Below are 54405 nucleotides of genomic sequence, written 5' to 3' on the forward strand. Positions count from 1 at the left end.
TCGAACCACTTGGTCTGGGTGCCGCCGGAGAGCCCGATGAGATGGCGCACGAAGTGCGCATCTCAGGGGCGCGGGGAACTGCGCGAGAAGCCCCACCGGACCCGCAGACGAAGTACCGCCCAGGGGCGCGGGGAACTGCGCGATCGGCCCCCGCTGGGCGGAGGCCGATCGGAGTACGGGCGGAGGGTCGATCGGACCCGCGACCGCCCGGGGCGCACCGCTAGTGATCAGCGACGACCGTACGAGCTCACATACCCCGGCGCCGGCGACCCGACCCCGGTGACATCGTCATACCCCCGCACCGCCTTGAGCGACGCATCGTCACCCAGACTCCGCACAGACGTGAGCAGCCCCTCAGACGCGTCCACACTGTTGGCGAAGTCCACCCGCGCCACCGCGAGGTCACCCTTCACCGGGTGGTCCGTCACATCGTGGTAGACCCGCGACCCATGCGCGTCGTACCGGTCATAGATGGCCGGGTTGGCGAACCCGATCGCCCGACCGCCCCGCTCCTGCTGCGCAAGGGCCTGCACCCCCGCGATCACCGGCGCCGCCAGCGACGTACCACCGATGCGGTACTCGTCGTACCCCTGCGACCCGTCGGGCAGCGTCTGGGTCTGGCCCACCAGGAACCCGGTGTTGGGGTCGGCGATGGCGGAGATGTCCGGGACGACCCGGTTCAGGCCGCCGTTGGCCCGCGCCAGCCGGCTGGGCACGACACCCTTCTGGTAGAAGGGCTGCGCGACGGTCTTGCTGGTGCCGCCACCCGCACCGGAGGTGTACGCCCCCGGGTAGTCGGTCCAGCGCTTGCCGTCGGCCGACAGGTTCGCCTTCAGGGTGCCCCAGCCGGTCTCCCACTGGTACGTGTCGCCCTTGCCGACGGCCAGCGACGTACCGCCGACCGCCGTCACCCACGCCGAGTTCGCGGGCGTGTCGACCTGCTTCGTACCGGTGTTGGCGACCTCGTCGCCGTTGTCGCCGGAGGAGAAGTAGAAGCCGATGCCCTCGATCGCGCCGCGCTGGAAGACCTGGTCGTACGCGGCGGCGAGCTGCGGCGTCTGGTTGGCCTCGATGTCGCCCCAGGAGTTGGAGACGATGTCGGCGAGGTGCTTGTCGACGACGGTGCTCAGCGAGTCGAGCAGGTCGTCGTCGTAGCAGGACGCGGCACCGACATAGGTGATGTCCGCCTTCGGCGCCACCGCGTGCACGGCCTCGACGTCGAGGGTCTCCTCGCCGTACCAGCCGGCCGCGCCGCACTCCTCGGTCTTGGTGTACTTCTTCGGCAGGATCTGGTTCAGCTGCCCGTCGCCGTAGGCCGCGTCACCGTGCTTGCGCGCGTACTTCTCGGCGTCCTGCGCGATGGTCGGCGAGGCGTACGCGTCGGTGATCGCCACCCGCACGCCCTTGCCGGTGGCCTTGCCCGCGCCGTAGGCGGAGCGCAGCTGCTTGCCGGTGTACCCCTTGACGGCGTACGGCACCTTCTTGCCGCCGGCCGCGGGCAGGTTCGTTGCGATGTTCGAGCCGAAGTACGAGGAGAACGGTCCCGAGTTGCGGAACACCGCGTCCGGCGGCGGCAGTTCGTCCTGGTGGTCCGCCTTGTGCGGGGCGCTGTCCAGACCGGTCACGGTCAGCACGGCGCCGTGCAGCGAGGCCGGCACGGACGCGGCGCCGGACGGGGCGCGGTAGGTGTGCGTGCCCTTGGTGTAGTTGTGCAGCTGCGTGCCGAACGCCTTCTCGGCCGCGGCCACGTCACCCGACACCGTCAGGTAGTGCTCACTGCTGCCGGTCACGGTCAGGCCCGAGGACTTCAGCCACGCCGTGACCTCGGCTATCTGCGCCTTCGACGCGCCGAACCGTTCCTGCGCCTGCTTCGCGTCCAGGTACTTCCCGTACGAGGGCGAGGACGGGTCGGAGACGGCCTTCGCGTACGCGGCCAGTCCGGCGGCGTCCCGGCCCGCGAGGTAGACGCGGGCCGTGACCTTGTTGCCGTCGGCGGTGGCGCCCCGGTCGGCCGTGCCGGTGGCCCACAGCGGCTTGGTGCCGGAGAGCGTGGCGCGGCCGGAGTCGGCCTGGGCGGCCGGAGCGGCGAGGGCGATCGCGCCGGCGAGCAGCGGCAGGGTCGCCGCCAGGCTCAGGCCGGCACGGGTGCGGCGGGTGCCGCGGATGGATCTCATAGAACCCCCTGGTCTCATGGAACCCCTGGGTGAGGTGCACGGGTGGGTGCACCCACAGAGGGCTTCACTCTGGCCAGGAACCGTTCACGCCGGGGGAATGGATCGATCAAGAAGGCGTCAAGTCGCCGCAAGTCTGGTCGGGATCAACCCATTTGACCGTACGCGGCCTCATGGCTTCGCGCCGCGGTCCTTCAGCATCCCCGTCATGAGGTCGATCTCCGACTCCTGCGAGGCCACCATCCCGCGCGCGAGCCGCTTCTCCGCGCCGACCACGCACCGCCGCACACACCCCTCGGCCATGTGCACCCCGCCCTTGTGGTGGGCGGTCATCAGCCGCAGGTACATGATCTCGGCCCGCCGGCCACTGGCCTTGCCGAGCGCGGCGAGCTGCGTGTTCGTCGCCATGCCGGGCATCAGCGCGCCGTCCTCGCCGACGGGCGCGTCCCCCATCCCCATCCACGCCATCGGGGCCTTCTGCGACACCTTCGGCAGCTCCCACAGGTCGAGCCAGCCGAGCAGCATGCCGCGCTGGTTGGCCTGGGTCTGCGCGATGTCGTAGGCGAGCCGGCGCACCTCCTCGTCCTTCGTGCGGTCGCGCACGATGAACGACATCTCGACGGCCTGCTGGTGGTGCACGGCCATGTCCCGCGCGAACCCGGCGTCCGCGGACTCGGCCGCCGGCACCTTCAGGTCGGCGGGGCCGCCGTCCCCGTCGGCGACGGCGTACGTGACCGCCCCCGAGGCCACGGCCACCGCCGCGGCCACGGAGACCAGCCATCCGGTGGTGCGCCTCACCGGGACAGGCCCCCCGTGCAGGAGGCGCCCGGCTCCGGGGTCTGCTTGCCCTGCACGAACGTGGCGAAGAACGAGGCGACCGCCGGGTCGGTGGCGCTCTTCACGGTCCGCTGGTGGCCCCAGGCGCTGAGCATGATCGGGTCCTTCTGGTCCCGCACCGGGCTCATCAGCGAGTACGGCGTCTGCTTGACCTTGGCGGCCAGGGCCTGCACGTCGGCGCCGGCGGCCTTGTCGTTGTACGTCACCCAGACGGACCCGTGCTCCAGGGCGTGCACGGCGTTCTCGTCCGGGATCGCCTTGGTGTACACGTCGCCGTTGCAGTTCATCCAGACCGGGTTGTGGTCGCCGCCGACCGGCGGGTTCATCGGGTACGCCACCTTCTTGGTGACGTGGGTGCGGCCGAGCTTCCCGCTCCAGGTGCCGACGCCGTCCTTGGCGTACGTGAAGTGACCGGAGGCGCCCTTGGCGTCGGTCTTGCCACCGTCGTCGTCCCCGCTCCTGGTCACCGCCCAGGCACCCACTCCTATCAGGGCGGCCACGACGACCGTGCTCACCGAGACGACGAGGATCCGGCCGCGGCGGGCGCGGGAGCGCTCGGCACGGCGCATCTCCTCTATACGGTCCCTGCGGTCCCGGGCGGGGGCGGGAGAGGTCTTCTTGGCGGAACCCATGATGTGTCCTTCGGGGAAAAGGATGTGACGGGCGAGCCTGCTGATCGTAGTGGGAGGAACCGGCTCCGCGGGAGGTGCTGTCGTCCGTCCCGCGCCCGGCAGGCACTATGGCCCTGAGGGGTGCAGCAGGCACTATGAGCACGACGCCGCCCGATCAGAGACGATCAAGGTCGGCAACGTGTACGAAACGGGCGTGTGGTGGGATGTGTCCGGGCCCCTCGGCGTCCCCGGAGCAGGTGGCCCGACCAGCAAGGATGGGTGGAAGCGGAAGATGGACAAGCAGCAGGAATTCGTGCTCCGGACGCTTGAGGAGCGCGACATCCGGTTCGTACGTCTGTGGTTCACGGATGTGCTGGGCTTCCTCAAGTCGGTGGCCGTGGCCCCCGCCGAGCTGGAACAGGCGTTTGACGAGGGAATCGGCTTCGACGGCTCCGCCATCGAGGGCTTCGCCCGGGTCTACGAGTCCGACATGATCGCCAAGCCGGATCCGGGCACCTTCCAGGTCCTGCCGTGGCGCGCGGAGGCCCCCGGCACCGCCCGGATGTTCTGCGACATCCTGATGCCCGACGGCTCCCCGTCCTTCGCCGACCCGCGCTACGTCCTCAAGCGCGCCCTCGCCAAGACCTCCGACCTCGGCTTCACCTTCTACACCCACCCCGAGATCGAGTTCTTCCTGCTCAAGAACAAGCCGCTGGACGGCTCGCGCCCCACCCCGGCCGACAACTCCGGCTACTTCGACCACACCCCGCAGAACGTGGGCATGGACTTCCGCCGCCAGGCGATCACCATGCTCGAATCGATGGGCATCTCGGTCGAGTTCAGCCACCACGAGGGCGCCCCCGGCCAGCAGGAGATCGACCTGCGCTACGCCGACGCGCTCTCCACGGCCGACAACATCATGACGTTCCGCCTGGTCATGAAGCAGGTCGCGCTGGAGCAGGGGGTCAATGCGACGTTCATGCCGAAGCCGTTCTCGGAGTACCCGGGCTCGGGCATGCACACCCACCTCTCGCTCTTCGAGGGCGACCGGAACGCGTTCTACGAGTCGGGCGCCGAGTACCAGCTCTCCAAGGTGGGGCGCTCCTTCATCGCGGGCCTGCTGAAGCACGCGGCGGAGATCTCCGCGGTCACCAACCAGTGGGTCAACTCCTACAAGCGCATCTGGGGCGGCTCCGAGCGCACCGCGGGCGCCGGCGGCGAGGCCCCCTCCTACATCTGCTGGGGCCACAACAACCGCTCCGCCCTCATCCGGGTCCCCATGTACAAGCCCGGCAAGACCGGCTCGGCCCGCGTCGAGGTCCGCTCGATCGACTCCGGCGCCAACCCCTACCTCACCTACGCCGTCCTCCTCGCCGCCGGCCTCAAGGGCATCGAAGAGGGCTACGAACTCCCGCCGGGCGCCGACGACGACGTCTGGGCCCTCTCCGACGCGGAACGCCGCGCGATGGGCATCGAACCCCTCCCTCAGAACCTCGGCGAGGCCATCACCCTGATGGAACGCTCCGAACTGGTCGCGGAGACGCTGGGGGAGCACGTGTACGACTTCTTTCTGCGCAACAAGAAGCAGGAGTGGGAGGAGTACCGCTCCGAGGTGACGGCGTTCGAGCTGCGGAAGAATCTGCCGGTGTTGTAAGTGCCGGTCGGAGCGGTTTCCCACCGCGCCGAGTCTTCGGGGCCGTCGGTCTGTGACCGGCGGCCCCATTGCGTGCGGTGCAGGTTCGCCGTCTGTGGTCTGGGGGTCGCTGGTCCGCGTACCGCCGAGCCCCAGCGACAGGCCCACACGTACGTGGTGCGACGCACACACGCACCTGTCGCGACCCCGCGTCGCCACTACGAATCGACCTAACGTCAGCTGGACGACGTCGAACGACTTACCGCATCTGCTTACCGGTAGGGACAGGATCGTGTAACTCAGGGCCGGCTACGAGCCTTGCAGGAAGTTCGTGATCAGCGCGATGTCCATTCGGTCCTTGTCCCTGGTCGAGCGCTTCTTCCAGGCGAGTACCTCTTGGAGTGGGCAGAACGGGATTCCGTCGATGAACTCTGCTCCGTCGATCAACTCATCCGGACCGTTGGTGCCCGGAAGCCACTGGTCGAATACCTCTACGGCGCCATCGAAGAGCAGGATCCTGCGACCACATCCGGATGCCGTCGGCACTGGGTCGGATAGGCCGAGAGCAATCTTCCATGCCGTTCCCCGGGCGACTAGATCGAGATCGCCCACATCTTCTCTGAGACCGTGGGCAAGTAGAGGGCCGCTGCCTGCCACAACAAAGTCAGATACGGGGAGCTGGAGGGACCGCAGTTTCACCATCAACGGATGTGTGTGCAGCTCCACTGCGCCCCCTACAGGACAGATAGTCCGATTGCCGCGCGAGCAGCCATGCTCAGAGCCAACGATGCGATGACACTCGCCAGGGTACCGAGCAGGAAGTACTCGGACGCGTACCTGCCATGGTCGGAGGAGGGCCCGCGCGCCAGAGACTTGGCGGTCAGCGCGAGGGCCGCTGCATCCGGTTGGCCAGCAGCAAGGAAGGCGAACATGAGGGCTCGCTCCAGGAGCCCGATACCGCGGCTGCCAGTCATGAATTCCTCGGCGAGTTGCCGCTGGGGATCTGTCTGCGGCAGCGCAGCCACCTGCCGGCGCACAGCCGAGGTTGCAGCCATCGCCAGCGGTCCGCCCGCGAAGACGGCAATGAGGCCAGCGGACATGACGATAGTCGCTTTGTCGCTGATTAGTAGCTCCTTGGCCAGCGATTTTGTCTTCGCGCCGGCGACCCAGAGGGACACGACTGCTGCTGCACCGAACAGGCCGACACCGATGCGCCTTGAGGCCGGCACCGAGCCGATGATGTTGGGGATGGTGACGGAGAAGCCCGCTGTGGGGAGGCCGGAGGAGTTGTACAGGAAGACCACCGAGGCTGCGAGCAGAATCACTGCGATGAGGGCCAGCCATGGTCTGTCCTGGGCCCAGAACGGACCGACCGTGAGTCCCCCGAATGCCGCAGTGAAAAGGATCATTGCCCAAGGGTGTGAGCGCTGCCAGCCGACCCCCCAGGGCACTAGAACGGCGGCGGCCAACCCGAACAGGATCCGAGCAGTTTCCATGTCCCCCCGACTCAACTCCACGGTGCTGTAGCGCAGTTCACCAAAAGCCTTCATGAGGATCTTAGTGAATTTTGGACCGTCCTTGCGGGCCGTCAGAGGTCGGCCCGCAACGACCATCGATGACCAGTAACGGTCGCAACTGCGGAGAATCCGCCGGTGCTGCCTGTCGCCGCTCCTCTGCCTCGTTCAGGCCCAGAAGGTTTCTGTGACGACGATCTGTGGGTCGGCGTGCCGGCGCATGAAGGTGTAGATGAGCCAGCCGCGCCCACCGGCCAGGTCCGCGATGTGCGGGCCGCCGGGGCTGGTGGAGGCCAGTGGGCGGACGGTCATCCAATGCGGGAGCGAGGCGTCGGCGTCGATGCCGCGGAAGTACGGGTCCTCGGCCGTGACCAGTTCCGCCCGGGCGCTCATGATCAGGTCGCTGCCTTCGGCGGGCATGTTCTGGAAGTCGTGCTCGGCCTGTTTCGTCCAGTCCATCTGCCAGGGCGGCCGGGGTGGTTCGTCGATCACTCTCCGGGCTTCCTCTCGGCAGCTTCGTGCCGCAGGCGGCTGTACTCCTCCAGGAGCCGGCTGGATTCCTCGGGGTCTTCGGACTTGGCCGCGCGGGCTTCGAGGTCGCGGAGGTGGGAGTCGAGGGCCGGATCACGTGCGATGGCGTACTGCGTCCACCACAGGCGCATGAAGGCCGGCACCGGAGTGATGTTGAAGGCGTCACCGATGACGCGCTTCCAGTGGGCCTCGAAATCCGGGAGGAGGTGCGGGGTGTGCTCCTGGATGGCCAACCGGAGGGCCTGAGGCGTGTGCTCGGGCATGGGCGGCAACCGCCGGGGTTCCCCCTCGTATCCCTCGGAGTGGAGCGCATGGGCGGGCATGGGGCGGGCTCCTAGATGTGAGAGGTCAGGCCGCGTCGTGCGAGTGCGACCGTTGCTGAGGGGCCATCTGCTCGAACCACTCGGCCGGTACCAGGTAGGCGACCGTCTTCCCCTTACGCGTGATGGCAGCGGCCTCGCCGGCGATCCGGGTCCTGTCCAGGATCTCGCCCATCCCCTTGCGAAGGTCGATGGTCGTGTACGTCTTCGTCTCCATGGGCGCGAGAGTATAACAACTATCATAGTTGCCCTTGGTGCCGGGCGATTCCAGAGGGAACCAGCAGCGCCACCGGCCGAACCTACTGAAGCGCGTCCCGCAGCGGTACCGTCGCCCGCTTGCGGTACTCCTGGATCGCCCACCCGTTCCCGTCCGGGTCCGTGAAGTAGGCGAACGTGCCGCCGTCGTCCTCGCCGAACCGGACCGGGTCGGAGACGTCGAGGCCGCGGGCCACGAGTTCGGCGCGGGCGGTCTCCATGTCGCTCACGACGAGTTGGAGGCCGTGGTAGGTGCCGGGGGCGGGGGTGCCGGTCGGGAGGGGGATGCCCGCCGCCAGGACGATCGAGCAGCCTGAACCCGGCGGGGTCAGCTGGACGATGCGGGTGCCGGGCATCAGCTCGCGGTCGACGTCGCAGCGGAAGCCGACCTTGTCGACGTAGAAGGACTTCGCCCGGTCCAGGTCCGACACGGGCAGCGGGATGACTTCCAGGGTCATGTCCATCGGTCAAAGGTAGGCGGGGGAGACCGCGGCTGTCAGGAGGCGGCGCGCGGCTCCCGTGCCGTCCGCCGGAACGGTGTACAGGTCGGCCCCGTAGTCCCCGGGCAGCGCGTACGTCACGTGCCGGGCGTCGCTCCACACCGCCTGGTCGTCGACGCTGCGGGTCTCCGCCAGCGGGGTCTCGCGCAGGGTCGCCAGGTCCAGTACGTACAGCCGCCAGGGCGCGTCGGGGGAGAGGCCGGTGACGCGCTTCTTGTACGCGATCCGCGTGCCGTCGGGGGAGAGCGAGGGGCACTCGACGTTCGTGCGGAGCGTGGTGACGGTACGGGTGCGCAGGTCGCCGCGGACCAGGTACGTCTTGCCGCCCGTGGCGAGTGTGGCGTAGAAGTGCCGGTCGTCCGCGGCGAAGGTGACGCCCCAGAAGTTCACGTCGGCCGCCCGGTAGGCGTGACCGTCCTTGACGATCGTGTACGCCTCCAGGGTCGGGGTCAGCTTTCCGGTCGCCGTGTCCACGACCGCCGTCCGCGTGGAGAAGTTCGTGCCCGCGTAGCTGTCACCGCCGACGAACGCCGTCCACGCCGCGTACCGCCCGCTCGGCGACACCCGCGCCCGCGACGGGATGCCCGGCACCGGATAGTGCGCCTTCGCGTGCAGGCCGGCGTCGAGCACCGTGGCCCGGTAGGTGTCGGCCAGGGTGCCGTGCACCGCCTGGAGGCAGATGCCCGTACCCGGACTCGCGTAGAAACGCAGGCACTTGACCCCGCTCCGGGTGGCCGTACGGGTGGCTGCCGGGGTCGCCGCCGGGGTCGTGGCGAGTTCGTCGCGGTGCGGGCCCCAGGCCATGTTGCGGAAGACCAGGCGGTGGGCGCCGGGGGTGAGCCGGACCTGGCCCGCGGTGACGGCCGGGCCGCCGGGCCGTGCCTGGTCGCGCCGGTCCGCGCGGGCCGAGGCGTGCAGGATCGCCGCCGTGGCCACCGCGGCCAGCGCGAGGACCGCGGCCAGGAGGATCGTGAGTCTGCTGCGGGTGGTCATGCGGCCGCCTTCCTGGGGGCGCGGGGGCGGTAGGCGTACGACACCGCTCCGCACGCGGTGAGCAGGACGGCGGCCGCGCCGAGCGCCGGGCGGTCGCCGAAGGCCGTCCAGGCGGCGCCGAAGCCGAGGGAGCAGACGAACCGGGCGAGCGCCTGGCCCGTCTGGACCACGGCCAGGCCCGAGGAGCGCAGGCCGTCCGGGATGCCGGTGGAGGCCGCCGCCATCAGGACGCCGTCGGTCGCCGCGTAGAACGTGCCGTGCAGGAGCAGGACGGCGTAGGGGAGCGCGGCGCCGGTCCCGTGCGTGAGGAGGAGGGCGTACGCGGCGAGCAGCGCGGCGTGGCCGCCCAGGAAGACGCGCCAGGCGCCGATCCGGTCGGCGACGCGGCCCAGCGGAGCGGCGAGCAGCAGGAAGGCCGCCGCGGTGCCGAGGGGGAGCAGCGCGAACCAGCGCTCCGGGACGCCGAGCCGGCGTTGCAGGAGGAGGTAGACGAAGGAGTCGCTGACCGTGGCGAGGCCGAGGAGGAGCGCGCAGAGCGCGATGCGGCGGATCTCCCGGTGGCGCAGGAGCGCGAGGGCCGCGCGGAGGGTGGGGCGGGGCTCGGTGTTCGGGGACGGTGCCGTCTCGGGGGCGGGGCTCGCGTCCGGGGTCCGCGTACTCGCACCCCGGGTACCTGTACTCGCGTCTCGCACCCGCGTACCCGCGTCCCGGGTACCTGTACTCGCACTCCGGGCCCGCGTACTCGCCCCCCACACCGGCCCCCCGCCCCGCACAGGCCCCCCACCCCCACCAGAGCGTGACGCCGACGGGACGAACAGGACCAGCACCACGACCCCGAGCACCGCCGCGCAGAAGCTCACCGTGAACACGGCGTCGTACCCGTCCACGGCGTGGCGCAGGATCAGGAACGCCGCCAGCGGCCCGAGCAGCGCCCCCGTCGTGTCCATCGCCCGGTGCACGCCGAACGCCCGCCCCCGCGCGGCCGGTTCGCTCGACAGGGAGATCAGCGCGTCGCGCGGGGCGGTGCGCAGGCCCTTGCCGGTGCGGTCCGCCGCGAGGACGGCGCCGATCAGCGGGAGTGAGCCGGCCACCAGAAGCAGCGGCTTGCACAGGGCCGAGAGCCCGTACCCGAGGACCGCCACCGTCTTGTGGCGGCCGCCGCCCCGGTCCGCGAGGTGGCCGCCGACCAGCCGCACCAGCGCCGAGAAACCGTTGTAGACGCCGTCCAGGAGGCCGAAGCCGAGCGGACTGAGGCCGAGCCCCGCCACCAGGTACAGCGGAAGCACCGCGGTGACCATCTCGGAGGAGACGTCGGTGATCAGGCTGACCGTGCCGAGGGCGAGCACGGTGGGGCCCACGGCGCGCCGCCGCCCGGCACGGGGCCGGGCGGCGGGCTCCGCGGACGGGGGCGCCGCCGGTGTGGCGGCGCGGCTGTCCGCTACGTACATGTCACGAGGTCCAGACGCCGGTGATGTCCTTGCCGCTGGCGGCGTTGCCCGCGTGCGGCAGGCCGTGCATGGACTCGATGGTGCGCAGCAGGTCGTAGTGGTTGTACGTGGTGGCGGAGGTGGCGCCCGCCGTCACCCGCTGGCCGTAGAGCACCGTGGGGATCTTGTTGCCGCTGAGCCGGTTGTCCTCGTCGAAGGTGACGACCAGCAGGCTGTTGTGGGTCTTGGCCCAGGTCGCGTAGGCGCCCAGCTTGTTCTTCAGCCAGGTGTCACCGGTCGCCACCGAGCAGTCGTGCATGTCGCTGCACAGGTCGGGGACGACGAAGGAGACCTGGGGGAGCGTCGCGTAGTCCGCCGGGAACTGGGCGAAGGTCTTCGCCGACGACGTGGGTACGTTCTTGAACCCGAACCACGGGTTGTGCTTGCGGGCGTAGTCGCCGGAGGAACAGGTCGTCGAAGCCTGGCTCGGCAGGCCCTCGTTGTAACTGCCCCAGCTCTTGCCCGCGGCGATCAGCTCCGAGGCGAGGTTCGGGGCGGAGGAGAAGCCGGGCGTGTAGCAGCTGTCGTCCGTGATGCCCTGGGTGGAGCCGGAGAAGAGGGCGAAGTAGTTGGGCTGGCTGGGGTGGGTCTCGGCGTACGAGGCCGTGAGGTTGGCGCCGCCGGACTTCAGGCTGTTGATGTACGGGGCGCTGGACGCGCCGATGACCTGGCTGTACGCGTGGTTCTCGAAGACCACGACGACCGTGTGGTCCGGGGTGGGGACGGCCGCCGCGGCGTGCGCGGGCGAGGTGCCGGTGAGGGCGAGCCAGCTGCCGGTGGCGGCCGCCGCCAGGGCGAGGGCCGAGGCGAGGACCTTGCCGCGGGCGCGCCTGAGGAGTGATCTGCCGGGCACGTGAGACCTCCGGTTGCGGGGGAGGGGACGGGGATCTTGGCGGTGCCGCCAGAGCATGCACACGCCAAGACGCCGCCGCGTCACGTGATCCGGCCCGCAGGATGAAGCCCGGGTGAATTCCTCGGCACCGGCGTCACGCGGGGCGCCCGCATCTCATCCCCCCCCCGGCGCCTCACCCCGGCGCCTCACCCCGGCGCCTCCCCCCCCAGCCCCGGGCCGCTCACCGCTGGGCGAGCGGCGCCGGCGCCTCCTGCACCGTCCAGCCGTTCCCGTCCGGGTCCTGGAAGAACATGAACGCGTTCCACTCCCCCTCGCCAGGGCCCTCCGTCCACCCCGCCGGGCCGGGATGCTGCACCGCGCTCACCTCCACGCCGCGCGCCACCAGCTCCGCGCGGGCCGCCGCGATGTCGGTCACGCACAGCTGGAGGCCGCGCAGCGAGCCGGGCGCCATCCCCGACTGGCCGGGCGAGCCGGGCAGGCCCTCGGCGAGGGTGATCGAGCAGCGCGAGCCGGGCGGGGTGAGCTGCACGATGCGGATACCGGGGGCGACCTGGCTGTCCACGTCGACCTTGAAGCCGACCTGGTCGGCGTAGAAGGCCTTGGCCCGGTCCACATCGGACACGGGCACGACGACGACCTCAAGGGTCCATTCCATGGAACTGTCCTTCCAGGAGCGATGGGCGGCACGGTGCGACGGTCACGACGGCGGGGCCGCGCGGCCCCGGGGAGCCGGGTCCGGGCACCCTCTGCGTATCGTCGCCGCCGAAGGAGGACCGTGCCCGCGGGCAGAACTCATCGGGGAAGTCGTAGGCTCATGACCGGCGGTGATCGACACGGGCCGGCCGCCGCCCGAGCGTGGAACGGGAGACCGGACGATGTCGGTGCCGCAAGGGCGCAGGAGCAGTACCTTCACGCGACTGCTGCGGCACGGGTTCACCGACCCGTCCGGTGCGGAGCGGCTGCTCGACACCCCCGCCCTCTCCGCCGTCCGCGGTGACCCGCTGCTCCTGGACGCGCTCGGCGCCACCGCCGACCCCGACCTGGCGCTGCTCGGCCTGGTCCGGCTGGTCGAGGCGCAGGAGCGGCTGGACGGCGACGCGGGCCGGCGCGAACTCCTCGACACCCTCATCACCGCCAAACCGCTGCGCGACCGCCTCCTCGGCGTCCTCGGCGCCTCCGAGGCCCTCGCCGACCACCTCGCCCGCCACCCGGCCGACTGGCAGGCCCTCGTCACCTACGAGCACCGTGATCTGCACCCCGGTGTGGCGGAGTTCGAGCGCGGCCTCGCCGACGCCACCGACCCCGACGCGCTGCGCGTCGGCTACCGGCGGTGCCTGCTCTCCATCGCCGCCCGGGACGTCTGCGGCACCACCGACATCGTGCAGACGGCGGCGGAACTGGCCGACCTCGCCACCGCCACGCTGCGCGCGGCCCTCGCCATCGCCGCCGCGGCGGCCCCCGCCGACGCCGAACTGTGCCGGCTCGCCGTCATCGCGATGGGCAAGTGCGGCGGCCACGAACTGAACTACGTGTCGGACGTCGACGTCATCTTCGTCGCGGAGGCGGCCGAGAGCCCGGCCCGCCCGGACGGCGCCGACGAGGGCGAGGCCGTCCGGGCCGCGACCCGGCTCGCCTCCCACATGATGCGGATCTGCTCCGAGACCACCGTCGAGGGCACCATCTGGCCGGTCGACGCCAATCTGCGGCCCGAGGGACGCAACGGCCCCCTGGTGCGCACCCTCTCCTCGCACCTCGCGTACTACCAGCGCTGGGCCAAGACCTGGGAGTTCCAGGCGCTGCTGAAGGCCCGGCCCGTCGCGGGCGACGCCGAACTCGGCGCGGCCTACCTGGAAGCCGTCTCGCCGCTGGTGTGGCAGGCCGCCGAGCGCGAGAACTTCGTGCCCGACGTGCAGAAGATGCGCAAGCGCGTCGTCGCGGGCATTCCGGCGGGCGAGGTCGACCGCGAGCTGAAGCTCGGCCCCGGCGGCCTGCGCGACGTGGAATTCGCCGTGCAGCTCCTGCAGTTGGTGCACGGCCGGGCCGACGCCTCGCTGCGCAGCGGCACCACCCTCGTCGCCCTCGCGGCCCTCGCGGAGCGCGGCTACGTGGGCCGGGTCGACGCCGTGCAGCTCGACGATGCGTACCGCTTCCTGCGCACCCTGGAACACCGCATCCAGCTCTACCGGCTGCGCCGCACCCACCTGGTCCCCGAGGACGACGCCGACCTGCGCCGCATCGGCCGCTCCATGGGCATGCGCACCGAACCGCTGACCGACCTCAGCCGTGCCTGGAAACGGCACACCTCCGTCGTGCGCCGCCTGCACGAGAAGCTCTTCTACCGGCCGCTGCTCGACGCCGTCGCCCAACTCGCCCCCGTCGAGACCCGGCTGAGCACCGAGGCGGCCCGCGAGCGGCTCGTCGCGCTCGGCTACGCCGACCCGACCTCGGCCCTGCGCCACCTGGAGGCGCTGGCCTCCGGCGTCTCCCGCAAGTCCGCCATCCAGCGGACGCTGCTGCCGGTGCTGCTCGGCTGGTTCGCCGACTCGGCCGACCCCGACGCGGGCCTGCTCGGCTTCCGCAAGGTCTCCGACGCGCTCGGCAAGACCCCCTGGTACCTGCGGCTGCTGCGCGACGAGGGGGCCGCCGCGGAGAACCTGGCCCGCGTGCTGTCCGCCGGCCGTCTCGCCCCCGACCTGCTGATGCGCGCCCCCGAGGCGGTCGCCCTCCTCGGCGACCAGCACGGCCTCGAACCCCGCCCGCACGCCCAGCTGGAACAGGAGGTGCTCTCCGCCGTCGGCCGCGCAGCCGGCGTCGAGCAGGCGGTCGCCGCCGCCCGCGGAGTACGCCGCCGCGAACTGTTCCGCACCACCGCGGCCGACATCATCGCCTCCTACGGGACCGAGGAGAGCCCGGCCGTCGCCGACCAGGGCGCGCTCGTCGACCGGGTCGGCGCCGCCGTCTCCGAGCTGACGGCGGCCACCATCGCCGGTACCCTGCGCGCCGTCGTCCGGGACGGCTGGGGCGACCGGCTCCCCGCCCGGTTCGCGGTGATCGGCATGGGCCGCTTCGGCGGCCACGAGCTGAGCTACGGCTCCGACGCCGACGTGCTCTTCGTCTACGAGCCGCAGCACGGCGCCGACGACCAGGAAGCCGCCCGGGCCGCCAACCAGGTCGTCTCCGAGATGCGCCGCCTGCTCGCGCTGCCCAGCGCCGACCCGCCGCTGCTCATCGACACGGACCTGCGCCCCGAGGGCAAGAGCGGCCCCCTCGTGCGCACCCTCAAGTCCTACGAGGCCTACTACCGCCGCTGGTCCCTGGTCTGGGAGGCGCAGGCGCTGCTGCGGGCCGAGCACGTCGCGGGCGACGCGGAGCTGGGCGCCGACTTCCTGCGCCTGGCCGACCCGCTGCGCTACCCCGCCGACGGGCTGAGCGACGACGCCGTGCGCGAGATCCGCCGGCTCAAGGCCCGGATGGAGTCCGAGCGGCTGCCCCGCGGCGCCGACCCCACCCTGCACACGAAACTGGGCCGCGGCGGCCTCTCCGACGTCGAGTGGACCGTCCAGCTGCTCCAGCTCCAGCACGGCGCCGCGGTGGCGGAGCTGCGCACCACCCGGACCCGGCAGGCGCTGGCCGCGGCCTGCGCGGCGGAGCTGCTGGCGGAGCAGGAGGCGGCCATCCTCGACGAGGCCTGGGTCCTCGCGACCCGGGTCCGCAACGCGGTGATGCTGGTCCGCGGCCGGGCCGGCGACACGTTCCCCTCCGACGGACGCGAACTGGCCGCCGTCGGCCGCTACCTCGGCTACGACCCCGGCCACGTCGGGGACATGCTGGACGACTACCGCCGCACCACGCGCCGGGCCCGGGCCGTGATGGAGGAGCGGTTCTACGGGGCGTAGGGCTCGGAGCGGGGCGGTGGCGGCGGCACGAGCCGCGGCAGCGCGTACGGCAGGGACCCGGTCCACAGCCGCGCCACCAGGAAGCCGAACGCCAGGCAGAGCATGCCGCCCACCGCGTCCAGCCAGAAGTGGTTGGCGGTCGCGACGATGACGACGAGGGTCGCCGCCGGGTAGAGCAGGCCGAGCACGCGCACCCACGGCACCGACGCAAGCGCGCAGATCGTCAGACCGCACCAGAGCGACCAGCCGATGTGCATCGAGGGCATCGCCGCGTACTGGTTCGACATGGTCTTCAGGTTGCCGGAGGCCATCGAGCCCCACGTCTGGTGGACCGCGACCGTGTCGACGAAGTGGCCGCCGGGCATCAGGCGCGGCGGCGCCAGCGGATAGAAGTAGTAGCCGACCAGCGCGACCGCGGTGGTGGCGAAGAGGACCATGCGGGTGGCCGCGTACCGGCCCGGATGGCAGCGGAACAGCCACACCAGCACCCCGAGCGTGATGACGAAGTGCAGCGTCGCGTAGTAGTAGTTCATCCCGACGATGAGCCAAGTCACCCCGTTCACCGCGGAGTTGACGCTCTCCTCGACGGCGATGCCGAGCTGGTGCTCGACGCTCCAGATCCAGTCCGCGTTGCGCAGCGCCTGGGTCCGCTGCTCCGGGACCGCGTTGCGGATCAGGGAGTAGGTCCAGTAACTCACGGCGATGAGCAGGATCTCGAACCAGAGCCGGGGCCGCCGCGGCGTGCGCAGCCGGCGCAGGAAACGCGGCGAGGCACGCCCCCGCTCCCCGCCGCGGTCGTCCGCGATGGGTGAGGTGGTGGGCCCCTGTCGGCCTTCCAGTGTCGTCACGGTCGTTTCACCCATAGGCCCAGAGTCTGCCAGATTTCGGCCCTCGTCCGATCATCCCTCGGGCGGGTTCGCACCGCATCCTCTCCGCCCTACGGACGAGGGCGCGTCCCGGGGGACGAAGCGGTTGAACCCCGGACCACCAGCTCGGGCATGAACACGAACTCACTGTGCGGCGCCGGAGTGCCGCCCACCTCCTCCAGCAGCGTGTGGACGGCCGCCTGACCCATCGCGTGCACCGGCTTGCGGATCGTGGTCAGCGGCGGATCGGTGAAGGCGATCAGCGGCGAATCGTCGAAACCGACCACCGAGACGTCGCCCGGCACGTCCAGGCCCCGCTCGCGCACCGTCCGCACGGCACCCAGTGCCATCATGTCGCTCGCGCAGATCACCGCCGTGCAGCCGCGGTCCAGGAGCGCTGCCGCCGCGGCCTGACCGCCCTCCAGCGTGTAGAGGGAGTGCTGCACGAGGTCGCGCTCCACCTCCCGCGGGTCGAGCGCCAGCAGCTCCTGCGCCGCGCGGACGAACCCCTCGATCTTGCGCTGCACGGGCACGAACCGCTGCGGACCGAGCGCAAGCCCGATCCGGGTGTGCCCCAGCGAGACCAGGTGCGTCACCGCGAGCCGCGCCGCGGCCCGGTCGTCCGGCGAGATGAACGGCGCCGCCACCGCCGGCGAGAAGCCGTCGACGAGCACGAACGGCACGCCCTGGCCGCGCAGCCGCTCGTAGCGCCCGGTGTCCGCCGTCGTGTCGGCGTGCAGCCCCGACACGTAGATGATCCCGCTGACCCCCCGGTCGACCAGCATCTCCGTCAGCTCGTCCTCGGTCGAGCCGCCGGGCGTCTGCGTGGCGAGGACCGGCGTGTACCCCTGCCGGGTCAGCGCCTGGACGACGACCTGGGCGAGCGCCGGGAAGATCGGGTTCTCCAGCTCGGGGGTGATCAGGCCGACCAGGCCCGCGCTGTGCCGGCGCAGCCGCACCGGCCGCTCGTACCCGAGCACGTCGAGCGCGGCGAGGACGGACTGGCGGGTGGCCGCGGCGACCCCGGGCTTGCCGTTGAGCACGCGGCTGACGGTCGCTTCGCTGACCCCCGCTTGAGCTGCTATGTCGGCAAGACGTGCGGTCACGGGACGGACCTTACCGGTCACCTGGCGTATTGCCCACCGAACGGGAACGGAGCGGGAAGAGCCGTACCGCTGTGCGGCGTTGGCGCGCGCCACCCGGAACGGTGAAGCTGCGCCGACCAGGGCCCCGCGGGGGCCGCCCGGCGGTAGTTTGGGGCGGACGGGCCGCGCGGGCCCGCCCCGACAGCCCCGAGGGGCCGCCTCGTGAACGCCACTGCCCACAGACCCGGGACCGACGGCAGCACCGTCCTGGTGGTCGACGACACCGCCGCCAACCGCTACGCCATGGGCGCCCTGCTGAGCCGGGCCGGCCACGTCGTCGTGCCCGTCGCCTCCGCCGGCGAGGCGCTGGTCGAGCTGGACGCGCGGCTGCGCACCGGCTCCCTGCCCGACGTGGCCCTGGTCGACGTGGGCCTGCCCGACCTCAGCGGCTTCGAACTGTGCCGCCGCGTCAAGGCCCTGCCGCTGCTCGCCGGCATCCCCGTCGTCCACTTCTCCGCCCGCCCGTCGGGCCCCGGCGACCGCTGCCGCGCGCTCGACGCCGGCGGCGAGGCGTACCTGACCGTGCCCGCCGAACCGGAGGAGATCCGCGCCGTCGTCCGGGCCGCCCTGCGCGGTGCCCGCGAACTGACCGACGCGCAAGGCCAGTTCGACCGGCTCGCCCTGCTCTCCGAGACGGTCGTCGACGTCCAGGGAGCACGCTGCCTGCTCGAACTGGCCACCACCGCCGCCGACGCCACCGCCCGGCTCACCCGGCAGAGCGCCGCCGTCTTCGTCCTCGCCGAGGACGGCGACGTGCACGCCGGACTGTCCCGGAGCGGCGTGGTCGCCGAGGTGCCGGACGCCGTCGCGCGCGAGCAGGCGGCCGCCCTCGCCCGGCGCGTGGCCTGCGCCCCCGGCGGGGTGAGCAGCACCGTCGTGTCCGGCGCGGAGTGGCCCGCCGCCTACTTCGGCCCCGGCGACGTCCGTCTCGTGGTCTCCCGCACCCGCGGCGGCCACCTCCCCGTCTGCCTGGCCACCCCCGCCGCCCCCGACCCGGCCGGGCGGACCGGCGCGCTCGTGGCCCAGCTCGCCCGCGCCACCGCCCTGGCCGCCGAACCGCTCCTGATGTACGAGCAGGAGCGCCACGTCGCCCTCACCCTCCAGCGCAGCTTCCTCCCCGCCCAGCTCCCCGAACTGCCCGGCGTCGACGTCGCCTTCCGCTATGTGCCGGCCTGCCGGCAGACGGAGATAGGGGGTGACTTCTACGCGGTGCTGCCCACCGCCGCGGGCGTCCTCGTCGGCATCGGGGACGTCGTCGGGCACTCGCTCGACGCGGCCACCGTCATGGTGGAGATCCGGCACGCGCTGCGCGCGTACAGCCTGGAGGACCCGAACCCCGGCCGGCTCGTGGCCCGGCTCGACCGGATGTTCCAGCACTACCACCCCGAGAGCTCGGCCACCCTCTGCCTGGCCCTTGTCGACCCCGCGACCGGCCGCGCCCAGCTCGCGAACGCGGGCCACATCCCGCCCCTGCTCGTACCCCGGCAGGGCCCGGCCCGCTACGCCGACGCGCGCGGCCCGCTGCTCGGCCTCGGCCTGCCCCACCCCGAGCCGACCGAGCTGGTCCTCGCGCCCGGGGAGCGGCTCCTCATGGTCACCGACGGGCTCATCGAGACCCGGGGCACGGACCTGTCCGTCTCGATGGCGCAGCTCGGCGCCGCCGCGAGCACCGCCCCGGCCGCGCCGGACGCCCTGTGCGACACGCTCCTGTCCCGCTTCGGCGCCGACCGCGCCGACGACATCGCGCTGCTGGCCCTGCGGCTCAGCCCACCGGCCGCACCGGTGTCACGGGCTTCTCCATGAGCGTCACGGCGTACGCGCTGCCGCCCGCCCCCGCCTTGAAAGGCTGCTCGCCCACGACCGCGTAACCCCGCTTCTCGTAGTACGCGCGCAGCCGCCGGTTGTCCGCGACGCAGTCCAGGCGGCAGTACGTGCGGCCCGCCCCGGCGACGCGCCGCTCGGCGTGCGCGAGCAGCGCGGCCCCGCAGCCGGCGGGCGCGCCGCGCCGCACCATGAGGCGGTGCACATAGCCCGCCACCGGCGGCTGCTCGCCCCAGGCCGGCTCGTCCGCCCACCACAGCTCGTACCCGCCCGCGGCCTGTCCACCGGCCTCCGCGAGCCACACCTCACCGGCCGCCATCCGCCGCCGGAAGTGGGCCTCGTCCTTCTCGCCGGGCCGCCACTGGTCGATGCCCTGCTCCACCATCCAGCGGGCCGCCCCGTCGTACAGGGCGACGAGGGTGGCGAGGTCGCCGGTGTCCGCTACGCGGAACGAGAGTTGTGCGCTCATGCCGATCACCGTAAAGCTGGCGGTGACAGCAGTTCACCGCAGCCCTCACTCCGGAGCACCCATGCCTGTGATCACCGTCGACCACTCCGCCGCCCTCGACGGCCGCCTCGACCGGCCGGGCCTCGCCGGCGCGGTGCACCGGGCCTGCGTCGAGCACGTCGCGGCCCGGATCCCGGCCTGCAAGACACGGTTCCGGCGCGCCGAGGAGACGGTCGTCGGCGACGCGGCCGAGGAGGCGAGCGTGGTGCACATCGAGATCGCCCTGCTCGCCGGCCGCACCGAGGAGGCCAGGACGGCGCTGGCCGAGGCCGTCCTCGCCCTGCTGCCCGCGCACCTCAAGGAGGCGCAGGGCGTCCATCTCTCCGTGGAGGTACGGGACCTGGCGCCGGCCTACCGCTCGGCGCTCGGCTGAGCCACGGCCCGGGAATTTCAGGACATGAGCGCGGCGAGCCGGGCGAGCAGGTCCGCGAACGGGCCGTCGGCCGGCTCGTCGGCGAGCGTGTGCCGCAGCACCCGGGCGAGCTGCGGGTCGTAGGCGGCGCTGACCGCGGCGAGCGCCGCGAAGTCGTGGACCAGCTGGAGCTGGAGCTCCGCGCGCGGGATGCGCCGCCCGTCCAGCCAGATCAGCGCCGTCGCCTCGGCCAGCGAGATCCACGAGCGGACCACCAGCTCCAGGCGCGGGGACGGCACCAGGACGTCCAGGTGCGCGAGGATCTGCTCGTACGCGGCCTGGCGGACCGAGTCGATCAGCGCGTTCGTCGCCGACACCGTCTCCATCGAGCAGGCCCCGCCCGCCGAGACCGCGGGGCCGCCGCGCATCAGCGCCGAGAACCCGGGCCCGTGCTCGTCCACGAAGTCGAAGAACCGGCCCATCACGCGCAGCAGCCGCGCGCCGAGCGGCCCCTCGCGCGGCTCCTGGAACCGCTCCGCGAGATCCTCCGCCGCCCGCTTCAACGCGGCCTCGTACAGGCTGAGTTTGCCGGGGAAGTAGTGGTAGACCAGCGGCCGGGAGATGCCCGCGGCGGCCGCTATCTCGTCGATGGAGACCTCGTCGGGAGAGCGGTGGCTGAACAGTTCGAGGGCGACCCCGATCAACTGCTGCCGCCGCTCCTCGACACCCATTCTGCGCCGCACCCCGGTCGTCATACCGAACACTCTACCGAGCGGACCCGGCTCCCCTCCCCGCCCTACAGGTCCAGGACCAGGCGCTCGCCGCGGGCCCGGGAGACGCAGATGAGCATCGAGTCCGCGCGCTCGGCGTCGGTGAGCAGCTCGTCACGGTGGTCGATCTCGCCTGCCAGCACGCGCTGTTGGCACGTCCCGCAGAAACCCTGCTCACAGGAGTACGCCACGTGCGGCAGCGCGCCGCGGACCGCCGCCAGGACCGTACCGCCGGCCGGCACGTCCAGGACCGTGCCGCTGCGCCGCAGCTCGACCTCGAAGGGGCCGTTGCCGTCGGTGGAGTTGCGCGGCGCGAACCGCTCCAGGTGCAGGGTCCGCCCGGCCGGCAGCGCCGCGCGCACCGCCGCCATCAGCCCCTCGGGCCCGCAGCAGTACACGGCCGTGCCCGGCGCGGTGGCCGCGAGCGCGGCGGCGAGGTCCGGCAGCCCGTCGGTGTCCTGGGCGACGATGCTCACCCGGCCGCCGTCCGCGGCGAGCCGCTCGATCTCCGCCAGGAACGGCATGGTGGCCCGGCTCCGGCCTCCGTAGAGCAGCGTCCAGTCGGCGCCGCGCGCCTGCGCCGCCCGCAGCATCGGCAGCACCGGGGTGATGCCGATGCCGCCCGCGACGAACAGGTAGGCGGGCGCGGCCGGATCGAGCGGGAACCGGTTGCGGACCCCGCGGACCTCCACCTCCGTGCCGTCCCGCAGCTGTTCGTGCACCTCGCGCGAGCCGCCGCGGCCGCCCTCGGCCGCCGGGATCAGCCGGGTGGCGACGGTGTACGCCGAGGTGTCCCGCGGGTCGCCGCAGAGCGAGTACTGGCGTACGAGCCCGGAGGGCAGGACGAGATCGAGGTGGGCGCCCGGCTCCCAGGGGGGCAGCGCGGCCCCCTCCAGACGGAGCCGCACGACCCCCTCGGCCACCTCCTCGCGGCGGGTGACGCGCAGCCGCAGCGCGCGGGCCCGCGGCCGCCCCGAGACCGGCTCCTCCAGCGCGGGCAGCGGCCACAGCGGCGAGCGGCGCACGCGGCGGCGCAGCGCGCGGCGTACGACCTGGGCCGCGCCCGCGACGAGGGCGGCCTTGACGTAGGTGTGCGGGTCCGCCAGGCGGCTCATCGGGCGGCTCCGGTGCGGGCCTCGGCGGCGGTCGCCGCGGGGGAGGAGGCGAGGTAGGCGACGGCCTGCGCGGTGGAGCCCTCCTGCTCGGGGTGGTAACTCCGGCTCAGGTAGCGGGGTATGGAGCGCACCATCGCGCCGGTCGAGGGCAGCACGCCCTCCTTGCCGCCCCGGTAGAAGTCCTTGAAACCGGCTTTGCCGTCGGTCAGCGTCGGATCGTTCGCCATGAAGAAGCGGGCGCCGCGCTGCCACAGGAAGACCAGGGCGGTGAACGCGGTGGCCCAGGTGCGCACCCGGCGCCGGTAGCCGCCGTCGAGGTGCTCGAAGAGCTCGAACGCCACCGACCGGTGCTCGACCTCCTCGGCGCCGTGCCACCGCAGCAGGTCCAGCATGGTCGGGTCGGCGCCGCGCCGGTCCAGCTCCTCGGCGTTCAGCACCCAGTTGCCCAGGAACGCGGTGTAGTGCTCGATCGCCGCGATCAGGGCGACCCGCTCCAGCAGCCACCACCGGCGCGCCTTGCCCGGCGGCAGGGTGCGGTCGCCGAGCAGCTTCTCGAAGAACCAGTCGACCTGCGCCGTGTACGGCGTCGGATCGAGCCCCAGCTCCTTCAGGTGGGGCAGCACCTCGTCGTGGGCCTGGGCGTGCATGGCCTCCTGGCCGATGAACCCGATGACGTCCGCACGCAGCCGGTCGTCCCTGATCAGGGGCAGGGCCTGCTTGTAGACGTGCACGAACCAGCGCTCGCCCGCGGGCAGCAGCAGGTGCAGCACGTTGATGGTGTGCGTGGCGAAGGGGTCGCCGGGGAGCCAGTGCAAAGGGGTCCGGTCCCAGGCGAAGGACACCTGGCGTGCCTTCAGCGGAACGCGCGTATTAGACATGGCGTCAATGTACTGACGAGTAGGACCCGAGGGCCACCCCCGGAACCCACTTTTCGGCCGGACTACCGCAGCGGTGACACCGCGATGCCGCCGGCGGCGACCCCGCTCAGCTCCACCGCCGCGCTCCGCGCGACCCGCACGGCCAGCAGATTGCCGCTCACCGTGGACCCGGCCGCGCGCACCGACGTGACCTCCTCGCTGCCCGCGGCGATCAGGTACCAGTTCCCGCCCCGCGACTTCCACCGCACCCCCGCCAGCACCCGGGGTACGCGCTTCCCGCACGCGGGCGCCCCCTGTGACTTGGCGGCGACCGCCGCCGACCGCGCTCCCGGCGCCAGGAACAGCGCCAGCGTCCGCGGCCCGCCGCCCCGCCAGGTCTCGGCCCGGGTGCACACCCACCGCGCGGTCCCGTTCGACTCGGGCAGCCGCTGGCGCGCGTACTCCCAGGAGTTGACGGCGCCCACCCCGTGCGAGCGGGCCGCGGCGAGGGAGCAGGCCGTCGCCGCCCAGTCGGCGGGCTTCGCCTCGCGCTGCGCGGCCGGCGGGCCCGCGGTCAGGTGGGCGGGGACCAGCTCACCGAGGTCCGTGGCGTAGCGGGTGTGCGTGGCGTCGGTGAGCGCCAGCGCGTTCCACCCCGTGCAGGGCCGGCCGGCCGGGGCGAGGGCCGGGCTCGGGAACGGGGCCGTCACGCCGTCCTTCGTCCGGGAGAGCGGCCGCGCGGCCGCGGACGGTGCCAGCAGGTCGCGGACGGCCGCGCGGACCACCCAGGGCGCCGTCAGATAGCGGACGTTGCCGTCGGACCGGTCGAGGACCACGGCGCCCGACTGCGCGGCGCTCGCACCGTCGACCCGGGCGAAGTCGAGGGCGGCGCCGCTCGTGCCCTGCTGCGGTTCGGCGTAGCGGACGATGCGCAGACCGTCGTAGAAGAGCACGATGCGCGCCTGGTCGAGCTCGCCCGCGTACAGCAGCTGCGCGGGGCCGGGGGGCGCGCCGGCCGGGGTGCCGGGGGTCGCGGAGACCTGGACGGACTCGCCGGGGCGGGCCCAGACGGCGAGGGCGCGGCGCAGCAGCGCCGAGTCGCCGGTGAGGGAGCCGCGCGCGGGCCACACCGAGAAGTCGGTGCGGGCCGACGACTGCCACGCGGCCGGCGCCACCCGTGTCAGCGAGGCCGGATTCAGGGCGGCCTGCCCGGCCGGATTCCGCGCGTACGGGGGCGCCGCCGCGCCGTCCGGGCTCCAGCCCTCGCCGGGCAGGCCGAGCAGTGCCCCGCACACCAGCAACGCCGCGGCCCCGGCGAGCGCCGCCTTGGCGTGCTGGCGGCGGCGCATCAGGTCGGTGGGGCGGGCGTGCAGGGAGCACGGGTCGAACTCCGGCGAGAGCAGCAGGTCGTACTGGGCCCCCGCCGCGTCGGCCTCGCTCAGCGCGGCGGCCGCCTCCTCGTCCGCGCAGCCGGCCGCCGTCAGGACGGTGCGGACGGCGGAGCCGTCGAGGTGCTCCAGGCCGCGCAGCACGTACGCCGCGCGGGCCGGGCCGCTGAGCGCGGAGAGCCGCTGGTCGAGTGCGAGTTCGTCGGCGCCGCCGGACTTCGGGAACAGCCGCAGGCCCCAGACCTGCGGCAGCAGCGGAGGCAGCTGGGCCCGCCTGGGCCAGGCCGCGCGGCGCAGCGGGCGGCCCGCGTCCAGGGCGCTGCGCAGCACCCGCAGCCGGACGTAGGCGTACCCCGGGTCGCCGGTGCGCGGCGCCGTCCCGCGCTGGGCGGGGAGCGCCGGGGGCGCGGTCGCGGTGCGGCCCCGGGGCAGCGCCCGCTGGGTGAGGGAGTGGGCGGTCAGCACACGGCGGTTGCGGCCCAGGCCCGGCGGCAGCACCAGATAGGCGAGGCGCACCAGGCGCGGGTAGTGCTCGACCAGGGCCGCCTCGGCCTGCTCCACATCGATGACGCCGGCTCCGCCGTCGAGCGGGGGACTGGATTGCTGCACCTTTGACTGCACGTTCAGCTGAACGAGCGAATCATGGGATGGTCACCCCAGCGCGCCCCCGGGCGGCCCGCCGGCGGCCGGGCGCGCTCAGCCCGGCTGCACCAGCGCCCGCGCGTAGGCGGCCATCGACCGCTGGTAGCGCGGCAGATGCGGCGCCAGTGCCCCCAGCACCAGCGACAGACCCTCGCGGTCCCGGCCCAGGGACGACAGGCACAGCGCCAGACAGGCGCGGACCGCGTCGTCCAACTCATCACTGGACGCCGTCAGTTCGGGCTCCAGCAGCGCGACGCCCTCCGCCGCGCGGCCGATGTTCCGCAGCGAACTGGCCAGTTGGATCTTCGCGCGGCGTCCGCGGTACCCGGTGAGGCCACGCCGCAGCGCCTCCTGGTAGAGCGGCACCGCCCGGTCGGAGTGGCCGGTCGAGTCGAAGGCGCAGGCCCGCTCGAAGGGCCCCACCGGGCTGCTGTCGGGCAGCCCGGCCACCACCGTGTCGATCAGCGCGCGGAACTCCGCGCCCGCTGCCTCGGTGTCGCCATGACCGTCGAACGTGTCCCACGCGGCGGCGATCCGCTCTTCGAACCCACTGCTCCCGGTGCTCATCGGGCCACGGTCGAAGATCAGCCGGCGTACGTCAACCGCTTGCGCAGCGCCGCCACCGCCTCGTCCGGGACGCCGAGCCCGTCGCGCACGTACGTCTCGACGCCGCCGTACCGTGCCGCGACCTCCTCCCGCGCCGCCCGCAGATAGTCCGGGACCACGCCGATCACCGCGAGCGCCACCTCCGGGTCGCCGCCCTGGGCGGTGAACCCCTCGACGAGCGGGGCGAACGCGGCGCGCACCGCCGGGTTCACCGACAGGTACTCGGCCTCGATCGTGGCGTCGTCCGCGCCGAGCAGCGCGAGGACCACGGCCGCGCCCCAGCCGGTGCGGTCCTTGCCCGCGGTGCAGTGGAACAGCAGCGGACCCGCGTCGGGCGCCGCGAGTTCGAGCAGCAGCGTGCGGTAGGCCGCCTGCGCCGAGGCGGTGGAGACCAGCGCCCGGTAGGTCTCCTCGAACAGCGCCTCCGCCCTGCCGCCGCCCAGCTCCCGGTCCGCGCGCGCGGGGTCACCGAGAAGCTCCTTCAGCTGCACCGCCGCCGGGGCGATCCCGGCCTGCGCCAGCTTGTCGGCGAGCGCGTCGGCGGTCAGCAGCCGCACCCCGTCCGGCAGCCGGTCGGGGTGCGCGGCGCGCTCGGCCTCGGTACGCAGGTCCAGGACCGTGCGCAGGCCGAGCGCGGTGAAGCGGCGGTCCGCCGCCGCGTCGAGCCGGTCCAGCTGCCCGGAGCGGAAGACGAGCCCGGGACGGACCCGGCCGCCGTCGGCGAGCGGGGTGCCGCCCAGGTCGCGGAGGTTGGCGACGGTGGCGGCGGCGATGGGTTCGGCCATGGGCGGGGCTCCCGTTGTTCTGTTCGATCCGGTGCGTCCCGCCCAGTCTTCCCCAAGGGCGGACCCTACGTGAGCTGCCAGCCGCTGAACGCGACCGTGCCGCGCGCCCCGTTCCCGCCGTTCGTCGCGGTCATGAACAGGCCCACGTCCTGCGTCGCCGCCGCTCCCGGCACGGGCACGCTCGCCACGGTCCGCCACGTGGTCCCGCCGTCCGTGGAGCACGCGCCGGTGTACGTACCGCCGGACCGGATCAGCCGCAGCAGCACCGGTGCCTGGATCCCGGTGATCCGCCGGTAGGTGTCGAGCGTCCCGTCGCCGTTCGTGTCGTAGGAGAGGACGACGCCGTTCGCGGGGGTCACCGACAAATTCAGGAAGCCCGGTGAGCCCGGCGTGGCCAGGGAGTTGCGCACGATGATCCCCGCCCGCGCCCACGCGCCCGTCTCCGCCTGGGAGTCCACCCGGAGCACGGCCGAGGAGCCGTCCGTGAAGCCGCCCTCGCGGTAGGCCGTGCCGAACTCCGTGGTCCCCTTCCACAGGTCGGCGCCGCCGCCGTCGATGGCGAAACGGTCCGCCAGCTGCCCGAAGACCGCCGCGTTGTCGCTGTACGTCTTCCACCCGTCCGCCAGCGGGCCTGCCTCGAAGAGCGTGCCCTTGTGCGTGTACGTGACCCGCTCCTCGCCCTGGGGCCCGTACCGGACGTCGATCGTGTACGGCAGCGGGCGCAGCGGCTCGTCGAGCGGGGTGCCCGGCGCGCTCGCCCGCCAGGAGACGGTGGCCTTCCCGGCCGGCGCCACCCGCGGCAGCGACGTGCCTTGCTCGGGGACGGCGTCCAGGCCCCGCAGGCGGAAGTCGACGCGGCCGGTCGCCCGCAGGCCGTTGACGTTGCGGAACGTCGCCGCCACGCGCGCGTGCCCGCCCGGCGGGAACGCGGGCGGCTCGGCGGTGACCGTCACCGCGCCCTGGTAGGGGGCGCGCGCCAGCACGTCCCGCACTCGCGCCGCCGTCCGGTGGGCGTCCCCGTAGGGCCGCAGCGGATAGTCCTTGCGCTCCCGCGTCCACGGTTCCTCGAACGCGAACCAGTCGACCTTCGCGGGCTCTTGGCCGGCCGCCAGCGCGTCCTGGAGCTCGTCCAGCCACTTCTGCCAGCGCGGCAGATAGAAGTCGGCCATCAGGCCGTGCCACTCGCGGTTGCCGTACTCGTGCAAGTTGCCCGGATCGGAGGTGGCCCGGTCGCCCCAGACCGTGATGAGGACCTTGGCGCAGCGTTCGAACTCGGCCCGCTCCGCGTCGTTCGTCGCCATCTCGCGGGCGTCCTGGATCCACGGGCCGAGCAGGAAGGCGCGGTGCGTGCCGGTGACGTCGTCCGACAGCCGCATCAGCCGCAGCCACAGCGTGGCCAGGGAGCGGAAGCGGGCCTGGTCCTTGTCGGCGTAGGCGGCCTTGAGCTGAGGCAGGAGCTGTCTGCTGCGGTGCGCGAGGGCCTGGCGGGCGACGTCGACGAGGTCGTACCGGTAGGCCTGGCTGCGCCGCAGGTCCTTGGCCACGCCGAGGAGTCCGGTGAGCGCGGCGTCGAAGCGGCCCGGGTCGTAGGTGAGGGCGCGCGGCGCGTAATAGGCGGCGCGGTCGGCCGCCAGGTCCGGGCGCGCCGCGAACAGCGAGTCGTGCGGGTCGGAGCGCTCGACGGCTCCGTGCTGGTACGCCGTCTCGTGCAGCGCCCGCCAGGCCGCGCGGGCACCGGGGTCACGGCGCCCGTAGCGGAAGTCGCCGTACCCGGCGAACCAGTCGGCCCGGTCGATCTTCCGCTCGGTCCAGGCGAGTTCGGACCAGAGCTCGAAGGCGGCCGGGTCGCGGTCGGTGCCCTCCGGCATGTACGCGGTGCCGGTGAGCGCGCTGCCGGGCTTGTCGCGCCACGCGAAGAACTTCTCGGTCCACAGGTGTGCGCGGGCCCCGATGGTGGTCCGGCCGCCGAAGTTGGGGATCGTGCCGAACGCGTACGGGGTGCCTCCCCAGTCCTTCTCGCGGTCGGTGACGGACGCGAAGCGGTCGGAGACCCCGTCGACGATCAGCATCTTCTCCTTGTCGACGGCGTCGAGGAGCGCGGGCAGCGGGTTCGCCTCCCAGCCGAGGATGACCCAGGTGGCCCCCGGCCGGTGCGCGCGCAGCGCGCTCTCCACGCCCCGGGCCGCGTCCGGGACGGGCACGTCACCGGGGGTGCCACCCTCGTGCAGCAGGTCCATCTTGAAGGCGTCGATCTCCCCGAAGAGGTCCCTCTGGTGGCCGTAGAACGCCTCGGCGACCCGGGCGAAGGACGTGGTCCGCGGATCGAGCCAGTCGGGGCGCTCGAAACCGTGCCAGACGCCCTGCGGCACGACGTGCGCGTCGCCGCCGTTGCGTTCCACGAACCCCTTGGGCACATGGCCGTAGTAGCCGGGCATGACCGGCCGCATCCCCAGCTCGCGCAGCCGGTCGGTGATCCGACGGCCCAACCCGGCTCGTTGCGCGATGAGTTCGGGCGAGAGCGGGCCGCCGTACCCGGAGAGGTTCTGCAGCAGCCACCACGGCTGGTGCGAGGGGGCCGGGAGCCAGGTCCGCGACTCCTCGTCGCTGTACCCGAAGTCCTTCAGGAGCCGGTGGTACACGGCTTCCATGCCCGCGATGACGAGCACCTCGTTGCAGCCGTGCAGCGCCAGCACGTCGATCATGTGCTCCCAGTACGCCCAGCCGGCGAACGGCGCCGTGTAACCGTCATTGGTGTCGTTCAGCGCGAACCGGTGCGGCAGGGACGTGGCGCGCTCCAGCGGGCGGCCGGGCGCCGGGAGCGTGCCCGGCAGCTCCAGCTGGCTGCCGTTCCAGGCGATGTGCGCCCCGCAGACGTACTTCAGGTACCAGTGGACCCCGGCGAGCAGCACCGCCGGGGTCGTCCCGTCCACCTCGACGCGGCCGCGCCCGCCGGAGACCCGGAAGCGGTCCGCGCCGTCCCGCGCGGGGACCAGTCTGAGCCGGAACTGGTCCGCGTGCTGCGGAAGCCGTCGGTTGAGCGCGGCGCGCGCGGGAGCCGTATCCAGTGGGTACGGCGCCGCCTGAGCGGCCGGCACGCCCACTCCCAGGGCCGTGCCGAGCCCGAGGGCGCCCGCCGTGCCGAGAACCGTGCGTCGCGTTGGCGCGGACATACGTGTCGAACCCCCAGTGTCGCGGATGGTGCGGCGCACGGTAACGGGGCGCACATCCGTGCTCAACGGTGTGCACGGAGCTGGCGGGAACGTGTCGACGGACCGAGGGCGTCGGGAACAGGAGTGCGGGATGAGGAAGATGAGGAAACTGCTGGTGGCCGGGGCCCTGGTGGTCGCGTCCGGGACCGGGTGCGCGGCGCGCGGCGACGCGCCCGCCGTCCCCCGGACGGCGAGCGGCTCCCTGGAGCAGCTGGCGCGCACGGCCGGCTGCCGGCCCGACATCCAGACGGACGCCGCCGAGCTGCGCCAGGCCGACTGCGGCACGGGCGACGGCCGTTACGTGCTGGCCACGTTCGCCACCGACCGCGGCCAGGCCGAGTGGCTGGACGCGGCCGACGACTACGGCGGCACGTACCTCGTCGGCCGCGGGTGGATCGCGGTCGGCGCGGACCGGACGGTGACACAGCTGCGCGGCCGGCTCGGCGGGACCGTGGAGCGGTCCTCCTCGCACCACTCGGGGAGGAGCGGCGGTGGGGGTCGGGAGGAGGGCCCCGAAGGGCACGGAGGTCACCACTGAGCGGGCCGCGCAGCAGCCGGGTGGGGGCGGCCGCTCAGGTGCAGCGCTCGCCCCGGTTGATGCAGCTCGCCACGTGCCGCATCAGCTTCTCGTCGAAGACGTTGATGAAGTCGCCGTGGTCGGTGGCGGGCTTGTGCAGCTGCTCGGGGAACGAGTCGACCGCGAATCCGGGCCCCGGCGGAACCGCGTAGACGATCCGCTGCACCAGCTGCGGGATCGCCTTGAAACCGGCCGGGCAGGCGCCGGTGCGCGGGTCCTCGAACGCGACGTGCGTACGGTGGTTGGCGCTGTCGGTGTTCGCCCCGTCCCAGCAGCTCTGGAACCGGAAGGTGCGCACGACCTTCGACCCCCGCGGACAGATCGGGTACGCCTTCTTCAGCTGCCGGTTCTCGAACCCGGTGCAGCTCCAGGAGGCGTTGGCGTTCGCGTCGCCGTTGGTGAGCGCCTTGGCGTCGCCGGTGATGATCCGCAGGAACCGCGGCATGGCCACGACCTTGCCCGCCGGATTCCCGTCGAAGGTCAGGGTCACGGAGGAAGGCGTCCGGATCTCCCCGACGTTCTGGTCCTTGCCGCCGCCGTCAGCGTCGGCGTCCGCCCCGGCCCGGCCGTTCTGCACCCGCAGGACCGGCCAGTAATAGGTCGACCGGTCGCCCTGGTTGCGGCAGCTGGTCCGGCCGCCCGCCAGCTCGTCGTCGCTGGAGAACGCGTCCGTCGCCTGATTGCCCACATAGTCGTGCATGTGGTGGGCGCCGTTGCTCACGCCGGGCGCGACGATGACGTTGTCCGGATTGAACTTGCCGTTCTCGTTGCGGCCGCAGGCCGTGGTGAAGGTGCCGCGGGAGGCGCCGCGCCGGTTGCGGGCCGTCACGACGTTGGGGCGGACGGACGTGATGTCGACGAAGTCGCTCGCGTCGGGTCCGTTGCCGACGGCGCCGCCCGTGCCGTCGCCGGAGCCGTCGGCGGGCGGCTGGGACGGCTGCGGCGAGGGTTGTTGTGCGGGCCGGCCGGACGGGGGCGGCGAGGGCTGTCGCGGCTGGTCCGGGGAGCGCCCGGTGCAGGCCGCCATCCCGCCGAGCCGCCCCGGTGGGCGGCCGCCGGAGCGCCGGATGTCCTGCGCGATGCGGTCCAGCACGGCGCCGCGTTTGTCCTTCAGCGGGCCCAGGATGCTGTTCCGGACGAAGTCCGGGTCCTGCGCCGCGGCGGCCCGGGTCGAGGCGAGCCGCTGATAGGCGTCGGTGATCTGGCTGTCCAGGGTGGCCAGTTCACCGTCGACCCGGCCCCGGGCGCCGTCGGGGACGTCGGGCAGGAAGGTGCCGACGTCCGGACAGTCGATGGTGGCCACGTGCTGCTGCTCCTGCTGTCGCCCTTGCTGTGGCGCCTGGCCCGGCTGCCCCGGGTCCTCGTGGGCCGACGCGTACACGTTGACCGCGGCCAGCCCACCTCCGCCCAGCAGAAGTGCGGCCGACGCGACGGTCATCCGCGTCGTCAGCGAAGAGCGCCTTTTCCGTGAGGTGCGTCCCATGGGCCTACGTACGCACCGGGGAGCCGCCGTGTTCAGCCCCGCCCCGGAAAACCGCGCCCGCCCCGGGCGTGCTCCCGCTCCCGCCTCAGCGGCCGCCCCGGTCCAGATAGGCGAGGACCGCCAGCACCCGCCGGTTGTCGTCGTCGGAGACGGGCAGCCCCAGCTTGGCGAAGATGTTGGAGGTGTGTTTCGCGATGGCCCGCTCCGTGACCACCAACTGGCCCGCGATCGCCGCGTTCGACCGCCCCTGCGCCATCAGCTCCAGGACCTCCAGCTCACGCGGGGTGAGCCCGCCGAGCGGCGCGTCCGCGGCCCGGCGCGACAGCAGCTGCTGGATCACCTGCGGGTCCATCGCGGTGCCGCCCGCCGCCACCCGGCGCACCGCGTCGATGAACTGCTCCGCGTCGAAGACCCGGTCCTTCAGCAGATAGCCCACCGCGCCGGCCCCGTCGGCGAGCAGCTCGCGCGCGTACAACTGCTCCACGTGCTGCGAGAGCACCAGCACCGGCAGCCCCGGCCGCGCGCGCCGCGCCGCGAGCGCGCACTGCAGCCCCTCGTCCGTGTGCGAGGGCGGCAGCCGCACATCGACCACGGCGACATCCGGCGCCAACTCCGCGAGGGCCTTGGTGAGTTCGGGCCCGCTCTCGACGGCGGCGGCGATCTCGAAGTCGTACGCCTCCAGCATCCGCACCAGACCGTCCCGCAGCAGGAACAGGTCTTCGGCTAGGACAACACGCAAGGGATCTCCATGGTCACCATGGTGGGGCCGCCGGCCGGGGAGCTGACGGCGAGGACACCGTCGAATGTACCGAGCCGGCGCGCGATCCCGTCCAGTCCGCCGCCCGGCGCCACCACCGCGCCGCCTCCGCCGTCGTCGGTGACGGAGATCCGCAGCCGGTCCCCGGTATGGCCGATGTCGACCCAGATCCGCCCGGCGCCCGCGTGCTTGACCGCGTTGGCCAGCGCCTCGCTGACGGCGAAGTACGCGGCCGACTCGACCGGGGCGTCGGCCCGCCCGGCCCCCTCGACCTCCACCTCGGTCGCGACCGGCAGCCGCAGCGCCAACGCCCGTACGGCGTCGCCGAGTCCGCGCTCGGCGAGCACCGGCGGATGGATCCCGCGCACCAGGTCGCGCAGCTCGGTCAGCGCCTCGGCCGACGACTGCCGGGCCCGCGCGAGCAGTTCCCTGGCCTTCGCCGGGTTCTTCTCGATCAGCGCCTCGACCGTGCCGAGGTCCATGCCCACCGCCACGAGCCGGGCCTGCGCCCCGTCGTGCAGATCCCGCTCGATGCGCCGCAGCTCGGCCGCGGAGGTGTCCACGGCGTCCCGTCGCGTCCGGGTCAACTCCCGCACTCGCTCCTCCAGTTCGCCGGTGGCCGGGGCGAGGACGGCGCGGGTCAGCAGGAAGTGGACCCGCAGCAGCGCGGGCGCGAGGCCGAGGCCGGTGGCGAGCAGCGCCATCGCGAGCAGCGCGGCGAGCAGCGCCGTGCCCTGCCCGCTGACCGGCACGAACCCGTACCACCAGCCGACGTACGTGCCGTCCGTGAAGACCCGCCACAGGCCGGCCGCCAGCGCGAACCCCTCCAGCGGGTAGAGGACCAGCACCGCGGGCAGCAGCGCGGTGACGAATCCGGCCGTCACGTCGGCGAGCAGCCACCGCAGGTCCCGCCAGGTCGCCGGATCACCGAGCAGCAGCCGGCACCGCTCGGCCCGCCCGAGGAGCCCGCCGCGCACTCCGTCCGGAAAGGGCCGGTACGCCGCCGGGATGCGTACGCCGCACCACTCGGCCGCGACGGCCCGCCGCCAGTTCGCCCAGTGGCGGCCGAGCCCGAGGACCCACGGCGTGGTCACGACGCCGACCCCGGCGACGATCAGCACGAGCGAGAGCGCCGAGAGGACGAAGAGGGTGAGCGACCCGGTGAACCCGGCCACGGCGACCCACAGCCCCCGCGCCCCCGCCACCCCGGCGCTCCGTGCCCGCGCGCGCAGCCACGAGCGGCCCGCGCCCGCGCGCCGCTCCGCCGGAACTGCCCTGGCACCCATCGCGCCCTCCGTCCGTCCCGCCCGTCCGTACACCGCACAGTGTGGCCGGTGACGACGGACGGGTCAGTGGGGACGGCACCCGCGCCGGGGTGGCGCTGGGTACACCCCGGCGCCGTGGTTCAGTGGCCGGCGGGCGGCGCGTACTTGTATCCGACGCGGCGCACCGTCTGGATCGCCTGGCGGTGCTCGGCGCCCAGCTTGCGGCGGAGCCGGGCCACGTGGACGTCGACCGTGCGGCCGTCGCCGACGTGCCCGTACCCCCACACGGTGGTGACGAGCTGGTCGCGGGTGTGCACCCGGTGCGGATGCGCGACGAGGTGCGCCAGCAGCTCGAATTCCAGGTACGTGAGGTCGAGTTGACGGCCCCGGACGCTGGCGGTGCGCGTCAGGTCGTCGATGCCGATGAGCGTGTCGGACCGGGCCGGGGCGGGCGCGGCGGCCTCGGCGGGCTGGGGTTCGGCCGGCGGCCGGCCGGCCGGGACGAGCACCAGGTAGCCGATCATCGGCGGCCGGCCCGGCAGCGTGGGCAGGGTGTGCGCCGGCGCGGGCAGCAGCGTGGCACCCGGCGGCAGGAACTCCGCCACGTCGACGCTGGGCACGAGCGGCGCGGGCGCCACCTCGTCCCGCTCGACGGCACGCAGCCGGGCACGGGCGGGGGAGGGGGCGCCGGGAAGGGAGGCGAGGGAACGGGCGTCAGCCATGAGTGGTCAACTCTTTCGCGCGAGGAGTTCGTCTGGGAGGGACGTACGTCGTGCGCGCGGACCGAAGGCCGCAACTCGATCGTCGAGTGCCGGCGTTAGAGGGCCTGCGCGTGGGTCGCGCGGCAACACACCCGGTCGAAGTCGTGGTGCTGACGGGACGGCCAGAACGGCTCGAGGTCGTGACGGCGACCCCGCGCGGTGATGTTCTGGAAGCTGGCCATGCCCATATTGAAGCAGATGCGGTACGCGAAGAAGAGGGCACCCGCACAAGAAGTGGGTGTCCACGGCCGTTCCGTGGCCGGAAACAGACCTGGCCGGCCCACCCGTCCCGGGCCCCGACCCGGACGCCACGCCCCGGCCCCCCTGTCCCCGTACGCGGCCCGGGGCGTCGTCAGTGGTCTGACCGTATACATTCACCGGGTCGATGAGCCGTGACGTCAGGAGCTGAGCTGTCGACGCGCGAGGTCGCAACTCGGCGGCGGGGTGGGGAGGGCGCATGACCGAGGTTGAGGTTCCCGGGCCGGAGCCGGACTGGGAACGCGCGCCGGCGTACCAGGGCGGCAAGCGGAACCCAGCCTTCCAGGCCAGTATGTGGGAGTACGCGGCGGGCTCCTTCCGGGTGGTTGCCGGCCTGTCGCCGTCACTGGACGTACTGGCCGCGCGGCTGCGGTTGACCATCGAACGGGGCTCGGAGGATTTGGGCGCCGTGGATGCGGCGATGTTCCGCATCCGGAAGATCGACTTTGCGCTCAGCCGCGTGGAGGGCAACCCGTGCCCCGATGTCTTCGTCTGGGTGAGCCGCGCCCAGTCCGACGTCGACGCGGCCCTCGGCCTTCTGCTCGATGCCCTCGGTATCGGCGAAGAAGCCCTCACCTTCCGCGGCGACATCGAAACCGGCTTCGTTGACCTGCGGAGCGAACCCCAGTCCTGAGACCTCGTCGCACGCTGCTTGCACCGAGGGGCGCCCGCCCCATCGGTTGCCGTCCTCGCTGCGGAGCCGGACGCGTTCGGGGATTTGGGCTGCGAGGACATCGGGGCGGCGGGTGGGGACCAACCGGCTGCTACGGACGCCGCCCGGGGTGGCACTGTCAGCCGCGGCCCAGCGCGTCCCGTACCGCTTCCTCGCTGCGCCCCACCACGGCCGTGCCGTCGTCCGCCGTGATGATCGGGCGCTGGATCAGCTCCGGGTGCGCGGCCAGCGCCTCGACCCACCGCTCGCGGTCCCGCGCGTCCCGCGCCCACGACGCGAGACCCAGCTCCTTCGCGGCCACTTCCTGGGTCCGGGTGATCTCCCACGGCTCCAGCCCGAGCCGGTCCAGAACGGCGCGGATCTCGTCGGGCGAGGGCACGTCCTCCAGGTAGCGGCGCACGGTGTAGTCGGCGCCTTCGGCGTCGAGCAGGGTGAGTGCGCCACGGCACTTCGAACAGGCCGGGTTGATCCAGATCTCCATGGTGCCCACGGTACGCGAGACGCCTCCCGTGACCGCCTCAAGTAGGGCCTGGCCAGCGGCTTTTGTCAGTGGTCCGCAGTAGAATAGAAGCAGTGTTCGAGAGCTGACGGGGGCTTTCGAGTTCGCGACAGGAGGATGGCTGTGCCGGCTGCCGCACCGATGCTGATGGATCTGCCGTACGCGCCACTCGCCAAGAGGCCGCTGCCCGCGGGACGGCCTCGTGACTGGTACATCACCCACAACCGCCGCCTCAAGGCCATGCGCCTGGCGATCGCCCTGCTCGACTCGGGCGTCTACCTGCCGAACCAGGCCCATAACAAGAGGATCCGCGCCACGGCCGAGCTGGTCGGCATCCACCCGCCGTCGGACACGACGTGTCACATGGTGCGGACGCTGATGCGCTACTGCCGCTGACCCCGGCGGGTCTGCCGCCAGGCGGGTCAGGGGTGACGCCCCTGACCCGCCTCCTCGCGCGGGCCCGCCCGGGATCACCTGTTTGCCGTCCATGGCATGCGGCTCCCCGCCGGGGCACCGTTGACTGGAGCGACCACAAGGGCGGCGCGGCGGCGGAGGTGTGCGGGATGGCGAACGTGCGAGGCGTACGAGGCACCGCGGCGGCCCTGCTCGCGGCGGCCCTGGCCGTCGGCGCGGCGGGCTGCTCGGACGGGGACGGCGGCCCGTCCGACGCCGCGTCCAAGGCGGCGGGCGTCCTGGCGTCCGCGACGGCCGAGGCGCAGAAGAAGGTCGACGAGTTCAAGGCGGGCACCGACGCCAAGAGCGACGTACGGCTCGGCGACGTGACGAAGGACGACGGCAGGGCCACCGTGCCGGTCACGGTCACGAACAAGGACTCGGACGCGAAGTCGTACCTCGTCCTGGTCGCCTTCAAGGACAGCGGCGGCAACCGCATCGACACGGTCGCCCTCAACGTGAACGACGTGGGCGGCGGCGCGTCCAAGAAGGCCGAAGCCCGCAGCCACCGCACGCTCGACGGAGACATCAGCGCCGACATCGTCCGGGCGCTGCGCCACTGACGGATACGGTGAGTTGGGGGCAATGCCCAATGAACTCGGCTTCTGTCCACCAGGGTTGGGACGCCAAGGGAGGCGACGAGGCCCGGCCATGTCTGAGTCTGAACGGCGGTCTCCCCTCGGCCGCGGCGGTGGCGGCGGTCGTCGTCCTCGACAAGGAACTCACCGTCAGGAACTGGAACGCCGGCGCGGGCGAGCTGTGGGGCCCGCGTCAGGACGAGGTGCTCGGCCGGCCCTTCTTCGGCCTGGAGTTCGGACTGCCCACCGGGGAACTGCGGCCGGCCGTCGAGGAGTGCGTCGCGACCGGCCGGGGCGGTGACCCGGTGGTGATCGCCGCGGTCGACCGGCACGGCCGGGACATCAACTGCTCCGTGCTGTGCAGCCCGTTCGACGGTCATCCCGGCGGTGTCGTGCTGCTGATGGCGCAGACGCGGAGCGCTCCGACACCCTGACACAACCTGCACACGGGGCTGTACACGGTCTGAAGGGGACGCCTCGCCGACACGTCACCGTGCCCGGCGGACGCTCAACGGCCCGCCTCCCCGCTCGTGGAGTCGCGCGGCGGTGTGGACCGGGCAGAACGCCTCGGCCCGTCCGGCAGCGCCCGTCCGTAGCCGGGGCGGCGGTGCACCGGCACGGGGCGGAGCCCGCGCGTTCCCCCGGGCGGGCCCCCGGGACGCGGCCCGGGATATCGTCCTCGGACAACTGAGACTCAGGATGAAAGGGTCCCTCACCGTGACGCTGCAGGAGCAGGAGCTCGCCGCGGTCTTCGCCCAGCTGGCGGGGGCGGCCGCGCGGGACCCGCTCGACACGCAGAGCTTGCTGGCCACGCTGGTCGAGGGAGGCCGGCTGCTGTTGGACGCGCCGGGCGCGACCGTGCACTACGCCCCCGGCCGGGAGAGCGGCCGCACGGAGGGCACCGACCCCGCCCTGCGCACCCTCGCGGGGGATGCCGCGCAGTGGCGGGAGGGCCCCGGCTACGACGTCCGCACGACGGGCCGCGCCCTCATCGACGTGGACGTCAGCACGCCGCCCATGCGGGCCCGCTGGCCGCGCTGGACGGCCCGTGCCAGGTCCCTCGGCCATGGCAGGATCACCGCGCTGCCCCTGCCCGCCAAGGAGGGCCCAGGCGGCGCGCTCGTCCTGTTCGGGGCGCCGGACAGCGACCTCGACGAGAAGGCCCTGGCGCTCGCCCGCACCTTCGCCGACGCGGGCGCGCACACGCTCGCGCTCCAGCGCGAGGTGGTCGAGAGCCGGGTCCTGGCGGGCCAGCTGGAACACGCCCTGACCAGCCGGGTCGTGGTCGAACAGGCCAAGGGCATCGTGGTGGCCCGCCGCGGCCTCTCCTCCGACGAGGCCTTCGCGGGCCTGCGCAGCTACGCCCGCGCCCACCGCCGCAAGGTCGCGGACGTGTCCCGGGACATCATCGACAGCAGGGATGTGCCGGGGGACTGGTAGAGCGGCGCACGAGGAAAAGGCCGTTGGCCGTGAACTCCCGGAACCGGGAGTTCACGGCCAACGGCCTACAGGTGGGGGCAGACGAGCGGGGCTCCGCTCTGACCTGCGGCCTCCTAGATGTCGAAGTACAGCTCGAACTCGTGCGGGTGCGGCCGCAGCTGGATCGGGGCGATTTCGTTCGTGCGCTTGTAGTCGATCCACGTCTCGATCAGGTCGGACGTAAAGACGCCGCCCGCCTGGAGGTACTCGTTGTCCGCCTCCAGCGCGTCGAGGACCGCGGGCAGCGAGGTCGGGACCTGCTGGACGTTGGCGTGCTCCTCGGGAGCCAGCTCGTAGAGGTCCTTGTCGATCGGCTCGGCCGGCTCGATCTTGTTCTTCACGCCGTCCAGGCCCGCCATCAGCAGGGCGGAGAACGCGAGGTACGGGTTGGAGGACGGGTCCGGCGCGCGGAACTCGACGCGCTTGGCCTTCGGGTTCGAGCCCGTGATCGGGATACGCATGGCCGCGGAGCGGTTGCGCTGCGAGTACACCATGTTGACCGGCGCCTCGAAGCCCGGGACCAGGCGGTGGTACGAGTTCACCGTCGGGTTGGTGAAGGCGAGGAGGGAGGGGGCGTGCTTGAGGATGCCGCCGATGTAGTAGCGCGCCATGTCCGAGAGGCCCGCGTAGCCCTGCTCGTCGTAGAAGAGCGGGTCGCCGCCGGCCCACAGGGACTGGTGGACGTGCATGCCCGAGCCGTTGTCACCGAAGATCGGCTTCGGCATGAAGGTCGCGGTCTTGTTGTTGCGCCAGGCGACGTTCTTCACGATGTACTTGAAGAGCATCAGGTCGTCGGCCGCGGCGAGCAGCGTGTTGAACTTGTAGTTGATCTCCGCCTGGCCGGCCGTGCCGACCTCGTGGTGCTGGCGCTCGACCTGGAGGCCGTTCTTGTCCAGCTCCAGGGAGATCTCCGCGCGCAGGTCGGCGAAGTGGTCGACCGGCGGGGCCGGGAAGTAACCGCCCTTGTAACGGACCTTGTAGCCGCGGTTGTTCTCGACCGCGCCGGTGTTCCAGGCGCCCGCCTCGGAGTCGATCTCGTAGAGCGAGCGGTTGGCGGAGGTCTCGAAGCGGACCGAGTCGAAGACGTAGAACTCGGCCTCGGGGCCGAAGTACGCGGTGTCGGCGATGCCGGTGGAGGCGAGGTACGCCTCGGCCTTCTTCGCCACGTTGCGCGGGTCGCGGGAGTACTGCTCGCCCGTGATCGGGTCGTGGATGAAGAAGTTGATGTTGACCGTCTTGTCGCGGCGGAAGGGGTCCACGCGCGCGGTGGTCAGGTCGGCGCGGAGCGCCATGTCGGACTCGTGGATGGCCTGGAAGCCGCGGATCGAGGAGCCGTCGAAGGCGAGCTCCTCGGCCGGGTCGAACGCCGCAGCCGGCACCGTGAAGTGCTGCATCACACCCGGCAGGTCGCAGAAGCGGACGTCTACGAACTTGACGTCCTCGTCCGCGATGAACTTCTTGGCGTCATCGGCGTTCTGGAACATCCAACTCCTCCTACTCCCACCCGGGGCGGGGCGGGGTTTGCAGCTCGGTCGTGCGGCCGGTGCGGTGGCACACGCTGGACCTGACCATAGGCAGACGTGGTTTCTCAAGCATGACCCATTTGTTTCGCCGAAGTTAACCGGACCAGGGGGGTCGGGCGGGGGCGCCCCGCGGGCGCAGTACCGTGGACGGGTGGACAACAGGGAAGCAATGGGATCGTGGCTGTCCGGGCCCCGCGAGGCCCTGGAACAGTCGGGCGCGGACTTCGGGTACCGCGGGGAGCAGCTCGGTCTGCCGGAGCATGGCCCCGGTTCCGTCGCCCGTCCCGGCCGGCGCTTCGGGGCCCTCGTCGTCGACTGGGCGCTGTGCATGCTGATCGCATACGGGCTGGTGACACAGGGCTACACCCCGGCTACGGGGAACTGGGCACTGCTCGTCTTCCTGGCGCTCGGCGTGCTGACGGTCGGCACGATCGGCTGCACGCCCGGAAAGCGGCTGTTCGGGCTGCGGGTCGTCGCCGAGGCGGGCGGGGGGCGGCTGCCCTTCGGGCGGGCGGTCGTGCGGACGGTGTTGCTGTGCGTGGCCATCCCCGCGCTGATCTGGGACCGGGACGGGCGCGGGCTGCATGACCGGCTGGCCCGGTCCGTCGAGGTCCGTATCTGAGCGGGTGCCTTCTTCGGCTGCGCGCCGGTGGGGCTTCTCGCGCAGTTCCCCGCGCCCCCGGAGCATGCGGCTCCGCCGCAGCCCCATGAGGGGCGATGAGGGGCGCGGGGACCGACAAAACGAGCACGCCGCAGACGAAAAGGCGCCCCGGGCACAAGCCCGGGGCGCCTTTTCGCGAACTCAAGCGGCGACGGACGTCACCTCGTCTTGCCGCCGCGCGGCATCCGCATACCCTTCGGCATCGGTCCCTTCGGCAGCGGCATGTTCGCCATCAGGTCGCCCATCGCCCGCAGCCGGTCGTTGGTCGCGGTGACCTGGGGGCCGGGCAGGACGCGGGGCAGCTTCAGCATGGTGGTGCGGAGCTTCTTCAGCGGGACCTGACCCTCGCCGTTGCCGACGAGCAGGTCGTGGACCGGCACGTCCGCCACGATGCGGGCCATCTTCCGCTTCTCGGCGGCCAGCAGGGACTTCACCCGGTTCGGGTTGCCCTCGGCGACCAGCACGATGCCGGCCTTGCCGACCGCGCGGTGCACCACGTCCTGGCTGCGGTTCATCGCGACCGCGGGGGTCGTCGTCCAGCCGCGCCCGATGTTGTCGAGCACGGCGGCCGCCGCGCCGGGCTGGCCCTCCATCTGCCCGAAGGCCGCTCGCTCGGCGCGGCGCCCGAAGATGATCGCCATCGCGAGGAAGGCGAGCAGCAAGCCGAGAATTCCGAGATAGATGGGGTGACCGATCAAGAAACCGATCGCGAGGAAGACACCGAAGGTGACGATTCCCACAGCCGCGAGTACAAGACCGATCTTCGAATCGGCCTTGCGGGTCATCTTGTAGGTCAGAGCGATCTGCTTGAGCCGCCCGGTGTTTGCAGCGTCCGCTGCAGGTTCCTTCCTCGCCATGCGTGAAGTCTACGTGGCCGGGGGCCGCCGTTGAACAGCAGCACCGGCCCGGGGCCGGTCAGCCGTGGACGGTGCCGACCGCTTCGAGGACGCGCTGGGCCTCGACCCGGTCCTGGGCGCGGCGACGGTCCTCCAGGACGGAGGTCCAGGCGTTGCGGCGTGCGGTGCGCTGGCCACTGCTCATCAGCAGCGACTCCACGGCGCGCAGTGCGCCGGTGAACGTCGGGATCGCGGTGGCGCGTACGGGCGCGGCCTGCATGGGCGGGGTCCCCCCTCGGAGTCGGAGCACGGCCTGGATGGAAGGTGTACGAGGTGTGAGTACAGCGTCACTGATTGGTGTTACCAGGGCGTGACCGGGCGGTCAAACCTCCGTGAAGCCCCGGGGTCCGCGGTCGGGGCCGGGCCGCGGCCCCGGCGGCCGTCCTCAGCTGCGGGGACGGCGCGGAGCGCGGCTTCCCGGCCGATACCGGGGGTAGTCGCTTGTGCGTGAATTCACACGCGAGCGCGTCCTGACCGAACCGGAATCCCGGTCCGGCCAGGACGCCGGACCCCCGCCCCCGGCGTCCGCCCGGCTCAGACCGCCTGCGAGGCGACGTACGCGCCGCGCTTCTCCACGGCCATCTGGAACAGCCGTCCCGCGCGGTACGAGGAGCGGACCAGCGGGCCCGACATGACACCGGAGAAACCGATCTGCTCGGCCTCCTCCTTCAGCTCCACGAACTCGTGCGGCTTGACCCAGCGCTCGACGGGGTGGTGGCGCACGGAGGGCCGCAGGTACTGCGTGATGGTGATCAGCTCGCAACCCGCGTCGTGCAGCTGGCGCAGGGCCTCGCTGACCTCGGCGCGCTCCTCGCCCATGCCCAGGATCAGGTTGGACTTGGTGACGAGGCCGTACTCGCGGGCGTCGGTGATGACCTTGAGCGAGCGGTCGTAGCGGAAGCCGGGGCGGATGCGCTTGAAGATGCGCGGCACCGTCTCGACGTTGTGCGCGAAGACCTCGGGGCGGGAGGAGAAGACCTCGGCCAGCTGCTCGGGGACCGCGTTGAAGTCGGGAGCCAGCAGCTCCACCTTCGTACGGCCCTCGGCGCGGCCGGCGGTCTGCGCGTGGATCTGGCGCACCGTCTCCGCGTACAGCCAGGCGCCGCCGTCCTCGAGGTCGTCGCGGGCGACGCCGGTGATCGTGGCGTAGTTCAGGTCCATCGTGACGACGGACTCGCCGACGCGGCGCGGCTCGTCGCGGTCGAGGGCCTCGGGCTTGCCGGTGTCGATCTGGCAGAAGTCACAGCGCCGCGTGCACTGGTCGCCGCCGATGAGGAACGTGGCCTCGCGGTCCTCCCAGCACTCGTAGATGTTGGGACAGCCCGCTTCCTGGCAGACCGTGTGCAGGCCCTCGGACTTCACGAGGTTCTGCATCTTCGTGTACTCGGGGCCCATTTTCGCCCGGGTCTTGATCCACTCGGGCTTGCGCTCGATGGGGGTCTGGCTGTTGCGGACCTCCAGGCGCAGCATCTTGCGTCCGTCGGGTGCGACTGCGGACACGACCGGCTCCCTAAAGCTTTGATTCCTCGGCGTACCTCAGGGTACGCCCGTGATGTTCATGGCCCTCACCGACGGCCAACCTCTGGCCTTCGGGGTGCATTCCCCGCTGCTTCCGCCGGGCCGTTACGCCGGGGCCCGGTCGATGACGCGCGGGCGCAGCTCGGCGCCGGCGAGGACGGCCCGCAGGTGCTTCTCCGCGACCGGCAGCACCTCCTCGATCGTGACCTCGCGGCCCAGTTCGTACGAGAGCGAGGTGACGCCCGCGTCGCGAATCCCGCAGGGGATGATCTTGTCGAAGTTCGAGGTGTCCGGGTTCACGTTGAGCGCGAAGCCGTGCATCGTCACGCCCTTGGCGACGCGGATGCCCATGGCGCAGATCTTGCGGTCCTCGCGGCGCTGGCCCGCGTTGGACGGCGCGTACTCCGGGCCGTTGAGCCGGGGGTCGAACTCCGGGTCGGCCGCGCGCGGGTCGAAATCGAGGGTGAGGCCGCCGAGCTCGGGACGCTCCGCCACCGGGTCGCCCAGGACCCAGACGCCGGCCCGGCCCTCCACCCGCGAGGTCGCGACGCCGAACTCCGCGCAGAGCGCGATCATGGCGTCCTCCAGGCGGCGCAGGTGCGCGACCACGTCCACCGGGCGCGGCAGCTTCTGGATCGGGTAGCCGACGAGTTGCCCGGGCCCGTGCCAGGTGATCTTCCCGCCGCGGTCCACGTCGATGACGGGGGTGCCGTCCAGCGGGCGCTCCTCGGGCGCGGTGCGCCTGCCCGCGGTGTAGACCGCCGGGTGCTCCAGGAGCAGACAGGTGTCGGGCACCTCGTCGGCGAAACGGGCGGCGTGCACACGGCGCTGCTCGTCCCAGGCGACCTGGTACTCGACCATGTCCGCACCGAACCCCATGCGGACGAACCGGAACTCACTCACGGCAAGTGCCTCCCTTACAAGCTTTCACCGTGCATATATCGCGCCGCGAACAACTGTACGGCGCCGGGCGCGGGGCTCAGTGGGTGGGGAAGAGGCGGTAGGAGGCGTCCAGCTCCCGGACCTCGACGGAGCAGGTGGTGCCGGGGGCCGCCGAGGCGTGTTTGTCCAGCAGGGCGAGGACGTCCTCGGCCAGCGCGGTCCGCACGGACTGCGGCCGGCCGGCCAGCAGCCCGACCTCCACGTGCAGGAACGGGGCCGCGACGCCGTCCACGTACGTGGTGCTGGGGCGGGCGAACGTCTTGCCGACGCCGACCGAACGCACGCGGTCGACGACGAGGGGGTGGAGCTCCGCCACGAGGGCGGGCAGGTCGACCGTGCCGGCGAGGCCGTCGGAGTAGTCGATGACGATATGAGGCACGGGGCAGAACCTTCCAGGTACTTCTGGGTGTAGCGCACAGGCATCGTATGACTGAGCGGAGGCAGCCTCCGGACCGCCCCGTCTCCTCCCCCTTCCCGCCCCGCGCCGTCCACTCCGCGCGGGGTTCGTCACACGATCGGATGAAGGCGTCTCGAACGCCCCAACGGGGGTGGATATCGCCGCTACATTCGCGCCGTTCCATGAGGGCTGCACCCCGGCCCGGAAGGCAGGAGACCGCACAGCTGATGACGGAACGACCTCCGCAGCGCACACCGAACCGCCAGCTCGCCGCGCTCATCGCGGAGGCAGGGTTCTCCAACGCGGGCCTCGCCCGCCGCGTCGACCAGCTCGGGCTCGAACACGGTCTCGACCTGCGATACGACAAGACGTCGGTGACCAGATGGCTGCGCGGGCAGCAGCCGCGCGGGACGACGCCCGCGCTGATCGCCGAGGTGTTCACCCGGCGCCTGGGCCGGCGCCTGGCCGCCCAGGACCTCGGCCTCGACGCCTGCGCGCCCGTCTACGCGGGCCTGGAGTTCGCCGGCTCGCCCGAGGAGGCCGTCGACATCGTCAGCGGCCTGTGGCGCAAGGACTCCGGCAGCCATGCCGAACTGCGCAAGATCGCCTTCACCCCGGCCGGACTCGTCGTGCCCAGCCGCGACTGGCTGATCGGCCACGCCGACGACCGGGTCGTCCGGGGCGAGGCCACGCCCCGGATACCGCTCCAGGGGCGGCCCGTCGTGCCCCGGCAGCGCACCCAGACCGAGCGCGGGCCCGGCCACCGGGTGACCGGCGGCGACATCGCGGCGCTGCGCTCGGTCGGCGAACTCTTCCGCGCCCTCGACCACGCCTACGGCGGCGGCCACGCCCGCCAGGCGCTGGTGCGCTACCTGGAGCACGAGGCCGAGCCCATGCTGCGCGGCACGTACGGCGAACAGACCGGCCGGCGCCTCTTCGGGGCCGTCGCCGACCTCACCCGGCTCGCGGGCTGGACCTCGTACGACATCGCGGCGCACGGGCTCGCCCAGCGGTACTTCGTGCAGGCGCTGCGGCTCTCGCAGGCCGCGGGGGACCGGATGTACGGCGCGTACGTCCTCATCACCATGAGCCGGCAGGCCGTCTACCTCGGCCACGGCCGGGAGGCGGTGCAGCTGGCGCGGGTCGCGCAGCAGGGGGTCGGCTCCGCGGCGCCCGCCGTGCTGCAGGCGCTGCTGCACGCCGTGGAGGCGCGCGGGCACGGGCTGATGGGTGAGGTGCGCGCCTGTACGTCCTCGCTGGTGCGGGCCGAGCGGGCGCTGGAGGCGGCGCGGGGCGGGGAGGACGTGCCGCCGTGGGCGCGGCACTTCGACGAGGCGCAGCTCGCGGACGAGTTCGGCCACTGCCACCGGGACCTCCAGCTGTACCGGACGGCGGCGCAGCACGCGGAGCGGTCGCTGCGGCTGCGGGCACCGGGGTTCGCGCGCAGCCGCCTCTTCTGCCGGGTCGTGCTGGCCTCCGCCCGGCTCGGCCTGGGCGAGCTGGACGCGGCGTGCGCGCTCGCCGCGGAGGCCGCTGCCGCGGCGGCGGACATGCGGTCGGTGCGGGCGCACGAGTACGTACGGGACTTTGAACGCCGCCTGGAGCCCTACCGGGACGCGGGGGCGGTGCGCGGGTACCGGGAGAAGGTGGCCGCGCTCGGGTGACCGGCGGCCCGGCGGGGCGGGCCCGGGAGCGGGCGGAGTCTCAGGCCGCCTCGTGTGCCGCCGCGGGCCGGGCCGGTGGGGCGGGCGCCGGGCACCGGATCCCCAGGTCGGTCAGGGCGGCACGGGCCGCGCGGTGGGCCGAGTCGAGGGCGCCCTGGACGGTGCTGGTGGCCCGGTGGTCGCCGCAGACGTAGAGGCCGTCGAGGAGCCGGACGGGGCGGCGCGGGTCGTGCGGAGCGGGCATCGCGGGCACGGCCTGCGGGTCGTGGTGGACGGCGAGGGTCTCCCATCCGGCCGTTCCCGTGCCGTAGAGGCGCGCGAGGTGGCGCCGCAGCTCGTGCTCGGAGGGCGGCGGCCCGAGCACGGTCGAGGAGACCAGCGCCCGGCCCGCCGGCGCGCGGCCCGGGTCGACCTGGCTGAGGACGGCGGTGTGCGCGACGGGGCCGAGCCGGTCGGCGTCGAGCAGCAGCGCCGGTTCGGCCAGCGGCGGCTGGGGCGCGGCGTGGTGCACCACGGTCACGGGGTGGAAGGCGGGCACGCGCAGGCCGGGCAGCAGCCCGGCGGCGGCCACCGCGCCGGTCGCGAGGACGACGGCACGGCACCGCAGGCTGCCGTGGTCGGCGGTGGTCACGGAGTTCGCGGAGACGGCGGTGACCCGGACACCGGTGTGCACGGTGCCGGGCGGCAGGGCGGCCGCGAGCAGCTCGGGAAGCGCGTCCGCGCCGCCCTCGGGGACGGCGAGGCGGCCCGCGGCGTACGCGTGCAGGGCGAGGTCGGCGCAGCGGCTGGACGTCGTCAGCTCCGGATCGCACAGCAGGGCCGACAGCAGCGGGCGGACGAAACCGTGCAGGGTCCTGGCGGGCAGACCGCGGGCGGCCAGGGCGCGCCCGACGGGGAGTTCGGGGCGGGCGAGCAGCCGGGCGGGCGGGGTGGCGGCGAACCGGGCGAGGGCCGCGCCGAGCCGCGCGTGGTCCACGGGGCCGCCGAGCGGGGGCCGGGCGCCCCGCGGCGGGCGGGGGGCGGTCGCAAGGGCGCGCGCTGTACTGAATGCGCCCCTTGTGCGCCGGGGGGCGGCCGGTTCGCCGGTCCGGTAGCGGTGGCCGTCGCTGTGCACCAGCACGCCGGGGGAGAAGAGGCGCAGCGCCAGGCCCGCCGGGTCCCGGGCCGGGTCCGGCCCGGGGTACGCGGTGCAGAGCGGCCGGCCGATCCGGTCGAGCCGGAACCCGTCGACCTTCTCCGTGGACAGGCGGCCGCCGATCCCGCCCGCGGCTTCCAGGACCAGCACCCCCACCCCCGCTCCGGCCAGCTGCCGGGCGGCCGCGAGTCCCGCGACCCCGGCCCCCACGACGACGACCTCTGCCTGTGCGTGCGCGGCCTCAAGCACGTGCCCCTCCCAGGGTTGCGCGGCCGGTGGCGGCTCGTCCCGGCTGCGTCATGCCCCGAACGGAGCCGGGCGATACCCGAGTCGGGGTCGAGGGTAGGTCCGCCACCGGTCGAGGGCAGTCGCGCGGCGGGGCGGCACGGGGGCACGCGCCGCCCGCGGATGCGCCCCCGGCAGCGCCCGGCGCCGCCGGGCGTCACGACGAGACGAGCGCTCCCGTGCCGACCGGCGTCGTCGCGTGCGCCGCGCGCCGCGCGTCCGGGGCGACCTCGGCGGCGGTCAGCACGTACCCCGTCCCCGCGTCCGTCGTGGAGCGGGCGAAGACCACGCCGTACACCCGCCCGTCCGTCGTCAGCAGCGGGCCGCCCGAGTTGCCCGGCAGCACCGTGGAGCGGATCGAGTAGATCTCACGCGTGACGCGGCCCGAGCCGTAGATGTCCTGGCCGCCCGCCCGGATGGTGTCGGCGACCGTGGCGGCCTGGAGGTCGAGGCCGCCGTTCTGCGGATAGCCCGCCACGACCGCCGCGTCGCCGCGCGCGGCACTGTCGTCGAGCGGCAGGACCGGGGCCCGCAGCCGCGGCACGTACAGCACCGCCACGTCCCGGTCCGGGTCGAAGAGGACCACCTTCGCGTCGTACGCGCGGCCCACCCCGCCGACCCGGACCGACGGGTCGTCGATGCCCGCGACCACGTGCGCGTTGGTCATGACGTGCTCGGACGCGTAGACGAAACCGCTGCCCTCGCGGCCCTGGGTGCCCGAGGCGCCCTCCACCTTGACCGTGGCGCGCTGCGCGGCCCGGGTCGCGGCCGCCGTCACGTTGTCCCCCGACGGCTCGGCGACCTCGGCCGAGGGTTCGTTGGCGAACGGGTCGAAGACCTGCGGGAAGCCCGCCGAGGTGAGCGCGCCGGTGGCCCGGGAGAACCAGGACGGGGTGGTGGACGGCATCGTGTCGTGGACCGCGCCCAGCACGGCGGAGCCCCGGATCGCCTGGTTCAGGACCGCCGAGGACGACGCCGCGAGGACGCTGGCCGCCACCCACGCCACGACCAGCACCGCCACCGCGCCCGCGGCGGCCCCGCCGATCCCGTCCGCCACCCGCAGCGGGCCCGGCGCCCGGTCCATGCCGCCGCGCACCCGCGCCGCGAGCCGCCCGGCCAGCGCCTGCCCGGCGACCGCAGGCAGCAGTACCGTCAGCACCGCGACGACCGTCGCCGTCGACGTGCCGTTCGTGACGCCGTCCATGACGAAGGGCAGCAGCCACACGCCGACCACGGCGCCGCCGACGAAACCGGCCAGCGAGACACAGCCCGTCAGCAGCCCGCGCCGGTAGCCGGAGACGGCGTAGGCGAGCGCCAGCACGAGCAGCGCGATGTCGAGCACAGGTATCCGCGGGTCCACATCGGTGACAAACGACCGCGGGGCCCCTGCCGGTTCCGCCATCTGGCGGACATGTGGGCGACCGCACAACTCCGCGGCGCCGGAGAGTGGGAGGCGTGCGTGTCATGCGGAGGGTGCGGTGCGGTCCGACCGCGGCCCTGTTCCTCGGTCTGCTGGTGCTGGCCGCCGTCCTCACCCGCTCCGGGCCCCCGGCCGCCGACGCGGACCGCGCCCCCGCGGTGGTCCGGGCCGCGACCGGCGCGCACACCGCCGAGCCGCCGCGCATCGTGCGCCGCGCCCGGTGGATGGCGGGCACGGCCCCCTACGACCGGGACCCCGTCCGGTACGCGGACCGCGTCGTCGCCGTCTTCCTCCACCACACCGACTCGCCCAACGGCTACGACTGCGCCGACACGCCCCGCATCATCCGCTACATCTACGCGGGCCAGGCGGGCGGCAAGGAGTGGGACGACATCGGCTACAACTTCCTCGTCGACCGCTGCGGCACCGTCTACGAGGGCCGCGCCGGCGGCGTCGCACGTCCCGTCGTCGGCGCCCACACGCAGGGCTTCAACGAGCGCACGGCCGGCATCGCCGCGATCGGCACCTTCACCGAGGACGTGCCGGTGCCCCAGGCGATGGCCGCCGCGATCGCCCGGCTCGCCGCGTGGAAACTCGGCCTGTCCGGCGTCGACCCGCGCTCCACCGTGCGGCTGCGGTCCAGCAACAGCCTGAGCCGCTTCCAGAAAGGCACCAGCGCCGACTTCCACGCGATCTCCGGCCACCGCGACGGCTACGGGACGTACTGCCCCGGCGAGTCCCTGATGGCGGCGCTCCCCACGATCCGGGAACAGGCGGCCCACCTCCAGGGCCGGGACGGACGGTGACCCTAGGCGGGACGCAGCGTCCCGCCCCCGGTCAGCCGGTACGTCTTTCCGCCGAGTCCCGGGCTGGCGGCACGGTCGTACGTCACCGTGTGGCCGTTCCCGTCGATCGTGCCGGCGACGCTCGCCCCGGAGCGCAGCTCCAGGCCCTTGACCGTGGAGTTCCCCGCCACGGACCAGCGCGTACCGGCGCCGAGCTTCACCGACGCGCCCGCGACCGCGCCGTCCAGCTTCGACGACCCGGTCAGGTCCAGCGTCGCGGAGCCGTCGGAGACGAGGACGTCGCCCTTCAGCCGCTCGTCGTCCGCCCCGAACGTCACGCGCCCCTGGTCACGGACGCGCAGCAGCGCCCCGCCCTTCGCCTTCAGCTCCGCGTGGCCGGCCAGCGCGATGTCCGCGTCGGCGCCCCGGACCGAGAAGAGGTCGCCCTCCGCCACCTGGAGCGAGCCGCCCGTCATGGTGAACGACGCCGTGTCCTCGCCGCGCAACACCACCCCGCCCGCGGCCGCCGTCGCCCGGACGTCCCGCAGTGCGAGCGAACCGCCGGACTCGACGGTGAACGCCTCCGAGTTCGCCAGGTCGAACAGGGTGCCCTTGACCGCCACGTCCCCGGCCGTCCGCACCCCGGGCGAACCGCAGCCCGCCGACGTCATCGTGCCGCCCGACACCGTCACCCGCGCCCCGCCGGGCCCGGCCGCGACCGGCGGCGCCTGCGCACCGGCCGTGGCGATCTGCACGTACGTCAGGCCGAGCACGCCCCCGTGCGACGCCGCCACACCGCGCGCGGCGGTGCCCGAGGTCCTGATGCTGTTGGCGCTGAGCGTCGCCCGCGCGTCCTCGCCCGTCGCGAACACGGCCGTCGCGCCCTTGCCCGTGGTGACGAGCTTGCCGCCGGACAGCGTCAGCCGGCCGCCGTCACGGGCCAGCGCCGCCGCGTTCAGGCCGTGGTCGAGGGAGGCCGCCACCGATGTGGTGGAACCCTTCTTGCCGATCTTCGAGTCGCGCGTCGACAGCTGCCCGGACCCCGAGACGACAAGCGCCGACCGGTCCTTCTTCCGCGCCTTGTACGGCGTCGTGCGCCGCGCCGTCCGCTCCCCGCTGTCCAGCGTGTACGTGCCCGTCGCCGCGGGCCCGGCGTCCGCGCCCTGTGCGGCGGGCAGCGCGCCGGTCACGCACCGGGCGCCGCTGGCGGTCGCGGCCGGGGAGGCCACCGGCGGCGCGGCCGTGTCGTCGTCGGAGCAGCCGGCCACGCAGGCGAGGGTGAGCGGCAGCAGCAGGACGCAGCCGGCGGTCGCGGAGCGGCGGCGCCCCGGGCGGTGCGGGAGTCCCAGGTTCTTCATGGCCCTACGTTCACATCCCGCCTTCCGCCGGGCACATCCGGGGCGTCCGGAGCGAAGACGAGCAGCGTCAGATCGTCCCGGACCGTCCCCGCGAACCGCAGCACGTCCCGCCACAGCGCGTCCGTCAGCGCCGCCGGCTCCTCGGCCGCCCACCCCGGCAGCCGGGCCGTCAGCGGATAGAAGCGGCCCGCGGAGTCCCGCGCCTCGGTCACCCCGTCGGTCAGCGCCAGCAGCCGGTCCCCGGGGCGCAGCCGCACCGTCAGCGCCTCCAGCGGCGCGAGCCCGCCGATCCCCACCCCCAGCGGCGCCCCCGACGGCACCGGCAGCTCCGTGACCCGCCCGTCGCGCAGCAGCAGCGGATGCGGGTGGCCGCAGCTGACGATCCGCACGGCGCTCGAGTCGTCCGCGAACTCCAGCAGCACCGCCGTCGCGAACAGCTCCGGATGCTCCTCCTGCGCCGAGTCCACCACCAGGCGCCGGTCCAGCCGGGCCGCGACACCCGCCAGGTCCGGCTGGTCGAGCACCGCCTCCCGGAACGCGCCGAGCAGCCCCGCCACCGTGCCCACCGCCGACAGCCCGTGTCCCTGGACGTCCCCGACGACCGCCCGGACCCCGCGCGGCCCGCGCCGCACGTCGAAGAAGTCACCGCCGACCAGCGTCCCGCGCTCCGCCGCCCGGTACAGGCCCGCGCAGCGCACCGTGCCCACCCGGTCGGGCAGCGGCGGCAACACCGCGAACTGGGCGGCCTCCGCGACCGTCCGCACGGTGACCAGCTGCTCGTCGCGGCGGCTGCGCACCCACGCGATCAGCACGCTGAGGGCGGAGACGAACATCACCGTCAGCACGTCGCTGTTGCCCGGACGGCCGAACCCCGCCGCGGGCAGCGCCAGCAGCAGCACGATCAGGCCGCCCAGCAGCGCCGTGGCCGCGGACCCGTACGAGAGCGCGGCCAGCGGCGGGATCGCGGCGAGCAGAAAGCCCAGCTCCAGATGCTGGTCGCTGCCGGCCTGGAGCGCGCCGAGACCGACGAGCAGCAGGACGGGCAGCCAGCGCACCCACCGCGGCGGCGGCGCTCCGCGCAGCCAGGCGCGCTCCTCCCCGTCACGGCGGCGTCCCACGGGCCAGGTCATGCCGGCGGACTCCCTTCGCGGACGGGTGTACGGGGCGTACGGAGGTACGGGCGTACGGACCAACCCTGCTATGAGTCGCGGGCCGCCGCACTCCGCCGGACGCCGTCGAGGAGCGAGCGCCCCATCAGAACGTCGTCCACATACGCGCCGTCGAGCAGGAACTCCCCGGGGAGCACACCCTCGACGACGAAGCCCTCGGCCTCGTACAGCTTCCTGGCCGGCGTGTTGTGGCCCAGCACCCGCAGGGTGATCCGCCGCGCGCCCTGCCGCCGGGCCTCCCCGACCGCGGCCCGCACCAGCAGCCGGCCCACGCCCCGGCCGCGCGCCTCGGTGGCGACGGCGAGCCCCTGTACCTGTCTGACGTGCGCGTTCGTGGGCAGCGGGGTGGGCAGGGCGAGCCGGATGTAGCCCACCGCACGGCCGGCCAGCTCGGCGACGAGGTGGTCCCGCGGACCGGACCGCTCGCCGAAGAACGGCGGGTGGGGCGGCCGCGGGGGCGGCACGACCGCGTGCAGGTACGACCAGGTGTCCCGGTCGATACGGCCCAGAGCCTCGTCGTCCTCGGGCACGGCGAAACGGATGCGGGGCTGCGGCAGCGACATGCGCGTCACTGTACGACCGGCAGGATGGAGCCATGACTCGTATCGCGGTGGCGGGCGCCTCCGGACTCATCGGATCCGCGCTCGTCCGTTCCCTGACCGCCGACGGACACGAAGTGCGGCGGCTGGTCCGCCGGGCCCCACGCGCGGCCGACGAGATCCGCTGGGACCCCACGAAGGGGGAGGTCGACACCGGCGGGCTCACCGGCTGCGAGGCCGTCGTCAACCTCGCGGGCGCCGGGGTCGGCGACCACCGGTGGACCGACGCCTACAAGCGGGAGATCCGCGACAGCCGCGTCCTCGGCACCACCACCCTCGCCGAGGCGCTCGCCGCGCTGCCCACCCCGCCCCGCGTCTTCCTCAACGGCAGCGCCGTCGGCTATTACGGCTGCACGGGCGGCCGCGCCGTCGACGAGTCGGCCCCCGCGGGCGAGGGGTTCCTGCCGTCGGTGTGCGTGGCGTGGGAAGCGGCCACCGCCCCCGCCCACCAGGCCGGCATCCGCACGGTCCTGGCCCGCACCGGTCTTGTCGTCTCCCGCTCCGGGGGCGCCTGGGCCAAGCTCTTCCCGCTGTTCAAGGCGGGGCTCGGCGGGCGGCTCGGCGACGGCCGCCAGTACTGGTCCTACATCGCGCTCCACGACCACGTGGCGGCCCTGCGCCACCTCCTGGACAGCGAGGACGTCTCCGGCCCCGTCAACCTGACGGCGCCGCACCCCGCGACCAACCGGGAGGTCACCGCGGCGATGGCCCGGGTCCTGCACCGGCCCGCCCTCGTCCCCGCCCCGGCGGTCGCGCTCCGCTTGGTGCTGGGGGAGATGGCGGGGGACGTTCTGGGCTCCACCCGGGCAGTGCCGGCCCGGCTGCTGGAGTCGGGCTTCACCTTCGCGTTCCCGGACCTGGAACAGGCCATCCGCGCGGCGTGAGCCGTCGGGTACCGGTCCGGTGGGGCTTCTCGCGCAGTTCCCCGCGCCCCTGAAGGTGCACACTGCGTGCGCGACCTCCAGGGGAAGGCGCGGCGAAGCCGCATGCCTTCAGGGGCGGGGAACTGCGCGACCAGCCCCCACCGGACCGGCACCTCAACCAACGACCGGACACCCGTTCCCCGGCGGCTAGCCGAACCGTTCTGTCAGGCGCGGATACAGCCGCGCCATGGCCTCCGCGTCCTCGAAGTCGACGGGCGTGCCCTCGGGGTCCGCCGGGGCGGGCGCGATGCCCAGATCGGGGGCGACCGCCCCGGTCAGCTCCTCGTACGCCTCGTCCGCCGCGTACCCCAGCTCCTCACCGTCCCCGTCCACCTCCTCGTCGAAGTCGCGCAGCGACTCCGCGAGTGAGTCCGGATCGTGCAGCGCGCCCTCGAACACCTCACGGCCCTGGCCGATCAGCCAGCACCGGAAGTAGTCGAACGCGTCGTCGCTCGCCCCGCCGAGCAGCACCCAGGCGGCGCCCCACAGGTCCCAGCGGTAGGCGCGGTTGTAGCGGGCCTCGAAGTGCCGGGCGAAGTCGAGCACCGCGTCGGGGTCGGAGCGCAGCAGTCTGTCGACGAGCAGCTCGGCGTGGTCCTCGGGGTCGCCCTCGGCGGCCTCGCGGGTGCTGTCCACGATCTCCCAGAACTCGGTCTCGTCCATCACGGGACAAGCATCGGCC

General features: G+C 73.3%; 54 protein-coding genes and 1 pseudogene. 14 read left to right on the top strand and 41 right to left on the bottom strand.

Annotated elements, in window-relative coordinates; all coding sequences use genetic code 11:
* Positions 1–227: 227 nt before the first annotated feature.
* The 3 genes from ABZY33_RS11850 to ABZY33_RS11860 all read right to left on the bottom strand — a co-directional run bounded on the left by ABZY33_RS11850 (position 228) and on the right by ABZY33_RS11860 (position 3640).
* On the bottom strand, positions 228–2174 hold the full coding sequence (locus ABZY33_RS11850) for a S53 family peptidase (RefSeq protein WP_356491371.1): 1947 nt from the start codon (positions 2172–2174) through the stop codon (positions 228–230).
* A 168-nt stretch (positions 2175–2342) separates the two neighbouring features.
* Positions 2343–2969 carry a DUF305 domain-containing protein gene (locus ABZY33_RS11855; RefSeq protein ID WP_356491372.1) on the bottom strand — a complete coding sequence of 209 codons (627 nt, stop codon included), beginning with the start codon at positions 2967–2969 and terminating at the stop codon, positions 2343–2345.
* Positions 2966–3640: a DUF3105 domain-containing protein gene (locus ABZY33_RS11860; RefSeq protein ID WP_356491373.1), complete on the bottom strand. Its 675-nt coding sequence runs from the start codon at positions 3638–3640 to the stop codon at positions 2966–2968. Before ABZY33_RS11860 ends, ABZY33_RS11855 begins: the two co-directional genes overlap by 4 nt.
* 271 nt (positions 3641–3911) lie before the next feature.
* Here ABZY33_RS11860 and glnA (ABZY33_RS11865) point away from each other — a divergent pair, with 271 nt between their 5' ends.
* Entirely contained in the window at positions 3912–5273 is a 1362-nt protein-coding gene (gene glnA, locus ABZY33_RS11865; protein ID WP_356491374.1) for a type I glutamate--ammonia ligase, read from the top strand.
* Between the two features lie 288 nt (positions 5274–5561).
* Here the strand turns inward: glnA (ABZY33_RS11865) and ABZY33_RS11870 are convergent, their stop codons facing one another.
* The 10 genes from ABZY33_RS11870 to ABZY33_RS11915 all read right to left on the bottom strand — a co-directional run bounded on the left by ABZY33_RS11870 (position 5562) and on the right by ABZY33_RS11915 (position 12360).
* Positions 5562–5978, bottom strand: a complete 417-nt coding sequence (locus ABZY33_RS11870; RefSeq protein ID WP_356491375.1) for a hypothetical protein — start codon at positions 5976–5978, stop codon at positions 5562–5564.
* A gap of 8 nt (positions 5979–5986) precedes the next feature.
* The gene (locus ABZY33_RS11875) at positions 5987–6661 is read right to left on the bottom strand and encodes a hypothetical protein (RefSeq protein ID WP_356491376.1); all 675 of its coding nucleotides are present in this window, start codon (positions 6659–6661) and stop codon (positions 5987–5989) included.
* A 273-nt stretch (positions 6662–6934) separates the two neighbouring features.
* Positions 6935–7258, bottom strand: coding sequence for a hypothetical protein (locus ABZY33_RS11880; protein ID WP_356491377.1), 324 nt, complete (start codon positions 7256–7258; stop codon positions 6935–6937).
* Complete coding sequence (locus ABZY33_RS11885; RefSeq protein ID WP_356491378.1) at positions 7255–7620, bottom strand: DUF6247 family protein; 366 nt, start codon at positions 7618–7620, stop codon at positions 7255–7257. The genes ABZY33_RS11880 and ABZY33_RS11885 overlap by 4 nt, the downstream gene beginning before the upstream one ends.
* A 25-nt stretch (positions 7621–7645) precedes the next feature.
* Positions 7646–7834: a type II toxin-antitoxin system Phd/YefM family antitoxin gene (locus tag ABZY33_RS11890; protein WP_356491379.1), complete on the bottom strand. Its 189-nt coding sequence runs from the start codon at positions 7832–7834 to the stop codon at positions 7646–7648.
* A gap of 82 nt (positions 7835–7916) precedes the next feature.
* The gene (locus ABZY33_RS11895) at positions 7917–8336 is read right to left on the bottom strand and encodes a VOC family protein (RefSeq protein WP_356491380.1); all 420 of its coding nucleotides are present in this window, start codon (positions 8334–8336) and stop codon (positions 7917–7919) included.
* A gap of 3 nt (positions 8337–8339) precedes the next feature.
* Entirely contained in the window at positions 8340–9365 is a 1026-nt protein-coding gene (locus tag ABZY33_RS11900; RefSeq protein WP_356491381.1) for a TolB-like translocation protein, read from the bottom strand.
* A complete protein-coding gene (locus tag ABZY33_RS11905) occupies positions 9362–10813 on the bottom strand; it encodes an MFS transporter (RefSeq protein WP_356491382.1) in 1452 nt (483 codons plus the stop codon). The genes ABZY33_RS11900 and ABZY33_RS11905 overlap by 4 nt, the downstream gene beginning before the upstream one ends.
* A 1-nt stretch (position 10814) precedes the next feature.
* Positions 10815–11705 carry an alkaline phosphatase family protein gene (locus ABZY33_RS11910; protein ID WP_356491383.1) on the bottom strand — a complete coding sequence of 297 codons (891 nt, stop codon included), beginning with the start codon at positions 11703–11705 and terminating at the stop codon, positions 10815–10817.
* Between the two features lie 220 nt (positions 11706–11925).
* Positions 11926–12360, bottom strand: coding sequence for a VOC family protein (locus ABZY33_RS11915; protein WP_356491384.1), 435 nt, complete (start codon positions 12358–12360; stop codon positions 11926–11928).
* A 220-nt stretch (positions 12361–12580) separates the two neighbouring features.
* On the opposite strand from ABZY33_RS11915, the gene ABZY33_RS11920 reads away from it, so the two are divergent.
* Positions 12581–15601, top strand: a complete 3021-nt coding sequence (locus tag ABZY33_RS11920) for a bifunctional [glutamine synthetase] adenylyltransferase/[glutamine synthetase]-adenylyl-L-tyrosine phosphorylase (protein WP_356491385.1) — start codon at positions 12581–12583, stop codon at positions 15599–15601.
* Here ABZY33_RS11920 and ABZY33_RS11925 read toward each other — a convergent pair.
* Both ABZY33_RS11925 and ABZY33_RS11930 read right to left on the bottom strand, forming a co-directional pair.
* The gene (locus ABZY33_RS11925) at positions 15589–16464 is read right to left on the bottom strand and encodes a phosphatase PAP2 family protein (RefSeq protein WP_356491386.1); all 876 of its coding nucleotides are present in this window, start codon (positions 16462–16464) and stop codon (positions 15589–15591) included. The two genes, ABZY33_RS11920 and ABZY33_RS11925, sit on opposite strands and share 13 nt — an antisense overlap.
* Before the next feature lie 74 nt (positions 16465–16538).
* Complete coding sequence (locus tag ABZY33_RS11930) at positions 16539–17573, bottom strand: LacI family DNA-binding transcriptional regulator (RefSeq protein ID WP_356491387.1); 1035 nt, start codon at positions 17571–17573, stop codon at positions 16539–16541.
* Positions 17574–17774: 201 nt separating this feature from the next.
* On the opposite strand from ABZY33_RS11930, the gene ABZY33_RS11935 reads away from it, so the two are divergent.
* The gene (locus ABZY33_RS11935; protein ID WP_356491388.1) at positions 17775–19415 is read left to right on the top strand and encodes a fused response regulator/phosphatase; all 1641 of its coding nucleotides are present in this window, start codon (positions 17775–17777) and stop codon (positions 19413–19415) included.
* On the opposite strand, the gene ABZY33_RS11940 is transcribed toward ABZY33_RS11935, so the two are convergent.
* On the bottom strand, positions 19375–19902 hold the full coding sequence (locus tag ABZY33_RS11940; RefSeq protein WP_356491389.1) for a GNAT family N-acetyltransferase: 528 nt from the start codon (positions 19900–19902) through the stop codon (positions 19375–19377). The genes ABZY33_RS11935 and ABZY33_RS11940 overlap by 41 nt on opposite strands.
* Positions 19903–19963: 61 nt before the next feature.
* Here ABZY33_RS11940 and ABZY33_RS11945 point away from each other — a divergent pair, with 61 nt between their 5' ends.
* A complete protein-coding gene (locus ABZY33_RS11945; protein WP_356491390.1) occupies positions 19964–20314 on the top strand; it encodes an isomerase in 351 nt (116 codons plus the stop codon).
* Between the two features lie 17 nt (positions 20315–20331).
* Here ABZY33_RS11945 and ABZY33_RS11950 read toward each other — a convergent pair whose 3' ends face one another.
* The 7 genes from ABZY33_RS11950 to ABZY33_RS11980 all read right to left on the bottom strand — a co-directional run bounded on the left by ABZY33_RS11950 (position 20332) and on the right by ABZY33_RS11980 (position 29626).
* Complete coding sequence (locus tag ABZY33_RS11950) at positions 20332–21048, bottom strand: TetR/AcrR family transcriptional regulator (RefSeq protein WP_356491391.1); 717 nt, start codon at positions 21046–21048, stop codon at positions 20332–20334.
* 41 nt (positions 21049–21089) lie between these two features.
* On the bottom strand, positions 21090–22178 hold the full coding sequence (locus ABZY33_RS11955) for a PDR/VanB family oxidoreductase (RefSeq protein WP_356491392.1): 1089 nt from the start codon (positions 22176–22178) through the stop codon (positions 21090–21092).
* Positions 22175–23056: a metal-dependent hydrolase gene (locus ABZY33_RS11960; protein ID WP_356491393.1), complete on the bottom strand. Its 882-nt coding sequence runs from the start codon at positions 23054–23056 to the stop codon at positions 22175–22177. The genes ABZY33_RS11955 and ABZY33_RS11960 overlap by 4 nt, the downstream gene beginning before the upstream one ends.
* Before the next feature lie 62 nt (positions 23057–23118).
* Positions 23119–25032, bottom strand: a complete 1914-nt coding sequence (locus ABZY33_RS11965) for a hypothetical protein (RefSeq protein WP_356491394.1) — start codon at positions 25030–25032, stop codon at positions 23119–23121.
* An 87-nt stretch (positions 25033–25119) separates the two neighbouring features.
* Positions 25120–25632 carry a tetratricopeptide repeat protein gene (locus ABZY33_RS11970; protein WP_356491395.1) on the bottom strand — a complete coding sequence of 171 codons (513 nt, stop codon included), beginning with the start codon at positions 25630–25632 and terminating at the stop codon, positions 25120–25122.
* Between the two features lie 17 nt (positions 25633–25649).
* A complete protein-coding gene (locus tag ABZY33_RS11975) occupies positions 25650–26456 on the bottom strand; it encodes a tyrosine-protein phosphatase (protein ID WP_356491396.1) in 807 nt (268 codons plus the stop codon).
* Between the two features lie 65 nt (positions 26457–26521).
* The gene (locus ABZY33_RS11980; protein WP_356491397.1) at positions 26522–29626 is read right to left on the bottom strand and encodes an alpha-N-acetylglucosaminidase; all 3105 of its coding nucleotides are present in this window, start codon (positions 29624–29626) and stop codon (positions 26522–26524) included.
* 130 nt (positions 29627–29756) lie between these two features.
* On the opposite strand from ABZY33_RS11980, the gene ABZY33_RS11985 reads away from it, so the two are divergent.
* On the top strand, positions 29757–30203 hold the full coding sequence (locus tag ABZY33_RS11985) for a hypothetical protein (RefSeq protein ID WP_356491398.1): 447 nt from the start codon (positions 29757–29759) through the stop codon (positions 30201–30203).
* 34 nt (positions 30204–30237) lie between these two features.
* Here the strand turns inward: ABZY33_RS11985 and ABZY33_RS11990 are convergent, their stop codons facing one another.
* The 4 genes from ABZY33_RS11990 to ABZY33_RS12005 all read right to left on the bottom strand — a co-directional run bounded on the left by ABZY33_RS11990 (position 30238) and on the right by ABZY33_RS12005 (position 34469).
* Positions 30238–31725 carry a DUF1996 domain-containing protein gene (locus ABZY33_RS11990; RefSeq protein WP_356491399.1) on the bottom strand — a complete coding sequence of 496 codons (1488 nt, stop codon included), beginning with the start codon at positions 31723–31725 and terminating at the stop codon, positions 30238–30240.
* An 85-nt stretch (positions 31726–31810) separates the two neighbouring features.
* The gene (locus ABZY33_RS11995; protein ID WP_356491400.1) at positions 31811–32464 is read right to left on the bottom strand and encodes a response regulator transcription factor; all 654 of its coding nucleotides are present in this window, start codon (positions 32462–32464) and stop codon (positions 31811–31813) included.
* Positions 32449–33768, bottom strand: coding sequence for a histidine kinase (locus ABZY33_RS12000; protein WP_356491401.1), 1320 nt, complete (start codon positions 33766–33768; stop codon positions 32449–32451). The genes ABZY33_RS11995 and ABZY33_RS12000 overlap by 16 nt, the downstream gene beginning before the upstream one ends.
* 119 nt (positions 33769–33887) lie before the next feature.
* Positions 33888–34469, bottom strand: a complete 582-nt coding sequence (locus tag ABZY33_RS12005) for a winged helix-turn-helix domain-containing protein (RefSeq protein ID WP_356491402.1) — start codon at positions 34467–34469, stop codon at positions 33888–33890.
* A gap of 496 nt (positions 34470–34965) precedes the next feature.
* Between ABZY33_RS12005 and ABZY33_RS12010 the strand changes: the two genes are divergently transcribed.
* Positions 34966–35400, top strand: a complete 435-nt coding sequence (locus ABZY33_RS12010; protein WP_356491492.1) for a hypothetical protein — start codon at positions 34966–34968, stop codon at positions 35398–35400.
* Positions 35401–35430: 30 nt separating this feature from the next.
* Here the strand turns inward: ABZY33_RS12010 and ABZY33_RS12015 are convergent.
* Positions 35431–35511, bottom strand: a pseudogene (locus tag ABZY33_RS12015) (IS630 family transposase); the annotation flags it as partial.
* Between the two features lie 46 nt (positions 35512–35557).
* Entirely contained in the window at positions 35558–35920 is a 363-nt protein-coding gene (locus ABZY33_RS12020) for an arsenate reductase family protein (protein ID WP_356491403.1), read from the bottom strand.
* Positions 35921–36079: 159 nt separating this feature from the next.
* Between ABZY33_RS12020 and ABZY33_RS12025 the strand changes: the two genes are divergently transcribed.
* From ABZY33_RS12025 to ABZY33_RS12040, 4 genes are all read left to right on the top strand, one after another.
* A complete protein-coding gene (locus ABZY33_RS12025) occupies positions 36080–36334 on the top strand; it encodes a hypothetical protein (RefSeq protein ID WP_356491481.1) in 255 nt (84 codons plus the stop codon).
* Between the two features lie 167 nt (positions 36335–36501).
* Positions 36502–36954 carry a hypothetical protein gene (locus tag ABZY33_RS12030; RefSeq protein ID WP_356491404.1) on the top strand — a complete coding sequence of 151 codons (453 nt, stop codon included), beginning with the start codon at positions 36502–36504 and terminating at the stop codon, positions 36952–36954.
* 29 nt (positions 36955–36983) lie between these two features.
* Positions 36984–37403, top strand: a complete 420-nt coding sequence (locus ABZY33_RS12035) for a PAS domain-containing protein (protein WP_356491405.1) — start codon at positions 36984–36986, stop codon at positions 37401–37403.
* A gap of 283 nt (positions 37404–37686) precedes the next feature.
* Positions 37687–38409 (top strand): ANTAR domain-containing protein, encoded by a 723-nt coding sequence (locus ABZY33_RS12040; protein ID WP_356491406.1) that lies wholly within the window; start codon positions 37687–37689, stop codon positions 38407–38409.
* A gap of 113 nt (positions 38410–38522) precedes the next feature.
* On the opposite strand, the gene glnA (ABZY33_RS12045) is transcribed toward ABZY33_RS12040, so the two are convergent.
* Complete coding sequence (gene glnA / locus ABZY33_RS12045; RefSeq protein WP_356491407.1) at positions 38523–39932, bottom strand: type I glutamate--ammonia ligase; 1410 nt, start codon at positions 39930–39932, stop codon at positions 38523–38525.
* A gap of 190 nt (positions 39933–40122) precedes the next feature.
* Here glnA (ABZY33_RS12045) and ABZY33_RS12050 point away from each other — a divergent pair, with 190 nt between their 5' ends.
* Entirely contained in the window at positions 40123–40593 is a 471-nt protein-coding gene (locus ABZY33_RS12050) for an RDD family protein (RefSeq protein ID WP_356491408.1), read from the top strand.
* 197 nt (positions 40594–40790) lie between these two features.
* Here the strand turns inward: ABZY33_RS12050 and ABZY33_RS12055 are convergent, their stop codons facing one another.
* From ABZY33_RS12055 to ABZY33_RS12075, 5 genes are all read right to left on the bottom strand, one after another.
* Complete coding sequence (locus tag ABZY33_RS12055; protein ID WP_356491409.1) at positions 40791–41489, bottom strand: DUF4191 domain-containing protein; 699 nt, start codon at positions 41487–41489, stop codon at positions 40791–40793.
* A gap of 58 nt (positions 41490–41547) precedes the next feature.
* Positions 41548–41748 (bottom strand): hypothetical protein, encoded by a 201-nt coding sequence (locus tag ABZY33_RS12060; protein ID WP_356491410.1) that lies wholly within the window; start codon positions 41746–41748, stop codon positions 41548–41550.
* A 314-nt stretch (positions 41749–42062) separates the two neighbouring features.
* Positions 42063–43028, bottom strand: a complete 966-nt coding sequence (gene lipA, locus ABZY33_RS12065; protein WP_356491411.1) for a lipoyl synthase — start codon at positions 43026–43028, stop codon at positions 42063–42065.
* A 123-nt stretch (positions 43029–43151) separates the two neighbouring features.
* Positions 43152–43949, bottom strand: a complete 798-nt coding sequence (gene lipB, locus ABZY33_RS12070; protein WP_356491412.1) for a lipoyl(octanoyl) transferase LipB — start codon at positions 43947–43949, stop codon at positions 43152–43154.
* A 76-nt stretch (positions 43950–44025) separates the two neighbouring features.
* Positions 44026–44367 (bottom strand): 5-carboxymethyl-2-hydroxymuconate delta isomerase, encoded by a 342-nt coding sequence (locus ABZY33_RS12075; protein WP_356491413.1) that lies wholly within the window; start codon positions 44365–44367, stop codon positions 44026–44028.
* A gap of 245 nt (positions 44368–44612) precedes the next feature.
* Here ABZY33_RS12075 and ABZY33_RS12080 point away from each other — a divergent pair, with 245 nt between their 5' ends.
* The gene (locus ABZY33_RS12080; RefSeq protein ID WP_356491414.1) at positions 44613–46049 is read left to right on the top strand and encodes a regulator; all 1437 of its coding nucleotides are present in this window, start codon (positions 44613–44615) and stop codon (positions 46047–46049) included.
* A 40-nt stretch (positions 46050–46089) separates the two neighbouring features.
* Here the strand turns inward: ABZY33_RS12080 and ABZY33_RS12085 are convergent, their stop codons facing one another.
* Positions 46090–47433, bottom strand: a complete 1344-nt coding sequence (locus ABZY33_RS12085) for an NAD(P)/FAD-dependent oxidoreductase (protein ID WP_356491415.1) — start codon at positions 47431–47433, stop codon at positions 46090–46092.
* A 193-nt stretch (positions 47434–47626) separates the two neighbouring features.
* Entirely contained in the window at positions 47627–48817 is a 1191-nt protein-coding gene (locus ABZY33_RS12090) for a MarP family serine protease (RefSeq protein WP_356491482.1), read from the bottom strand.
* Positions 48818–48933: 116 nt separating this feature from the next.
* Between ABZY33_RS12090 and ABZY33_RS12095 the strand changes: the two genes are divergently transcribed.
* Entirely contained in the window at positions 48934–49695 is a 762-nt protein-coding gene (locus ABZY33_RS12095) for an N-acetylmuramoyl-L-alanine amidase (protein ID WP_356491483.1), read from the top strand.
* Between the two features lie 2 nt (positions 49696–49697).
* On the opposite strand, the gene ABZY33_RS12100 is transcribed toward ABZY33_RS12095, so the two are convergent.
* From ABZY33_RS12100 to ABZY33_RS12110, 3 genes are all read right to left on the bottom strand, one after another.
* Positions 49698–51032, bottom strand: a complete 1335-nt coding sequence (locus tag ABZY33_RS12100) for a hypothetical protein (RefSeq protein WP_356491416.1) — start codon at positions 51030–51032, stop codon at positions 49698–49700.
* Positions 51029–52162: a PP2C family protein-serine/threonine phosphatase gene (locus tag ABZY33_RS12105; protein WP_356491417.1), complete on the bottom strand. Its 1134-nt coding sequence runs from the start codon at positions 52160–52162 to the stop codon at positions 51029–51031. The genes ABZY33_RS12100 and ABZY33_RS12105 overlap by 4 nt, the downstream gene beginning before the upstream one ends.
* Positions 52163–52230: 68 nt before the next feature.
* A complete protein-coding gene (locus ABZY33_RS12110) occupies positions 52231–52764 on the bottom strand; it encodes a GNAT family N-acetyltransferase (RefSeq protein WP_356491418.1) in 534 nt (177 codons plus the stop codon).
* A 32-nt stretch (positions 52765–52796) separates the two neighbouring features.
* Between ABZY33_RS12110 and ABZY33_RS12115 the strand changes: the two genes are divergently transcribed.
* Positions 52797–53684: a TIGR01777 family oxidoreductase gene (locus ABZY33_RS12115; RefSeq protein WP_356491419.1), complete on the top strand. Its 888-nt coding sequence runs from the start codon at positions 52797–52799 to the stop codon at positions 53682–53684.
* Positions 53685–53870: 186 nt separating this feature from the next.
* Here ABZY33_RS12115 and ABZY33_RS12120 read toward each other — a convergent pair whose 3' ends face one another.
* Positions 53871–54386: a DUF4240 domain-containing protein gene (locus ABZY33_RS12120; protein ID WP_356491484.1), complete on the bottom strand. Its 516-nt coding sequence runs from the start codon at positions 54384–54386 to the stop codon at positions 53871–53873.
* Positions 54387–54405: the final 19 nt, after the last annotated feature.

It is taken from the genome of Streptomyces sp. NPDC006552 (assembly GCF_040611655.1).
In the GTDB taxonomy this organism is placed as follows: domain Bacteria; phylum Actinomycetota; class Actinomycetes; order Streptomycetales; family Streptomycetaceae; genus Streptomyces.

What these genes read in the sequence shown, in the direction of transcription:
- ABZY33_RS12055 (WP_356491409.1), bottom strand. Translation starts at nt 41,489, where the DNA reads ATGGCGAGGAAGGAACCTGCAGCGGACGCTGCAAACACCGGGCGGCTC.
- ABZY33_RS12100 (WP_356491416.1), bottom strand. Translation starts at nt 51,032, where the DNA reads ATGAAGAACCTGGGACTCCCGCACCGCCCGGGGCGCCGCCGCTCCGCG.
- ABZY33_RS11850 (WP_356491371.1), bottom strand. Translation starts at nt 2,174, where the DNA reads ATGAGATCCATCCGCGGCACCCGCCGCACCCGTGCCGGCCTGAGCCTG.
- ABZY33_RS11960 (WP_356491393.1), bottom strand. Translation starts at nt 23,056, where the DNA reads ATGTCTAATACGCGCGTTCCGCTGAAGGCACGCCAGGTGTCCTTCGCC.
- ABZY33_RS12010 (WP_356491492.1), top strand. Translation starts at nt 34,966, where the DNA reads ATGACCGAGGTTGAGGTTCCCGGGCCGGAGCCGGACTGGGAACGCGCG.
- ABZY33_RS12120 (WP_356491484.1), bottom strand. Translation starts at nt 54,386, where the DNA reads ATGGACGAGACCGAGTTCTGGGAGATCGTGGACAGCACCCGCGAGGCC.
- ABZY33_RS11925 (WP_356491386.1), bottom strand. Translation starts at nt 16,464, where the DNA reads ATGGGTGAAACGACCGTGACGACACTGGAAGGCCGACAGGGGCCCACC.
- ABZY33_RS12110 (WP_356491418.1), bottom strand. Translation starts at nt 52,764, where the DNA reads ATGTCGCTGCCGCAGCCCCGCATCCGTTTCGCCGTGCCCGAGGACGAC.
- ABZY33_RS12005 (WP_356491402.1), bottom strand. Translation starts at nt 34,469, where the DNA reads ATGGCTGACGCCCGTTCCCTCGCCTCCCTTCCCGGCGCCCCCTCCCCC.
- glnA (WP_356491374.1), top strand. Translation starts at nt 3,912, where the DNA reads ATGGACAAGCAGCAGGAATTCGTGCTCCGGACGCTTGAGGAGCGCGAC.
- ABZY33_RS11980 (WP_356491397.1), bottom strand. Translation starts at nt 29,626, where the DNA reads ATGTCCGCGCCAACGCGACGCACGGTTCTCGGCACGGCGGGCGCCCTC.
- ABZY33_RS11950 (WP_356491391.1), bottom strand. Translation starts at nt 21,048, where the DNA reads ATGACGACCGGGGTGCGGCGCAGAATGGGTGTCGAGGAGCGGCGGCAG.
- ABZY33_RS11955 (WP_356491392.1), bottom strand. Translation starts at nt 22,178, where the DNA reads ATGAGCCGCCTGGCGGACCCGCACACCTACGTCAAGGCCGCCCTCGTC.
- ABZY33_RS12080 (WP_356491414.1), top strand. Translation starts at nt 44,613, where the DNA reads ATGACGGAACGACCTCCGCAGCGCACACCGAACCGCCAGCTCGCCGCG.
- ABZY33_RS11940 (WP_356491389.1), bottom strand. Translation starts at nt 19,902, where the DNA reads ATGAGCGCACAACTCTCGTTCCGCGTAGCGGACACCGGCGACCTCGCC.
- ABZY33_RS11875 (WP_356491376.1), bottom strand. Translation starts at nt 6,661, where the DNA reads ATGATCCTTTTCACTGCGGCATTCGGGGGACTCACGGTCGGTCCGTTC.
- ABZY33_RS12115 (WP_356491419.1), top strand. Translation starts at nt 52,797, where the DNA reads ATGACTCGTATCGCGGTGGCGGGCGCCTCCGGACTCATCGGATCCGCG.
- ABZY33_RS12060 (WP_356491410.1), bottom strand. Translation starts at nt 41,748, where the DNA reads ATGCAGGCCGCGCCCGTACGCGCCACCGCGATCCCGACGTTCACCGGC.
- ABZY33_RS12105 (WP_356491417.1), bottom strand. Translation starts at nt 52,162, where the DNA reads ATGACCTGGCCCGTGGGACGCCGCCGTGACGGGGAGGAGCGCGCCTGG.
- ABZY33_RS11990 (WP_356491399.1), bottom strand. Translation starts at nt 31,725, where the DNA reads ATGGGACGCACCTCACGGAAAAGGCGCTCTTCGCTGACGACGCGGATG.
- ABZY33_RS12035 (WP_356491405.1), top strand. Translation starts at nt 36,984, where the DNA reads ATGAACTCGGCTTCTGTCCACCAGGGTTGGGACGCCAAGGGAGGCGAC.
- ABZY33_RS11885 (WP_356491378.1), bottom strand. Translation starts at nt 7,620, where the DNA reads ATGCCCGCCCATGCGCTCCACTCCGAGGGATACGAGGGGGAACCCCGG.
- ABZY33_RS11945 (WP_356491390.1), top strand. Translation starts at nt 19,964, where the DNA reads ATGCCTGTGATCACCGTCGACCACTCCGCCGCCCTCGACGGCCGCCTC.
- ABZY33_RS11900 (WP_356491381.1), bottom strand. Translation starts at nt 9,365, where the DNA reads ATGACCACCCGCAGCAGACTCACGATCCTCCTGGCCGCGGTCCTCGCG.
- ABZY33_RS12025 (WP_356491481.1), top strand. Translation starts at nt 36,080, where the DNA reads ATGCTGATGGATCTGCCGTACGCGCCACTCGCCAAGAGGCCGCTGCCC.
- ABZY33_RS12000 (WP_356491401.1), bottom strand. Translation starts at nt 33,768, where the DNA reads ATGGGTGCCAGGGCAGTTCCGGCGGAGCGGCGCGCGGGCGCGGGCCGC.
- ABZY33_RS11895 (WP_356491380.1), bottom strand. Translation starts at nt 8,336, where the DNA reads ATGGACATGACCCTGGAAGTCATCCCGCTGCCCGTGTCGGACCTGGAC.
- ABZY33_RS11915 (WP_356491384.1), bottom strand. Translation starts at nt 12,360, where the DNA reads ATGGAATGGACCCTTGAGGTCGTCGTCGTGCCCGTGTCCGATGTGGAC.
- ABZY33_RS11860 (WP_356491373.1), bottom strand. Translation starts at nt 3,640, where the DNA reads ATGGGTTCCGCCAAGAAGACCTCTCCCGCCCCCGCCCGGGACCGCAGG.
- glnA (WP_356491407.1), bottom strand. Translation starts at nt 39,932, where the DNA reads ATGTTCCAGAACGCCGATGACGCCAAGAAGTTCATCGCGGACGAGGAC.
- ABZY33_RS11970 (WP_356491395.1), bottom strand. Translation starts at nt 25,632, where the DNA reads ATGAGCACCGGGAGCAGTGGGTTCGAAGAGCGGATCGCCGCCGCGTGG.
- ABZY33_RS11985 (WP_356491398.1), top strand. Translation starts at nt 29,757, where the DNA reads ATGAGGAAGATGAGGAAACTGCTGGTGGCCGGGGCCCTGGTGGTCGCG.
- ABZY33_RS11890 (WP_356491379.1), bottom strand. Translation starts at nt 7,834, where the DNA reads ATGGAGACGAAGACGTACACGACCATCGACCTTCGCAAGGGGATGGGC.
- ABZY33_RS11920 (WP_356491385.1), top strand. Translation starts at nt 12,581, where the DNA reads ATGTCGGTGCCGCAAGGGCGCAGGAGCAGTACCTTCACGCGACTGCTG.
- ABZY33_RS12030 (WP_356491404.1), top strand. Translation starts at nt 36,502, where the DNA reads ATGGCGAACGTGCGAGGCGTACGAGGCACCGCGGCGGCCCTGCTCGCG.
- ABZY33_RS11905 (WP_356491382.1), bottom strand. Translation starts at nt 10,813, where the DNA reads ATGTACGTAGCGGACAGCCGCGCCGCCACACCGGCGGCGCCCCCGTCC.
- ABZY33_RS12095 (WP_356491483.1), top strand. Translation starts at nt 48,934, where the DNA reads ATGCGGAGGGTGCGGTGCGGTCCGACCGCGGCCCTGTTCCTCGGTCTG.
- ABZY33_RS12020 (WP_356491403.1), bottom strand. Translation starts at nt 35,920, where the DNA reads ATGGAGATCTGGATCAACCCGGCCTGTTCGAAGTGCCGTGGCGCACTC.
- ABZY33_RS11975 (WP_356491396.1), bottom strand. Translation starts at nt 26,456, where the DNA reads ATGGCCGAACCCATCGCCGCCGCCACCGTCGCCAACCTCCGCGACCTG.